Genomic DNA, 55,095 nt, shown 5'->3' with positions numbered 1-55,095 from the left:
TGCCCCGGGGCAGGGGCCGGGCGGGTGGCGGAGCAGACCGCCGGGGTCGGTTTAGGCCCGGAATATTGCGGTGCGTGTGCACAGCATCGTTACCACGCGAAAATTCGGTAACAGACGATTGCATAAAATGTAACGCTACAGTTTAGATCCCGGTGGAGTCGTGCCCCACCGAGGCGGCGATAGCGTTCAACGAAAGGTTCCCCATGCGTCTTCTCTTTACCCTCTCGATGGGTATCGCCCTGCTGCCGGCCCTGGCCAGCGCGCAGCCGATCGACGGCCTCTACATCGCGGGCGGCGCGGGCGGGAATTACCTGCAGCGCAGCTCCGGCCAGCTCGGCGGCCAGGCTGGCCGCCTGCTGCAGCAGAACGGCCTGTCGCGCGAAGTGTCCTTCGACTCGAACCTGGGCTGGGGCGGCGTGGCCAGCATCGGCTGGGGCTTCGGCAACGGCCTGCGGCTCGAGGTTGAGGGCAGCTACCGCTCGAACGACTCGGATACGGTGACGCTGGCCGGCTACCGCCTGCTGCGCAACGGCGGCAGCGTCTACAACTACGGCGTCATGGCGAATGTCTTCTACGACTTCGACCTGAGCAGCATCGGCATCCCCTCCAGCGCCGTGATGCCCTATGTCGGCGGCGGCATCGGCTATGTCTGGCGTGACCATGACAATGTCCGCGGCTCCATCAATGTCGGGCCCGCCAGCGGCGTGACCGGCGGGCTGACGAACGGCCTGACCAACCAGCTGGTCAACCAGCTCACCGCCAGCCTGCCGCCGGAGACTCCGGCCGATGTGCGGGCGGAGTTTGTGCAGAACCTGCGCAACACGCTGAATAACGAGCTGAACAGCGTGACGAATTCCACCGCCTCGGCCCAGATCAGGAGCGACGACGTCAACGGCAGCCTGGCCTACCAGGGCATCGCCGGCCTCGCCTTCCCCATCCGCTGGGTGCCGGGCCTCGCGGCCACGCTGGAATACCGCTTCATGGCCACCGAGGGCGTGAAGCTGCGCACAACGGCCACCGCGCGGATCAACAACGGGGCGCCCACCACGCTCTACAGCCGCAACACCGAGTTCGATAACTACAACCACTCCATCATGCTCGGCGTCCGCTACGCCTTCAACACGCCGCGCCCGGCCCCGGCGGTCATGACGGATGCCCCGGCCCCGGCCGCCGCGCCGGTGCCGGCCCGCACCTACCTGGTGTTCTTCGACTTCGACCGTGCTGACCTGACGGACCGCGCCCGCCAGATCATCACCGAGGCCGCCCAGAACGCCAACCGCGTGCAGACCACCCGCATCGAAGTGGCCGGCCATGCCGACCGCGCGGGCTCGCCGCAGTACAACCAGCGCCTGTCGCAGCGCCGCGCCGACGCCGTCGCCGCCGAGCTGACCCGCCAGGGCATCCAGCGCTCCGCCATCACCGTGCAGGCCTTCGGCGAGAGCCGTCCGCTGGTCGCCACGGCCGATGGCGTGCGTGAGCCGCAGAACCGCCGCGTAGAAATCGTCCTGCGCTAAGGCGGGACGGCGGCAGCGGGTGGCCTCAGATGGTCACCCGCTGCATGTCCTGCTCGCTCAACCCGCCGGGCACGATGGTCATGGGCACCCGCATCCGGGCGCCATGGCGGCCCACCAGGGCCTGGATCAGCGGCCCCGGCCCGGTGCCGGCGGCGGCGGCGGCCAGCACCAGGATCGAGATGCGCGGGTCCTCCTCCAGCAGCGCCAGCAGTTCGTCGCGCGGGTCGCCCTCGCGGATCAGCAGGATGGGCAGGCCGCCGGTGATTTCCTGCACCTCGGCGGCGAGGCCGGACAGCAGCTTCTCCGCATCCTCCCGCCGCTCTTCCTCCAGCATGGCGCCGACACCGGCCCATTCGGTCATCTCGGCCGGTTCCACCACCCGCAGCAGCGCCACGCGGCCGCCGCTGTGGCGCACCCGCAGGCAGGCATAGCGGAGGGCGATCTGCCGCTCCGGGCTGTCGTCCACCACCACCAGGAAGACGCGGTCGCGCCGCTCGGCCTCGGCCATCAGCTCCTCCGGAACAAGACGCTGCCCATCCAGCCCGCGAAGGCGGCCAGCAGCACGCAGAACATGCCATACACCAGCGGCTGCTGCTCCGCGACTTCCGCGATCTGCGCGGCGGCACCGACCCGCTCCACCCGGAAGCCCAGTTCCTGCCGCGCCAGCACGCGGCCCTGGCGCACCAGCAGCACCTGCACCTGGTAGTCCCCGGTCTGCACCGTGGCCGGCAGGTCCAGCCGGGCGCGGAAGAGGCGCGAGCCGGCGATATGCATCGGCGTCTCCTGTTCCCGCCATTGCCCGGCATTCTGCTTCAGCTGCAGCAGCGCCTCGCGGTAGCCGGGGTCCTGCACGCCGGTGGAGGCCAGCGGCAGCTTGTCCAGCCCCAGATGCTTGGTGCTGCGCTCGATATCCGGCAGCATGTCGCGCAGCGGCCGGGTGCCGGTGACGACATAGAAGCCCGGCACGCTGCGGAAGCGGGCGGAGGGGCCGTTGATCCAGAAGCCCAGCACCTCGATCTTGCGCCGCACGATCATCGGCTCCGGCGCATTCTGCGCGATCACCAGCACGTCGTCGCCCGGGGTGCCGTCGGGCTGCGGGCCCAGCAGCCGGTCGGTGGCGCCGAAGACCAGCAGCTGCGTGCCGGTGAAGCCGGTGGTGATGTCCACGGTCTGCTGCGACAGCTCCGCCACCAGGGCGGGGCGGGCCATGCGGGTGGTGGGGTCGGCCGGCGGCGCGTCCAGCGCCGGGGCGGCGGGTAGTAAGGCAGGCGGCAGCACGGCGGGCGGCACCGGCGGCGGCGGCAGCAGCGGCCCGCTGCCGGGCAGGGGGATGGTGGGCGCCTGGGGCAGCGGCACCTGTGCCTGGAGGGCGCCCGGCAGGAGCAGCAGCAGCGCCAGGGCCGCGGCCATGCCCCCGCGCGTCACGGCAGCGGCCCGATGACGTAGAGGCTCTCCGGCGTTCTCAGCAGGCCCCAGAGCAGGCTGCCGGCCACCGCCAGCACCATGGCGCCCAGCAGGGCGCGGGTTTCCTCGCCCCGCAGCCGGGTGCCCATGGCGGCGCCGAACTGCGCGCCCGCCACGCCGCCGATCAGCAGCAGCAGCGTCAGCACGATATCGACGCTGCCGGTGGTGACGGCCTGCAGCAGCGTCACGTTGGCGGCCACGAAGACCACCTGGAACAGCGAGGTGCCGATCACCACCGAGGTCGGCATGCCCAGCAGGTAGATCATGGCCGGCACCAGCATGAAGCCGCCGCCCACGCCCATGATGGCGGAAAGGATGCCGATGCCGAAGCCCACCAGCACCGGCGGGATGACCGAGATGTAGAGGCGCGACTTGCGGAAGCGCATCTTGAAGGGCAGGCCATGCATCCAGAAATGCGCATGCAGCCGGCGCCCAACCTTGCCTTTGCGCCGGTGCAGGATGGCGCGCACGCTTTCGCGCACCATCAGAGCGCCGACGCTGCCCAGCACCACCACGTAGAAGATGGCGACCGCCAGATCCACCTGCCCCTGCCGCCGCAGCCAGGCGAAGACCTGCACGCCGAGGAAGGAGCCGGCGAAGCCGCCCACCAGCAGCACGCCGCCCATCCGCAGGTCCACATTGCCCCGCCGCCATTGCGCGATGAGGCCGGAGACCGAGGCGCCGACCGTCTGGTTGGCGCCCGAGGCGACGGCGACGGGCGCGGGGATGCCGATCAGGATCAGCAGCGGCGTCAGCAGGAAGCCGCCGCCCACGCCGAACATGCCGGAAAGCCAGCCCACGCCAAATCCGATGCCCAGCAGGAGGAAGGCATCCACCGACATTTCGGCGATGGGCAGGTAGACCTGCATCGTATTCCAGTCAGCGTTCGGGACAGAAGAAGGAACGGGGTTGGAACCCGCCCGCGGCATTCAGGCTATGCCGCAAGGGACAATCGAAATACGGCAAGCGTTAGGCTAAAGCATGGGGTGCCGGTGCCATCCGGGCGCTTTTCGCCGCACCGTTGTGGAAAAACACACCATGACCCTGTCCCGCCGCGCCTTGCTTTCCGCCAGCCTCGCCCTGCCGCTGGCCATGCCCGCGCTGCGGCGCGCCGCCGCCGACCCGGTGGCCCGGCTGGCGCTGCTGCACATGAACGATTTCCATTCGAAGCATGAGGGCACGGACGCCGGCAGCGCCTCCTGCCGCATCGACAAGCCCTGCCTGGGCGGCAGCGCCCGCCTGGCGGGCGCGATGGCCATGCGCCGGCGGGAAGCCGCCGCGGACGGCCGCGCCGTGCTGCAGCTGGATGGCGGTGACCAGTTCATGGGCTCGCTCTTCTACACGGCGCACAAGGGCCGCGCCGAATCGGCCGTGCAGCGCGTCATCGGCACCGAGGCCATGACGATCGGCAACCACGAATTCGACAACGGCCCCGCCGTGCTGGCCGATTATGCGAAGTCACTGGCCTTCCCGCTCCTTTCCGCCAACCTGGATTTCAGCGGCGAGCCGCTGCTGACCGGGCTGGTGAAGCCCTTTACGGTGATGGAACGCGGCGGCGCCCGCATCGGCATCATCGGCGTCACCACCGAGACGACGCCGCAGCTTTCCTCCCCCGGCCCCACGGTGAAGTTCAACTCGGCGGCCGAGGCGGTGGAGCGCAACATCGCCGCCCTGCGCGCCGAGCGTCCGACTACGATCATCGTCCTCTCCCATCTCGGCTTCGCCGAGGACCAGAAGCTGGCCGCCGCCGTGCCAGGCATCGACGTCATCGTCGGCGCCCATAGCCACACGCTGCTGGCCAATGGCCTGGCCGGGGCCGAAAGCCCGCACCCGACGCTGGTGGACAGCCCCGACCGCGCCGTGCGCATCGTCCAGGCCGCCTGCTACGGCCGCTACCTCGGCCGGCTGGACCTGGACCTGACGGACCAGGGCCGCGTCGCCGCCCATGGTGGCGAGATGCGCGAGATCACGCCCGACATCGCGCCGGACGAAAGGGTGGCCGCCATCGTCGCCGAATACGCGGCGCCGCTGGAAAGCTGGCGCCGCCGCCCCGTCGGCACCCTGGCCGAGGCGCTGAGCCTGCAAGGCTGCCGCGAGGGCGAATGCGCCATCGGCAACCTGATGGCCGAGGCCATGCTGGCGGCCGAGCCCACGGCCGAGGTCGCCGTCACCAATGGCGGCGGGCTGCGCGCCGGCCTGCCCGCCGGTACCGTCACCTGGGGCGACGTGCTGACGGTGCTGCCGTTCTCCAACACCCTGGCCAGCCTGACCATCCGCGGCGGCGCGCTGCGGGAGGCGCTGGAGAACGGCCTGTCCAAGGTGGGCGAGAATGCCGGCCGCTTCCCGCAGGTGGCGGGCCTGCGCTTCACCTTCGACGCCGCCGCCCCCGCCGGGCAGCGCGTGCGCGACGTGCAGGTGCGCCTGGACGGCCGCTTCGTGCCGCTGGACCCGGACCGCGCCTACCGCGTCGTCACCAACAACTTCATGCGGCGCGGCGGCGACGGCTATGTCTCCTTCCAGAAGGACGCGCTGGAAGCCTATGACGCCGGGCCGGCGCTGGAAGACACGCTGGTGAAGTACATGGAAACCCACCCGAACGGCTCCTGGGCGCCGGATGGGCGGGTGGCGCGCTCCTCCTGAAGCGAAGGCCAGGGGGCGCCGCCCCCTGGACCCCCGCCGGGGTGACAGGGTCACCCCGGACCCCGCCATCAGTTTTGCATGGGTGATATGGCGGTTTCGCCGGAGGTCCCGGGCCGCCAGCGACGATGGCTTCAGGTCATGCCGGCTTCGCTCCAGGGAGCCAGCGCCGCGCTGCGGCCTTTCAGCCCGCCAAAAACCGGCAGCGGGACCGGGGGTGGACTTTCCACCCCGGCGGAGAGGCCTGAGGGGCGGCGCCCCTCCAGCCAGGCTCAACCCAAGGGTGATCTTGTTCCGCAGCGTCGCCGACGCCATCTCGGCGGTCATGAATACGACGACGAATCCCCATGACCCCCTCGGGTGGCATGGCACGACCATTCTCTGTGTCCGCAAGAACGGCCAGGTGGCCATGGCCGGCGACGGCCAGGTCTCGATGGGCCAGACCGTGGTCAAGAACAATGCCCGCAAGGTGCGCACCATCGCGGGCGGCAAGGTGCTGACCGGCTTCGCCGGCGCCACCGCCGATGCCTTCACGCTGCTGGAGCGGCTGGAGGCGAAGCTGGAACGCTTCCCCGACCAGCTCGAAAGGGCGGCGGTGGAGCTGGCCAAGGACTGGCGCACCGACCGCTACCTGCGGCGGCTGGAGGCCCTGCTGGCGGTGGCGGACAAGGACCGCTCCCTGCTGATCACCGGCAATGGCGACGTGCTGGAGCCGGAGGACCAGATCATCGGCATCGGCTCCGGCGGCAACTACGCCCTGGCGGCGGCGCGGGCGCTGATCGATATCGACGGCCTCTCGGCCGAGGATGTCGCGCGCAAGTCCATGAAGATCGCGGCCGATATCTGCGTCTACACCAATGGGCGCACCGTGCTGGAGACGCTCTGAACCATGTCTGAAACCGTGAACCTGTCTCCGCGCGAGATCGTCTCCGAGCTCGACCGCTTCATTGTCGGCCAGCAGGACGCCAAGCGCGCGGTCGCCATCGCGCTGCGCAACCGCTGGCGCCGGCAGCAGCTGCCGGACGGCATGCGCGACGAGGTGGTGCCCAAGAACATCCTGATGATCGGCCCGACCGGCTGCGGCAAGACCGAGATCGCCCGCCGCCTGGCCAAGCTGGCCGATGCCCCCTTCATGAAGGTGGAGGCCACCAAGTTCACCGAGGTCGGCTATGTCGGTCGCGACGTGGAAAGCATCATCCGCGACCTGGTGGAGGTCTCCATCACCCGCACGCGGGAAGCCGCGCGCAAGGAAGTCCAGGCCAAGGCTGAACTCGCGGCCGAGGAGCGGCTGGTGACCGCGCTGGTGGGCGAGGGGGCTTCGGGCGAGACCCGCATGAAGTTCCGCCGCATGCTGCGCGAGGGCCAGCTGGAGGACAAGGAAGTCGAGGTGCAGGTGGCCGAGCAGTCGGGTGCCACGCCCATCGGCATGATGGACATGCCGGGCATGCCGCCGGGGCAGATGCACAACATCCAGGAGATGATGGGCAAGATGTTCGGCAAGCCTTCCCGCCCGCGCAAGATGCACGTGGCCGAGGCGCGCCAGGCCCTGATCCGCGACGAGGCCGACCGGCTGCTCGACAACGACAAGCTGACCCGCGAGGCCATCGCCAATGCCGAGAACAACGGCATCGTCTTCGTGGACGAGATCGACAAGGTCTGCGCCCGCAGCGAGAACGGCTTCCGTGGCGGCGATGTTTCACGTGAAGGCGTGCAGCGCGACCTGCTGCCGCTGATCGAGGGCACCACCGTCACCACCAAGCATGGGCCGGTGAAGACGGACCACATCCTCTTCATCGCCTCGGGCGCCTTCCACATCGCCAAGCCCGCCGACCTGATGCCGGAGCTGCAGGGCCGCCTGCCGATCCGCGTGGAACTCTCCGCGCTGTCACGCGACGACTTCCGCCGCATCCTGACGGAGCCGGAGCACAGCCTTGCCAAGCAATACGTGGCGCTGCTGAGCACCGAGGGCGTGACGCTCGACCTGACGGATGATGCCATCGACGCGGTGGCGGACCTCGCGGCCGACATCAACGCGCGGGTGGAGAATATCGGCGCCCGCCGCCTCTCCACGGTGCTGGAGAAGCTGCTGGAGGAGATTTCCTTCAACGCCTCCGACAAGCGCGGCGAAAACCTGACCGTGGATGCGGGTTACGTGCGGGAGAGGGTGGCGCCGCTGGCCGCCAGCGCCGACCTCAGCCGCTTCATCCTGTAACGGGGACACCAAGAGCCATGACCGAGAACCTGCCCGCACTGCTCCCCATCCCTCCTGAAGCGCAGGCGGAACTGGACGCGGCGCGCCGGGTTCTGGAGGACAGCTCGCTGGCCTCCCGCCTCGCGGGCATGGCCGGAACGCCGGTGGAGGCGCTGCGCAAGCGCCTCCCCTCCTTTGCCCAGGGCATGGTGGACAAGGCGGTGCGGCACGCGCTCTCCCAGGCGCTGACCGCCGCCACCCGCAGCGCCCCCGGCTGGACACCGCCGGGCATCTCCTCCGCCTGGATGCACCGGGGCATGGCCGCCGCCAGCGGCGCCGTGGGCGGCGCCTTCGGCCTGCCAGGCACGCTGGTGGAACTGCCGGTCTCCACCACCCTGTTGCTGCGGCAGATCGCCGCCGAGGCCGCGGCGGCGGGCGAGGACCCGACGCAACTGGAAACCGGCGCCGAATGCCTGAAGGTCTTCGCCCTCGGCGGCCCCAAGGCCTCGGACGACGCGACGGAGACGGGCTATTTCGCCACGCGCCTCGCCCTGGCGCAGTTCCTGCCCACCATGGGCGCCTCGCTGCTGCCGGGCTTCATCGGCGCGGTGGCGGCGCGTTTCACCGGGCCTCTGATGCTGAAGCTGGGTGCCCAGGCGGCACCGGTCATGGGCGCGGCCGCCGGCGCGGCGGTGAACCTGGCCTTCCTGGAACACTTCCGCACCCTGGGCCGCGCGCATTTCACCGTGCGCCGGCTGGAGCGTGAATACGGCGCCGCCGCCGTGCGGGTGGCCTGGGACCGGGCGCGGCCCCAGGTGCCGGTGGTGGAACTGCGCGCCGAGCCGGCGTGAATAAAAGGCCGGGGGAATGAATTCCCCCGGACCCCCATCTTTTTTCTTCGAGCTGGGGTTCGGGCTCAGGCGAGCAGCGGCGGGTGAGCCTTCGGGCGCATCCCGTCGTGAAGAGGGGGCGCCACAGGCGCACCGCAAAACTGGAAAAGAAAAAAGAAGGGGGCCTGGGGGAATTCATTCCCCCGGCCTTGCTTCACAGCGGCCGAACGGCCTCCACGCCCCCAGGCAGGGGCGCGCCGTTGCGGCGCATGCATTCGCGATAGGCGCGCAGCTCGGCCACGCGGGCCTCGTGGTTGACGCGCTGTTCATTGGCCCAGTTGCCCGGGTTCAACTGTTCCAGCACAGCCTTCACCGCCGGGTCGTTCCTGGATTCGGCCCGGCAGGCGGCCTGGACCGGGGTATCGGGCACCACGTTCTCGATCGGCGGCGGGCGGGTGGCGCAGGCGGCCAGAAGGGCCAGCAGCGGCAGGAGGCGAGTCGGGGTCATCATGGGGCCTCCAGCCAATCCTCGATCAGCCGGCGGGCGATCGAGTCGGGACGGGGCAGGCTGAAGCCGCTGGGGTTCCGCAGCTCCTCGCGGCTGAACCAGCGGGCATCGCGCAATTCGTCGGGGTCGATGGTGATGTCGTCCGACAGGCCCTCGGCATGGAAGCCGAGCATGATGCTGGCGGGAAAGGGCCAGGGCTGGGAGGAATGGTACCAGGCGCGGCCGACATGGACGCCGGTTTCCTCCAGCACCTCGCGCCGCACGGCTTCCTCCAAGCTTTCGCCCGGTTCCACGAAGCCGGCCAGCGTCGAATACATGGTGGTATTGGGAAAGCGGGTGGAATGGCCCAGCAGCGCCTTGTCGCCCCGCACCACCAGCATGATCACGGCCGGGTCGGTGCGCGGGAAGTGCTGGGTGCCGCACTGGGTGCAGGCCATGGCATTGCCGGCGGAGCGCGGCGCGCATTCGCCGCCGCAGACGCCGCAGAAGCGGTGACGGTTGCGCCAGTGCAGCAGCCCGCGGGCATGGGCGAGCATCGAGGCCTCGCCCGCCGGCAGCAGCCCGGCGACGCCGCGGATCTCGGAAAAGCTGCCGAAGCCTTCCGGCAGCAGCGGCAGCGGGTCCTCGGCCGAGGAGCAATCCACGGCGAAGACGGGGCGGCCTTCCCAGAGGCCCAGCAGCGCCCAGGGGCCGCCGGCCATGCGCACGGCCTGCACGGCCTCGGCGCTCAGCAGCACGGCTTCGGGGGCGCCTTCGGCCACGCCCTTCATCAGGCTCTGGTTGCGCCAGACCGGGATGAACAGGGCTTCGGGGGAGGCGAGGGCGGCCGCCACGAAATCCTCGTCATCCCTTTGGCCGGAGACGCGATCGATGGGGCTGCCGGTATAGACGTTGGGTCGGCTTGCGGGGACTGACAACATGCGGGCGCGACCCTGCCACGCGGGCGGCGGTCGGGCAACCGCCTGGGGGTTGAGCAGCCCTTCTGCCCGGCCCCCCTTGCTTTGCCCGGGGGGTGGCATGATATCGTGTCCTTGGAAGGTTGGTGGCGGACGGGCGTCTCGCCAACCCGGTCAGGTCCGGAAGGAAGCAGCCGTAACGAGTTCTCGCCTGGGTCGATCCATCGGCCTTCCACCTTCCATTCTCCTGGCCGCCGCTCTGGCCGCCCGCCACGGCACGACCGCGCCACTTCCCTGGCCCGGTGCGGCCTGACCCCGGACCCTGCCGCGCGCCCATGCCCAGCGACACCCTGCCTGACGACGACGCCCCGCCGCCCCCGGATGGCCCTGGCCTGTTCGGCGATGCGCCGCCGGTGCCCGAAGGGCCTGGGCTGTTCGGCGAAGCGCCCGCCGCGCCGGTGGCCGCCGAGACGCCGAATACCCCTTACCGGGTGCTGGCGCGCAAATACCGGCCGCAGACCTTCGCCGACCTGATCGGCCAGGAAGCGCTGGTGCGGACGCTGCGGAATGCCTTCGCGCAGAACCGCGTGGCGCATGCCTTCATGCTCACCGGCGTGCGCGGGGTAGGCAAGACCACCACGGCGCGCATCATCGCCCGTGCCCTGAATTGCATCGGGCCGGATGGCCAGGGCGGCCCCACAGCCGATCCCTGCGGCGTCTGCCCGGAATGCCAGGCCATTTTGGCCGACCGGCACCCGGATGTGCTGGAGCTGGACGCCGCCTCCAACAACGGCGTGGACAATATCCGCGAGCTGCGGGAGGCCGTGCGCTACCGTCCGGCCCAGGCGCGCTTCAAGGTCTATATCCTCGACGAAGTGCACATGCTCTCCACGGCAGCCTTCAACGCGCTGCTGAAGACGCTGGAAGAGCCGCCACCGCAGGTGAAGTTCCTGTTCGCGACCACCGAGATCCGCAAGGTCCCGGCCACCATCCTGTCCCGCTGCCAGCGTTTTGACCTGCGCCGCGTGCCGCAGGAGCAGTTGCGCGAGCACTTCACCCGCATCTGCGGCCTGGAACGCGTGACGGCGGAGGAAGAGGCGGTCGCCATGATTGCCCGCGCCGCTGATGGCTCGGTGCGCGACGGGCTTTCGCTGCTGGACCAGGCCATGGCCCAGGCGGCGGGGGCCGAGGGCGGCATCCAGGCCACCATGGTGCGGGACATGCTGGGCCTCGCCGACCGTGGCCTGCTGCTGGACCTGCTGGAAGGCTGCTTCCGGGGCGATATCGCCGCCGTGCTGGCCACCATGGACCATGGGCATGAGCGCGGCGCCGACCCCGGCGTCATCCTGGCCGACCTGCTGGAACTGACCCATACCCTGACACGGCTGCGCGCCGTGCCCGCGCTGCGGCAGGACCCGGCCATGCCGGAAGCCGAGCGGGTGCGCGGCGTGGCGCTGGCCGAGAAGCTCTCCATCCCCGTGCTGGGCCGCGCCTGGCAGGTGCTGCTGAAGGGCATCACCGAGGTGGCTGAGGCGCCGGACCGTCGCGCGGCGGCCGAGATGGTGCTGATCCGCCTGGCGCATCTGGCCGAGATGCCCACCCCCGGCGACCTGGTGCGCCGCCTGACCGAAGGCGGCAGCCTGCCGCAGATGCCGGCACCCGCTGCCCCGCAGGGCGGCAGCGGCGGTGCCCGCGCCGTGGCCAATGGCGCGCCGGTGATGGTGGCTGAGGAGGCGCCCGCCCCCCTGCCGCAGCCGCGCGCCTTCCGCGAGGTGGTGGCGCTCGCCTCCGGCCGCATGCCCATGCTGCATGCGCATCTGCTGCACAGCGTGCATCTGGTCAGCTTCGCCCCTGGCCGGCTGGAACTGCGCCCGCGCCCGGAAGCGCCGCGCGATCTCGCCGGCCAGCTTTCCGCCTTCCTGGCCGAGGCCACCGGCACCCGCTGGACCATCTCCCTGACCAATGCCGAGGGCGAGCCGACGCTCGCCGAGCAGAGCCGCCACGCGGCGGGCGAGCGGCTGGTGGTGGCGCAGTCCCATCCCATGGTGCAGGCCATTCTGCTGGCCTTCCCGGGTGCGAAGGTGGAGCAGGTGCGCGACGAAAGCCTGGACGATTACGGCCTTCCGGCCCTGGATTTGCCCGAGATGCCGGACGATATGGGGCCTGACTTCGCGCCGCCTGAGGCCGAATCCGTCGACCTCGACGACCTCTAAATTTTTTCCGGAGATCCCATGAAGAACCTCGCCGGCATGATGAAGCAGGCCCAGCAGATGCAGGCCAAGATGCAGGAAATGCAGGCCAAGCTGGAGGCGACCCTGGTGGAGGGCGCCGCTGGCGGCGGGATGGTGAAGGTCACCCTCTCCGGCAAGGGCGACATGAAGAAGCTGACGGTGGACCCCTCCCTGGTGGACCCCGAGGAAAAGGAAGTGCTGGAGGACCTGATCGTCGCCGCCCATGCCGATGCGCGGGCGAAGGTGGAGGCGATGATGGCCGAGGAAATGCAGAAGGCCACCGCCGGCATCAATATCCCCGGCATGGGCGGCGGCCTCGGCGGCTTCAAGCTGCCGTTCTGAGCCGCGCATGATCCCACCTGATCAGGGGAACAACGCCACCGATCAGGTGGAGCGGCTGATTGCCCTTCTCGCGAAACTGCCCGGCATGGGGCGCCGCAGCGCCCGCCGGGCGGCGCTGCGCCTGCTGCGCGACCCCGCTGGGCTGATGCTGCCGCTGGCCGATGCCATGCGCTCCACCGCCGAGGCCGTGCGTCCCTGCCGCCTCTGCGGCAACCTCGACACCGTCGACCCCTGCCGCATCTGCACCGATCCCAACCGGGACCAGGAAGTGCTTTGCGTGGTGGAGGGCGTGGCGGACCTCTGGGCGCTGGAACGCGCGCGGGTGCATCGCGGCCTGTATCATGTGCTGGGGGGCGTGCTGTCCGCGCTCTCCGGCGTCGGGCCGGAGGACCTGCGGGTGGACCCGCTGCTGGCCCGTGTCTCGGACGGGCATGTGCGGGAGGTGATCCTGGCGCTGCCCGCCACCGTGGATGGCGCCACCACCGCGCATTACCTGCATGACCGCCTGCGCCCCACCGGCGCCAGCGTCACCCGCCTGGCCCAGGGCGTGCCCATGGGCGGGGCGCTGGACGTGATGGACGACGGCACGCTGGCCGCCGCGCTGAAGGCCCGCCGCCCGGCCTGAAGCCGGCGCCGCCCCGCAATGAAAAACGCCGGGGAGAAGCTCTCCCCGGCGTTTCCGGTTTCCCGCGAAGGGAAGGGGGCGTCAGCCCAGGCGCTCGCCGTGCAGGGACACGTCGAGACCCTCGCGCTCCTCTTCCTCGGTGACACGCAGGCCGATCACCACATCCACGATCTTGAGCAGAATGAAGCTGCCGATGGCGGTGAAGACCATGGTGGCCAGCACGGCGTAGAGCTGCAGCAGGAACTGGGCGAAGCTGCCCGAGATGCCTTCCGGCGAGGCCGGGGTGGCGGACAGGGCGCCATAGGCGAAGACGCCGGTCAGCAGCGCGCCGACGATGCCGCAGATGCCATGCACGCCGAAGGCGTCCAGGCTGTCGTCATAGCCGCACCAGTGCTTCAGCGTCGTGGCGCCCCAGAAGCCGGCCAGGCCCGCGATCAGGCCGATGATCAGCGCCGGCCCCGGCAGCACGAAGCCGGCCGCCGGGGTGATGGCGACGAGGCCCGCCACCGCGCCGGAAATGGCGCCGAGCACGGAGGGCTTGCCCTTGGTGATCCACTCGATGGCCACCCAGGAGAGCACGGCGGCGCCGGCGGCGATCTGCGTCACCAGCATGGCCATGCCCGCGCGGCCACCGGCCGCGCCGGCCGAGCCCGCGTTGAAGCCGAACCAGCCGATCCACAGCAGCGCCGCGCCGATCACGGCGAAGGCCAGGTTGTAGGGGGACATGTTGTCGCTGCCGTAGCCGGTGCGCTTGCCCAGCACGAGGGCACCGACAAGGCCGGCCACGCCCGCGTTGATATGCACCACCGTGCCGCCCGCGAAGTCCAGCGCGCCCAGGTTGAAGATCCAGCCATTCGGGTGCCAGACCCAGTGCGCCACCGGCGCATAGACCAGCAGCGACCACAGCACCGCGAAGGACACCAGGGCGGAGAACTTGATGCGGTCCGCCCAGGCGCCGACCGCCAGCGCCGGGGTGATGATGAAGAAGGTCATCTGGAACATCACGAAGACCGTCTCGGGGATGGTGAAGGCCACCGCCCCGTCGCCGCTGCCCAGGGTGAAGGGCTTGTCGAAATTGGCCGCGATGCCCGAGAGGAAGAGGCGGGACATGTCGCCGAAATAGGCGCCGCCCTCGCCGAAGGCGAAGGAATAGCCCGCCACCATCCAGACGATGGTCAGCAGCCCCGCAAGGAAGAAGGACTGCATCAGGGTGGCGAGGATGTTCTTCTTGCGCACCATGCCGGCATAGAACAGCGCTAGGCCGGGGATGGTCATCATCAGCACCAGGGCGGTGCTGGTCAGCATCCAGGCGGTGTCACCGGTATCGATCGCGGGCGTGGCGGCGTCCTGCGCCAGGGCGGGGCCCGCCAGCAGCAGGGCGGGAAGGAAGGCGGCGGCGACGCGCGCCTTCGCCAGGGCCGTCAGCATCGGCTTGGTTTCCGTTGTCATCGGGTGGGTGGCGGGCATCACAGCGCCGAGCCGTCGGTCTCGCCGGTGCGGATGCGCAGGGCGCGTTCCACATCCAGCACGAAGATCTTGCCGTCGCCGATCTTGCCGGTGCGTGCGGTGCTGGCGATGGCTTCCACCACGGCCTCCACCAGATCGGTGGGCACGGCCACCTCGATCTTCAGCTTGGGCAGGAAGGAGACGTGGTATTCCGCGCCGCGGTAGATCTCGGTCTGGCCCTTCTGCCGGCCGAAACCCTTCACCTCGGTCACCGTCAGACCCTGCACGCCGAGCGGGGTGAGCGCCTCGCGCACCTCGTCCAGCTTGAACGGCTTGATGATTGCCATGACCAGCTTCATGCGCTGCGGCCCCCTTTATTCCGCGTGGCTGATGCTGCGTATGCGAATGGCGTGCCAGAAGCCTGGGCGTGGCGCGGGGCAGCGCTCTCTGCCGCGTGACAAAGCGTTGCGCACAGCCTGCTGCGGCAGGGTTATGCGTCTCGGCAGGCAATACGAGAGCGTCTGCACAAGAAATGGGCAGCAACCGCCCTCGCTTCGCATCCGGCCTCGGGGCAGAATGGCGGCATGAGTGAAGAGATCGAGGTTTGCATCGTCGGCGCCGGTCCGGTGGGCGCGGTGCTGGCCACCACCCTGGCCAGCGCCGGGGTCCAGGTGGCGGTGGTCGATGCCGCGCCGCTGCCGCCCATGGAGCGGCCGGAATTCGACGGCCGCGCCTATGCCATCGCCGCCACCAGCCGCAACCTGCTGGAAGCCGCCGGCGTGTGGCAGCACCTGCCCTGGAACCCGGGGCCGATCCGCCGCATCGAGGTGCGGGACGGCGCGCCGGGCGAGACGGCCAGCCCGATGGGCCTGGACTTCGATTCCACCGAGACCGGCGGCGAGCCCTTCGGCTGGATGGTGGAGGCGCGGGCGCTGCGCATGGCGCTGAACGCCCGGCTGGCCGAGCTGGCGCATCTGCAACTGCATGCCCCCGCCCGGGCGGAAGTGTCGCGGGATGCGGAAGGCGCCACCGTGCGCCTGTCCACCGGCGCGGTGCTGCGCGCCCGGCTGGTGGTCGGCGCCGAAGGCCGCAACAGCCCGCTGCGGCGGCAGGCCGGCATCGGCGCCACGCGGCTGGACTACCACCAGATGGGCATCGTCGGCGCCATCGCGCATGAACTGCCGCATGACGAGGTGGCGCTGGAGCAGTTCCTGCCCCACGGCCCCTTTGCCCAGTTGCCCATGGCGGCGACGGAGGAGCACCCGAACGTCTCCGCCATTGTCTGGACCGAGAAGCGGCACCTGGCCGAGCGCTTCCTGGCCCTGCCGGACGAGGCCTATGGCCGCGAGATCGAGCGCCGCATGGGCCGCCAGCTTGGCCGCGTCACGCCCATCGGGCGGCGCTGGTCCTATCCGCTAGCCGCCATGCATGCCTCCCGCTACACGGCGGAGCGACTGGCCCTGGTGGGGGATGCGGCGCATGGCATCCACCCCATCGCCGGTCAGGGGCTGAACCTCGGCTTCCGCGATGTCGCCGCCCTGGCGGAACTGGTGGTGGAAGCCATCGCGGCGGGGGAGGACCCCGGCAGCCCCGGGCTGCTGGCGCGCTACCAGGCGGCGCGGCGGCCGGATGCGCTGCTGATGCTGGGCATGACCCATGCGCTGGAGCGGCTGTTCGGCAACAGCCTGCCGCCGGTGCGGATGGCGCGCCGGCTGGGGCTGGCGGCGGTGCAGCGCATGCCGGGGTTGAAGCAGTTCTTTGCCCGCCGCGCCATGGGCTTCGGCTCGGCCACGGCGGGGTTGCTGGAAGGGCGCGGGCTGGTGTCGCTGCGCTCCTGATCCGTGCGATCAGCGCAGCTGCGGGTTGTCGAAGGAGGGACGGCGGTAGGCGGCCAAAGCCTGCCGCAATGCCCCGGCGAGGTCCTCCTTCTCGGCCTCCGACAGGAAGACGCCGACCGGGATGCGATGGCCGCGCCGCACCAGGGCCAGCCCCTCGCGTTCGGTCAGTTCCACCTGCGCCCAATAGGCATCCATCGAGGCCTCGGTGCGCTGCCCCCGGCCATCCACCCGCCGCACGGTGATGCGGCCATCGGCCAGCCGCACCACTTCCCGCGCCCGGCCGGCGCGGCGGTGGTGCAGCAGCACCAGCCCCAACGCCAGCAGCGACTCGGCGCCCAGGAAGCCGAAGACCGGCCAGGCCCCCACCAGCAGGAAGACCGTGCCGCCCAGGATGGTCCAGGCCAGGGTGATGCCTGCGAGCAGCAGGAAGAGCCCACGGTGGAAACTGTGCGCGGGGGTACTGACGGCCTCGAAGAGCACGGGCTCGGGCCGGGGCGGGGCGGGGTTTGCCGGCATGCCCGGACAACATAGGGTGCCACCCGCGCCGCCGCATCGCTCCCGCGCCGCATGACCTTCCTGCCAGGTGACCATGACCCGCGCCCCCAGACCCACCCTGCCCAGGGCCAGTGCCCGCCGCCGCCCCGCCGCCGATCCCGCCCCGCCCGACCCCGCCCTGGCCGGCGAGCCGGAACCGCCGCATCCGCCCGCCAAGGCGCCGCCGCGCAAGCGCGGCCCGGCCAAGCCGCTGCATGGCTCGGCGGAGGCGCCGCGCCGGGCGCGGATCATGAACCTGCAGCAGGCCGGCGACTTCGTCCGCGCCCTGGCCGCCGCCAATCCGGCGCCGGAGACGGAGCTGCACTACACCAGCCCCTATACCCTGCTGGTGGCGGTGGCGCTCTCCGCCCAGGCCACCGATGTTTCGGTCAACAAGGCCACGGCCACCCTGTTCCAGGAGGCCGACAACCCCGCCGCCATGGTGGCGCTGGGCGAGGAAGGGGTGGGCAGGCACATCCGCTCCATCGGGCTCTGGAAGGGCAAGGCGAAGAATGTGATCGCCCTGTCCCGCCTGCTGCTGGAGCGCCATGGCGGCGAGGTGCCGGCCGACCGTGCGGCGCTGGAGGCCCTGCCGGGCGTCGGCCGCAAGACCGCCAATGTGGTGCTGAATGTCGCCTTCGGCGAGGAAGCCATGGCGGTGGACACCCATATCTTCCGCCTGGGCAACCGCACCGGCCTGGCGCCGGGCAACACCCCGCGCGAGGTGGAGGACGGGCTGATGAAGCGCGTGCCGCCGGAGCTGCTGCGGGACGCGCATCACTGGCTGATCCTGCACGGCCGCTATGTCTGCAAGGCGCGGATGCCGGAATGCTGGCACTGCGTCGCCATCGCGCTCTGCAACTACCGCGACAAGGTGCGGGTGGCGCCGCCGCGCTAACTCAGGCTTCCAGCGGGCGCGGGATGCGGAAAAAGCGCGCCTCCAGCGCCGCCAGCCGGTCCGCCACCGAATCGGCGCGGGCGAGGGAGAGCGCCACCAGCCCCAGCCCGACCCGGCGGCCATCCGGCAGGGTGGCGGGGGTGGCGGGTTCCAGCATCACCTCCACCGCGCCTTCCCCGGCGGGCACCTCCAGCCCGGCGCCGCGGGTGCTGTTGGCGGGCAGCAGCACTTCCATGGCAGGGCCGAAGGGCTGGCCCTCCCGCCGCAGCCGCAGCGCCGCCACCTGGTCCCGCAGGGGCGCGCGCAGCGCCAGCTCCAGCCGCAGCGGGCCGGACAGGCCGGGGGGCAGCGGCAGCCGCAGCATGGCGCTGGCGGGGCGGGTCCAGACGCCCCAGTCTTCCAGCGGGAACCAGCCCTCGCCGGCACGGGCGGCCTCGGCCACCGCCATGGCGGGCTGCGGCCGGAGCGAATCGATCCGCTGCATCGGCAGGCGCTCGCCGGGGCGGAGCGGCAGGGGCGGACGGGGCGGGGCCTCCGCCGCCAGTTGCGCCACCTGTTCCAGCAGCCGCGCGGCCACGCTGTCCCAGCCGGGGCGGGGCGGCATGGCGGCGATCCCGGCCTCGGCGGTGGCGCGGATGGTGGGGCGGGTGATCAGCGCTTCCAGCTTCGCCACCAGATCGGGGGCGGAGCCGCTTTCAAAGAAGGTGGCGCCGCCCTGGCCGGCTTCCAGCAGCGCGGAATGGGCCGGCGCCAGCACCGGGCGGCCGGCGGCCAGGCTTTCCGTCACCGGCAGGCCCCAGCCCTCGTAATGGCTGTTGTAGAGGGTGAAGAGGCAGCCGCGATACAGCGCCGCCAGCAGCGGGTCGCCGACATGCTGCAGCAGGTGGACGCGGCCGCGCAGGTCCGGCGCATTCTCCAGCAGCGCCAGCGCCGCTTCCGCCCGCCAGCCCGGGCGCCCGACGCAGACCAGGTCCGGCACCGCCGCCGGGCCCAGCCGGCGCAGCAGCGTCAGCCAGGCCTCGAAGACCATCAGGTGGTTCTTGCGGCCCTCGATCGTGGCCACGAAGAGCACGAAGGGCCGCCCGGCGCGCAGCGGGCGGGGCAGCAGGGGCGGCGGGGCCTCGGGCGGCGGCGGGCGGGGCGTGGCATCCAGCCGCAGCACCAACTGGGGCGGCGGCGGCAGGTCCGGCAGCAGGGCGGCGTGCAGCCGCGCGAAATCTTCTCGCGTGGCGTGGGAAGTGGCCAGCACGCCATCGGCATGCAGCGCGAGGTTGCTGAACCAGCGGGCATAGCCCTGCACCACGCCGGTGGAGCAATGCTCCGGCACCACCAGGGGGGCGCAGTCGTGCAGCAACGGCACATGGCGCAGCCCGGTGGCGGCGCGGGCGCGGCGCAGGCAGGCCAGGTGGTCCGGCTGCGCCCAGCTGCCGCCCAGCGAGCAGAGCACGGCGCCGGGCGCGAAGGACAGCGGCGCTTCCTCCAGCACATCGGCCAACAGGGCGGCGGCATCGCGCCAGGGTGGGTCCACGGCATCGGCCGAAAGGCGCATCAGGTGGTCGATGCGGTGGAACAGCGCCGCCGGCCAGCGCCGCCAGCCGCCGCCCGCTGCCGGCATGGCGCAGAGCACCGGTGGATGCGGCCCGGCCAGGGCGGCCGAGGCGATCTCCAGCTGCACCCGCTGCATGCCGGAAGGCGCGCGCCGTCCCTTGCGGACCCAGGTGGCGAGGTCGGTGAGGTCCAGCACCACGCCCGCCGCCGGCGGCGGCTCCGCCGCGCGGGGAAAAAGGGAAAGCCAGGCCTGCCAGAGATCCTCGTCCCCCGGCGCCAGGGCCACGGCGCGGGCCAGGGCGGCCTCGGCCTCGGCGGGGCGGTCCAGCAGCAGGGCGGCATGGCCGATCTGGCGCAGCAGCGCCGGATCGCGCGGGCGCAGCAGGGCGGCGGCCTGGTAAAGGTCCAGCGCATCGGCCAGGGCGCCGGCGGCCAGCAGGCACTGCGCCTGCCGCAGCATGGCCGGCAGGTCCTGCGGCGCCAGCCGCAACAGGGCGGCATAGGCGCGGGCGGCGGCGGGCCAGTCCCGGGCCTCCCGCAGCTGGTCGGCCTGCTGCCGCAGCCTGCGGATCTCGGGGCTTCCTTGCGCTACCATGCGGACTGCATCATGACCTTCGCGTCATCCACCGCCGGCGCGGGCAAAGCAAGCCATGGCCGAGCCGGCACCGAATGTTTAGGCTGCCGGGCCGGCACGGCTCCGCCAAAAGGGGGGCCATCCGGCCGCCTGCCATCATCCAGGGTATCCGGTCCATGCGCCCCCGCATCTATATCGACGGCCACAATCTCGCGCTCGACCAGGGCACCGGTGTCGCCACCTATGCCCGCAACCTCAGCTTCCGCCTGGGCGGGCTGGGCGCCGAGGTGGGCGTGCTCTACGGCACCCGCGCCAGCCCCAGCCGCAACGAGCTGATCCGCGAGATCGCCTTCTTCGACAACCGCGTGGGCGAGGCCTCGCCGATGCTGCGCTGGATGCGGTCGGCGCGGCGCACCCTTTTCTCGCCGCTCGGCGAATACGCCACCTCCGTGCCCATCACCGGCCGCGTCGTGGCGAATACCTTCGAGAACCGGCTGCCGCATTTCGACCATCTCTGGAATGTCGAGAACGGCTTCACCGTCGCCTACAACCACTTCCGCCACTACAAGTCGCGGCTGACGGTGCGGATGCCCCGGCCACCGCAGATCATGCACTGGACCTACCCGCTGGCGATGCGGGTGCCGGGGGCCAGGAACATCTACACGCTGCATGACCTGGTGCCGCTGCGGCTGCCCTTCACCACGCTGGATCACAAGCGCCGCTACTTCCGCCTCAACCGGCTGATCGCGAAGAAGGCCGACCACATCATCACGGTCAGCGAGGCCTCGAAGCGCGACATCGTCAACCTGCTGGGCGTGGACCCGGAGCGGGTGACGAATACCTACCAGTCCGTCGAGATCCCGAAGAAATTCGCGGAAAAGCCGATCTACGAGGCGCAGGACGAGATCAAGGGCTCCTTCGGCCTCGACTGGAAGGGCTACTTCATGTTCTTCGGCGCCATCGAGCCGAAGAAGAACGTGGGCCGCATGATCGAGGCCTTCCTCTCCTCCGGCTCCGACCTGCCGCTGATCATCGTCGGCAAGCAGGCCTGGAAGAGCGAGGAGGAGCTGAAGCTGCTCTTCGACGACCATATCCGCTACCAGGTGCAGGAAGGCTCCATCCTGCGCGTGAAGCGCAAGATCATCCTGCTGGACTACGCGCCCTTCCGCCTGCTGATCTCGCTGATCCGCGGCGCCAAGGCCTGCCTCTTCCCATCGCTCTACGAAGGCTTCGGGCTGCCGGCGCTGGAGGCGATGAAGCTCGGCACGCCGGTGATGACCTCGAACACCTCCTCCCTGCCCGAGGTGGTGGGGGAGGCTGCCATCACGGTCGACCCCTACGACGTGCGCGCCATGGTCGAGGCGATCCGCGCCCTGGACCAGAACGCCGATCTGCGGGGCTGGCTGGAACATGCCGGCCCCCACCGCGCCGACCTGTTCTCCGCCGACAAGTACGAACGCCGCCTCGCGGATGTCTACAGCCGCCTGGGCGTGACGGTGGAGCCGGGCGCCGGCCATACGGCCGCGCCGGCGCTGGCCGAAGCCGCGGAATAACCGGCGCCAGCGCCCCAAAACGGCTTTGGTTGCGCTGCAGCCACAGCCTGTGGCGCCGATGCAACAGCCCTGGCCGAAGACAGACTGTAAGGCATCCCGACGTTGACGCTCGGCCTGCCGTCACGACACCGTGGGGTCCTTGACGCTTCCGGGGGGGAGCGTCGCCACGGATTTGGGGGAGGCGGTGTTGGAACGAGAGGACGGGCAGCGCATCGCCATGCCTGCGGTGGGGCGGAGCCTCATCGCTGATTCCGCCGACCGGCTGACCCGCGAGCGCGGCGGGCAGGCCGGCTGGTGCGGCCCCGCTGCCATCGCCCTGGCCGCCGGCTGCGGTTATGCCGAAGCCTGCGCCCTGCTGCGGCGCGTGGCGCCCGAGCGCTATGCCGGGCAGCCGGATATCGTTACCGCCTATTGGCGCGACGTGCTGGAGGCGCTGCGCCAGCTCGGCCTGCCGGGGGTGCCGCTGCCGGTGGACAAGGACGAGGGGCGCGGCCCCACCCTGCTGGGGCTGGTCCGGCGCAGCGGGCTGGAGCCGGGGCTGTATCTGGTGCGCGTCACCGGCCATTTCCTGCTGCTGGCACTGCATGGCTTCGGCCTGGCGCAGGTGCATGACAACCGCCTATCGGGCGCCGTGCTCTCGGTGCGCAGCCACGGGCTGTGCCGCGTGACGCATCTGGCGCGGCTGCCGCGCGGCCTGGACTAGGTTTTTCCTGGCCCTCGTTTTGCTTGCGGGTGGCGGGGGGTAAGCCTATATGAGTGGCAGAACATCTTCGCTGCACAGTCAGGGGGGTGGCCTTAGGGCCGCCTTTTTTTGTTTTTGGATCACGACGACAACAACGCCACCGACGGCACGCCCGACGACCTTCCCCAGGAAGGGCTGGAAGCGCGCATCGCCGCTGCCATCACGCCAACACTGGCGGCGATGGGCTATGAGATCGTGCGCGTGCTGATCCAGGGCAAGCAGGTGCCGACCGTGCAGATCATGGCCGACCGCACCGATGGCCGCCCGATCGGCGTGGCCGATTGCGAGGCCATCAGCCATGCCGCCGGCGCCGTGCTGGACGTGGACGATCCCTTCCCCAAGGAATGGCACCTGGAGGTCTCCTCCCCCGGCATCGACCGGCCGCTGACGCGCACCAAGGATTGGGCGCGCTTCGCCGGCCATCTGGCCACTGCCGAGATGAGCATCCCCTTCGAGGGCCGCCGCCGCTTCCGCGGCTTCATCCTCGGCGCCGACGAGGAGAGCGTGCGGCTGAAGCTGGAAGACGGCGGCGAGGTGACCTTGCCCCGCGCCGACATGCGCCGCGCCAAGCTGGTGCTGACCGATGAACTGATCGCCGCGACCGCGGCCCAGGCCGGAGTGGAGCCGGAGGGGGATGAAGATCCCGCCGAGGACGACTCCGACGCCTCCAACTCGCCCAAGAGGAACTAGGATCATGGCCGTGGACATCACCATTGCCCGCCCGGAGCTTCTGCAGGTCGCGGATGCCGTGGCGCGCGAGAAGATGATCGAGCGCGACGAGGTGCTGGAGGCCATGGAGCAGGCCATCCAGAAGGCCGGCCGTGCCAAGTACGGGCACGAGAAGGACATCCGCGCCGTTATCGACCGCCGCACCGGCGAGGTGAAGCTCTCCCGCTGGTCCGAGGTCGTCGAGGCCGAGCCGGTCGAGAACGAGGCGACGCAGATCCCGCTGCGCATCGCGCAGAAGATCAAGCCCGGTATCCAGGTCGGTGAGTTCATCGTCGATCCGCTGCCGCCGATCGACTTCGGCCGCATCGCCGCGCAGACCGCCAAGCAGGTGATCGTGCAGCGCGTGCGCGAGGTCGAGCGCTCCAAGCAGTTCAACGAGTACAAGGACCGCGTGGGCGAGGTCGTCAACGGCGTCGTCAAGCGCACCGAGTACGGCAACCTGATGGTCGATCTCGGCCGCGCCGAGGCGCTGCTGCGCCGCGACGAGACCATCCCGCGCGAGGCCTTCCGCAACGGCGACCGCGTGCGTGCCTATATCTATGACGTGCGCGAGGAGCCGCGCGGGCCGCAGGTCTTCCTGAGCCGCACGCATCCGGGCTTCCTGGCCAAGCTCTTCGCGCAGGAAGTGCCCGAGATCTACGACGGCATCATCGAGATCAAGGCCGTGGCCCGCGACCCGGGCTCGCGCGCCAAGATGGCGGTGGTCTCGCGCGACTCGTCCATCGATCCGGTCGGCGCCTGCGTCGGCATGCGCGGCTCGCGCGTGCAGGCGGTGGTGGCCGAGCTGCAGGGCGAGAAGATCGACATCATCCCCTGGTCGCCCGAGAACGCCACCTTCGTGGTGAACGCGCTGGCGCCGGCCGAGGTGACCAAGGTCGTGCTGGACGAGGACACCCGCCGGGTTGAAGTTGTGGTCCCCGATGACCAACTCTCCCTCGCGATCGGCCGTCGTGGCCAGAACGTGCGCCTGGCCAGCCAGCTGACCCGCTGGGACATCGACATCCTCACCGAGGCTGAGGAGTCGGAGCGCCGCCAGGAAGAATTCCGCAAGCGCACCGGCCTCTTTGTCGAGGCGCTGGATGTGGATGACGTCATCGCCGGCCTGCTGGTGACCGAGGGCTTCGGCACGATCGAGGAACTGGTCGATGCCGCCGACGAGGAACTGGCCGAGGTCGAGGGTTTCGACGAGGACGTGGCCGCCGAGCTGAAGCGCCGCGCCCAGGCCTTCCTGGACCGCCGCGACCAGGAGCTGGACGAGAAGCGCCGCGCGCTGGGCGTCGAGGATGCGGTGGGCGAGGCCGGTGGCTTCTCCCCGGCCATGATGGTCACGCTGGGTGAGAAGGGGATCAAGACCCTGGACGACCTGGGCGACCTGGCGGCCGATGAGTTGATCGAGATCCTCGGCACCGAGGCGGTGGACGAGGAAACGGCGAACGCCATCATCATGGCGGCGCGTGAGCATTGGTTCGCCGCGGAGAATGATGCCGGCGAGAAGGCCGGCAGCGAGAGCGGCGAGGAGAAGACCGACGACCAGCAATCCTGAACACGCCCCGGCCACCGGCTCAGCGCCCGAGCTGAGCCCGGAGGCGCCGACCGAGCGGCCGCCGAAGCCGATGCCCAAGGCGGATGGAGCGGACTCTGAGAAGGGTCCGCTGCGCCGTTGCATCGTGACGCGGGAAACCGGGCCCAAGGAAGCGATGATCCGCTTCGTGCTGAGCCCGGGGCGGGAACTGGTGCCGGATCTGGCGGGCAGGCTGCCCGGCCGGGGAATGTGGTTGAGCGCGCGTGCCGATGTGCTAGAACGCGCGCAGGCACGCGGCGCCTTTTCCAGGGCCGCCAAGGGCCTGGTGATACCGCCCCCCGATCTTCGCGCCCGAATCGAACATGGCCTTCGCGCTCGACTGCGCGACCATGTGGGTCTGGCGCGCAGGGCGGGGCAGGCTGTCTGTGGCTTCCAGCAGGTGCGGGAATGGCTGCAGAACGGCCGCGCCGGCCTTCTGGTGGAAGCGGCGGACGGCAGCGAGGCGGAGCGGCGGCGGTTGCAGGGCAGGCATGGCCTTCCTGTGGTGGCCGTTCTCTACGCTGAGGAATTAGGGGCGATCTTCGGACGCGATCATGCGGTGCATGTGGGCGTGGCGTCCGGGCGGATTGCCGAGATGATTATGCAGGAGGCTGGTCGATTGGCCGGATTTACTGTCAACGCGAACGGAGCGGGGTCGTGAGCCCGGCAACGGCTCGCGTTTGGATATATGGCAGACAACGGATCGGATATTAGCGAGCGCATGAGCGACCAGAACGAACAGGACGGCGGCAAGGGCCGCCTGAGCCTTCGGCCCAGCGGCCGGTTGGAACTCGGCAAGACCGAGCAGGCCGGCAGCGTGCGGCAGTCGTTCAGCCATGGCCGCTCGAAGACTGTGCAGGTTGAGGTGGTGAAGAAGCGCGCCCCTGGCGCGCCGGCTCCCACCCAGAAGCCGGCGGGCGCCGCCACGGGCCCGCGCCCGGCGGGTGGCCCGCAGCGCGGGGCCTCTGGCCCGCAGCGCGGCGGCGGCGGTGCGACCTCCGCCAACCGTCCCCTGAACCAGGGCGAGCAGGCCAACCGCCTGCGCGCGCTGGAAGAGCATCGCCGGCAGGAAGCCCAGCGCGAGCGTGAGGCGCGTGAGCGCCAGGCGCTGATGCTGCGCTCCGCCGCCGAGGAAGCCGCCCGCAAGGCGGAAGAAGATCGCCGCGCCGCCGAGGAAGCCGCTGTCCGCGCCGAGCAGGAAGCGCGCGAGAAGGCCGAGGCCGAGGCCCGCCGCAAGGTCGAGGAAGAGGCGCGCCGCAATGCGCCGCAGCCGCCGCCGGCCCCGCCGGCCGCGGCCCGCCCCGCGCCGCGCGACGGTGGTCGTGACGACAGCCGTGGCCCGCGCCCCGGCATGGCGCCGCGCGCCGGTGGCCCTGGTGCCGCTGGCCCGGGTGGCGGGTTCCGCCGTCCTGGCGCGCCGGCCCCGGCCGCCGCGCCCGCCGCTGCCCCTGGTGCCCCGCCGCGCCTGACGCTGCGTGGCCGTGACGAGGGTGGCGAGGAAGAGCGCCGCGCCCCCGCGCGCCGGCCGATGGGTGGCCCGCTGGCCGCCAAGAAGCCGATGCCGGTGCCGGTCAAGAAGACCCCGGTCACCGACCGCCGCCGTGACGGCCGCATCGACGTCGCCGCCGCCATCGAGGGCGAGGACGAGCGCAGCCGCTCCATGGCTTCCGTCCGCCGCGCCCGTGAGCGTGAGCGCCGGCAGCAGGAGCTGCAGCGCCTGCGTTCGGATGGCGTGAAGGTGGTGCGTGACGTGGTGGTGCCGGAATCCATCACGGTGCAGGAACTCGCCAACCGCATGGCCGCCCGTGGCGGCGAGGTGGTGAAGGCGCTGTTCCGCATGGGCGTGATGGCGACGCTGACCCAGACCATCGATGCCGATACGGCGGAGCTGGTGGTCAACGAATTCGGCCACCGCGTGCGGCGCGTGGCGGAATCGGACGTGGAGCAGGGCCTGGAAGGCGTCGTGGACGTCGAGGCCGATCTGCAGCCGCGCCCGCCTGTCGTGACCATCATGGGCCATGTCGACCACGGCAAGACCAGCCTGCTGGACGCGCTGCGCAAGACCGACGTGGCGGCGCGCGAGGCCGGTGGCATCACGCAGCATATCGGCGCCTATCAGGTGACGATCGCCGGTGGCCAGAAGATCACCTTCCTGGACACGCCGGGCCACGAGGCCTTCACGGCCATGCGTGCCCGCGGTGCGAGCGTGACCGACATGGTCGTGCTGGTGGTGGCGGCGGATGACGGCGTGATGCCGCAGACGATCGAGGCCATCAACCACGCCAAGGCGGCCGGCGTGCCGATGATCGTGGCGGTCAACAAGATCGACAAGCAGGGCGTCAACCTCGACCGCGTGCGGCAGGAACTGCTGCAGCATGAGATCGTGGTGGAAAGCCTGGGTGGCGACACGATGGAGATCCCGGTCTCCGCGCTGAAGGGCACCAACCTGGACAAGCTGCAGGAAGCCATCCTGCTGCAGGCCGAGGTGCTGGACCTGAAGGCGAACCCGGACCGCGCCGCCGAGGGTGCCGTGATCGAGTCCAAGCTGGACAAGGGCCGCGGCCCCGTGGCCACCGTGCTGGTCCAGAAGGGTACGCTGCGCCAGGGTGACATGGTTGTCGCCGGCACCGAATGGGGCCGCGTGCGCGCCATGCTGGACGACAAGGGCCGCCAGGTGAAGGAGGCAGGCCCGAGCCTGCCGGTCGAGATCCTGGGCCTGTCCGGCGTGCCGACCGCTGGCGAGACCTTCGTGGCCGTGGAGAACGAGAGCCGGGCGCGCGAGATCTCCGAGTACCGTCAGCGCGTGGCCCGCGAGAAGCAGGCCGCCGCCGCCGGTGCCGCCCGTGGCACGCTGGCCGACATGATGGCGCGCGTCGCCGCCGGCCAGCAGAAGGAGGTTGCCGTCGTCGTCAAGGCCGACGTGCAGGGCTCCGCCGAGGCGCTGGCCGTGACGCTGAACAAGCTGTCGCGCGACGAGGTGAAGGTCCGCCTGCTGCATAGCGGTGTGGGCCAGATCACCGAGAGCGACATCCAGCTCGCCAAGGCGTCCAACGCCATTGTCGTGGCCTTCAACGTCCGGGCGACCACCCAGGCGCGGGAGATGGCCAACCGCGACGGCGTCGATATCCGCTACTACTCCATCATCTACCAGGTGGCGGACGACGTGGAGGCGATGGTGCGCGGCAAGCTGGCGCCCATCCAGCGCGAGAAGTTCCTGGGCTACGCGCAGATCCTCGAGGTCTTCGAGGTCAAGCGCCTGGGCAAGATCGCCGGCTGCCGCGTCACCGACGGCGTGGTCAAGCGCGGCTGCGGCGTCCGCCTGCTACGCGACGGCGTGGTGATCCACCAGGGCGAGCTGGCGACGCTGCGCCGCTTCAAGGACGACGTGAAGGAAGTCACGAACGGCTACGAATGCGGCATGAGCTTCGCCAACTACGACGACATCCGTGTCGGCGACCAGATCGAGTGCTACGAAACCGAGACGGTCGCTGCCGTCTGAGGCTAGGTTAAAGCCTCAGGCCAACCGATACGCAGCCCGGCGGGTTTGTCCCGCCGGGCTGCGGCTCTTTCCGGAAGACCCCATCACCATGGCCAAGCAACCGGCCGGCAGCGGCCCCAGCCAGCGCATGCTCCGCGTCGCGGAGGAAGTGCGGCACGCGCTTTCCGCCGTCTTCACCCGCGGCGAGATCCATGACGAGGCGCTCTACGACACCCGCATCACGGTGACGGAAGTGCGCTCCTCCCCCGACCTCAAGCACATGACCTGCTTTGTCAGCGCCCTCGGCCGCAAGCCGAGCGCGGAGGAGCTGGAGGGCCTGCGCCGCATCCAGCCCTGGCTGCGCAAGCAGGTGGCGCATGCGGTGCGGCTGAAATTCGCCCCCCAGCTGCATTTCCAGCCCGATGAGGCGCTGGAATATGCCGCCAAGATCGAAACCGTCATGCGCCGGCCGGAGGTGCAGCAGGACCTGCATCCCGCCACCCGCGCCCCCGAGGTCAAGGACGACGAGGAGGCATGAGCAGCCGTCCGCAGCCGGAGGACCCGCCGCAGGGCGCTCCGGTCATCCGCATCACCGCCATGCCGAATAACACCAACCCCGCGGGGGATGTGTTCGGCGGCTGGCTGATGGGGCTGATGGATCTGGCGGCGGCCTCCGCCGCCACCCGCCGTGCCCGCGGCCGCTGCGCCACCGTGGCGGTGGAGGCGATGAGCTTCCTCTCCCCCGTGCGCGTCGGCGACGAGGTCTCCTGCTATGCCGAGATGGTCTCCACCGGCCGCACCTCCCTGAAGGTGCGGGTGGAAGCCTGGCGGCGGGAGCGGGAGGGCGAGCACATGAACCGCGTGACCGACGCCGTGTTTACCTTCGTGGCACTGGACCAGACCGGCCGCCCGCGCCCGGTGCCTGCTGCCTAAGTTCAAGACTGGACACTCGCAGAATGCCTCGCCCGAACCGCAAGCCGCGCGGAATTCCGCTCGATGGTTGGCTGATCGTCGACAAGCCCACCGGCATGGGCTCCACCGATGTGGTGAACAAGCTCAAGCGCGCCTTCAATGCCCAGAAGGTGGGCCATGGCGGCACGCTGGACCCGCTGGCGACCGGCGTGCTGCCCATTGCCTTCGGCGCCGCCACCAAGACCGTTCCCTATGTGATGGACGGCACCAAGACCTACCGCTTCACCCTGAAGTTCGGTGAACTGCGGGACACGGACGATGCCGACGGCAAGGTCATCGAGACCTCCGATGTCCGCCCGACAGACGAGGCCCTCCGCGCCGCGCTGCCCGCCTTCATCGGCGACATCATGCAGGTGCCGCCGATCTTCTCGGCCATCAAGGTGAATGGCGAGCGTGCCTATGACATGGCGCGCGAGGGGCAGGTTGTGGAACTCGCGCCCCGTCCGGCGCGGGTGGACCGCTTCGAGCTGGAGTCGCGCCCGGATGCCGACACGGCCATCTTCACGGTGCAGTCGGGCAAGGGCGTCTATATGCGCTCGCTCGCGCGCGACATCGCGCGCGCGGTGGGGGCGGTGGGGCATATCGCGACCCTGCGCCGCATGCGGGTCGGCCCTTTCCTGGAAGAGGCCGCGATTCCGCTGGACAAGCTGGTCGGATCGGGGGATACCCCGCCTCCTTCCCCGGACCTCCTGCTTCCCGTAACGACCGCGCTGGCCGACATCCCGGCACTGGCCCTCACGGATGCAGAGGCTGCCCGCCTTTCCTTTGGCCAGACCATGTCCCTGGTCGAGCTGATGGGGCGGATCCCGGACGACGCCAACCCTGAAGGGGGCTTGGTGCGCGCGATGGCGGGGGGGCGCCTGAAGGGTCTCGCCAGGCTTGAATCCGGTCTTCTCAGGCCGGAACGCTGGTTGGGCCCGGGTGAGACGACACTCGTCGCGCCGATGCCCGCGGGCACGGATGCCGACCCTGATTTGAAAGGCTGAAGCCGATGTCGACTGTGACCGCTGAGCGTCGCGCCGAGATCATCAAGGAATACGCGCTGAAGGAAGGCGACACCGGGAGCCCGGAAGTGCAGGTTGCCCTGCTTTCCGAGCGCATCTCCTCGCTGACCGAGCACCTGAAGGTCCACCCGAAGGACTTCCACAGCCGGCGTGGCCTGCTGGTGCTGGTCGGCCAGCGCCGTGGCCTGCTGGACTACACCAAGAAGAAGAGCCAGGCTCGCTATGAGAGCCTGATCGGCCGCCTCGGCCTGCGCCGCTAAGCGACGCAGTCTTGCACTGAAAGAACGCCGGTCCCCGAAAGGGGGCCGGCGTTTTTCTTTGGCCGCCGCGCAAGGCCAGGGGCGCTGCCCTGGACCCCGCCGGGGTGGAAAGTCCACCCCGGACCCCGCTTCGATTTTTTGGTCCGAAAGGCTGTGGCGCCGGAAAAAAGCCATGCGGGCTGAAGGCGCGGTTGCCGGAAGTCCGGGCCCGCATGCCACAAGATAAAAGCAGATAGCGGGGTCTGGGGTGACCCTGTCACCCCAGCGGGGTGGTCTGCAGGGGCAGCGCCCTTCAGCCGCCCTGATAGGCCAGCACCGCCGCCGCCAGATCCTCGCCCGCCCAGCCGACCGACTTGAACAGCGTGATCTCCTCCGCGCCGCCGCGCCCGGGATGCTGCCCCCGGCAGAGATCGAAGAGGTCGCCCTGGATATGCCCGGCCTCGATGGCGCCTTCCGCGATGGCCTGCACCACGTCCCCGGCCTCGGCCAGGGTCCCGGCGCGGGTATCCACGAAGAGGCGGGCGCGGCGCATCAGCGTGCCGTCGCTTTCGCGCATGTCGGGCCGGAAGGCGCCGATCAGGTCCACATGGGTGCCGGGTTCCACCGCCGCGCCATCGAAGAGCGGCGTGGTGGAGAGGGTGGCGGCGGCAATGATATCGGCGCCCGCCGGGTCGGCCTGCGCCACGTCGCGAGCCGGCAGGCCGGCCTCGGCCAGGGTGGCGGCCAGCCGGGCGGCGCTTTCGGGGCGGCGGGACCAGACGCGGATCTCGCGCAGCGGGAAGCGTTCCGCATAGGCCTCGGCCAGGGCATGCGCCACCTTGCCGCTGCCCAGCAGCAGCAGGCGGCTGCTGTCCGGCCGCGCCAGGTATTCGGCGGCCAGGACGCTGGCGGCGGCGGTGCGGCGGTCGGTCAGGGTGCCGCCGTCCAGCAGGCAGAGCGGTTCGCCTGTCTCTCCGTGTGAGAGAAGATAAACGGAATGGACGGCCTTCAGGCCCGGCTGCAGGGCGTTGGACGGATTGACATGCACGATCTTCACGCCGGTGAAGCGATGCGCCTGCCATGCCGGCATCAGCAGCAGCGAACCCTCGGCCGCATCTTTTTGCGGCAGGGGATGCCGGTGGCGCAGCGGCGCGTCGCAGCCTTCACGGAAGATCTGCCGCAGGGCTTCCCGCAGCGCGGGCCAGGGCAGGCCGGCCGTTGTCTGCGCCTTGTCCAGATTCCGCATGCCTGCCGCCGCCTCCCGTCGTTGCGGCGGCATTGTTGCGGCGGCGGGCACAGGCGGCAACCTCCTGGCGCGCTCCTTGCTAGAGCCGAACAAGTTTAACTTCTCATTAAATGAGACGACATGGCACCATTGCGTCAAACTCATGGCAGCGGTAGGGCTGAAAATGGATCTGCGCGGAAGCGTGATCAAAGCCAGGGTCGGGGCCGTGACTGGCCGCCCGGGCGCTCCGTCGGCATGCCGTGCGATGGAGGAGTTTGGATTGGGAGAGATTCGCATATGAAGCCCTTACGGCTTGCTACCCTCCGCGCTCTGGGCACTGCCGCCCTGGTGACGGCGGCGACCTTTCCGGCCCTGGCGCAGCAGCCTGCCGCGGCACCCACCGGCGCCACGCTGGACGCCGTGAAGTCCCGCGGCACCCTGGTCTGCGGCGTGAACACCGGCCTGGCCGGCTTCGCGCAGCCTGACAGCCAGGGTGTCTGGAAGGGGTTCGACGTCGATTACTGCCGCGCCATCGCGGTGGCCATCTTCAACGACCCCAACAAGGTCCGCTACGTGCCGACCACGGCGCAGAACCGCTTCACGGCGCTGCAGTCCGGCGAGGTCGATCTGGGCGCGCGCAACACCACCGTGACGCTGTCGCGCGATACCTCGCTCGGCTTTGATTTCCCGGCCATCAACTTCTATGACGGCCAGGGTTTCATGGTGAAGGCCAGCCTCGGCGTGAATTCCGCCAAGGATCTGGACGGCGCCACGATCTGCGTCCAGCCCGGCACCACCACCGAGCAGAACCTGACCGACTGGGCCCGCGCCAACAAGATCAACTTCACTCCGGTCGTGATCGAGCGGCTGGAGGAACTGGTCTCCGCCTATGCCGCCGGCCGTTGCGATGCCTATACCACCGACGTCTCGGGCCTGGCCGCCACCCGCTCGGCCCAGCCGAACCCGGCCGAGCACAAGATCCTGCCGGAAGTGATCAGCAAGGAGCCGCTCGGCCCCTTCGTGCGCCAGGGCGACCCGCGCTTCGCCGATATCGTGCGCTGGACGCATAACGCGCTGCTCACGGCCGAGGAACTGGGCATCACCAGCGCCAATGTCGACAAGGCCGTGGCCGAGGACACCCGCCCGGAAGCGCAGCGCCTGCTGGGCAAGAACGGCGACCTCGGCAAGATGCTGGGCCTGGACAATGCCTGGGCGGTGAACGTCATCAAGAAGATCGGCAACTACGGCGAGATCTTCACCCGCAACCTGGAGCCGATCGGCATCCAGCGCGGCCCCAACGCCCAGTGGACCCAGGGCGGCCTGCAGTACTCGCCGCCCTTCCGGTGAGCTGACAGGGGAGGCGGCCTCCTTCCGGGCCGCCTCCCCGGCTATCCCGGCTCCGCAGGGCCGGGCGCGACAACGAGAAGAGGCTTCCCTGTATGTCCGATAGCGCCGTCGATCCCCGGCTGTTGCGACCGCCGCCGAAACGCGGGATGCGCCTCTCCTGGGCCGATGAACGGTTCCGCGCCATCATCTGGCAGGTGCTGATCGTTGGCGTGGTGGTGGGCATTGTCTGGTGGTTGGTGCGCAACACGCAGCACAACCTCGAGGTCCGGCGCATCGCCACCGGCTTCGGCTTCCTCAACCGGGAGGCGGGCCTGCCGATCGGCGAGCACCTCATCGAATATACCCCGGCCAGCACCTATGCCCGGGCGCTGCTGGTGGGCGTGCTGAACACGCTGAAGGTCGCCGTTATCGGCATTGTCCTGGCGACCATCCTGGGCACCCTCATCGGCATCGCACGGCTGTCCAAGAACTGGCTGCTGTCCCGGATCGCCGGCGCCTATATCGAGGCGGTGCGCGACGTGCCGCTGCTGCTGCAGCTGCTCTTCTGGTACACCATCATGCAGATGCTGCCGGCGCCCCGGCAGTCGCTGAACCCGGTGACGGGCGTCTTCCTCTCCAACCGCGGCCTGCGCCTGCCCTGGATCCAGTGGCAGGACGCGCACAGCTTCGCGCTGCTGGGCTTCGTGATCGGCGTGATCGGGGCCATTCTTTATGTCCGCAGCGCCCGCGCCAAGCGGATGCAGGACGGGCAGCCGCGCAAGGTCTGGCCGGCGGTCCTGGGGCTGGTGGTGGTCTTGCCGCTGGTGATCTGGGCCGGCCTCGGCGCCCCCTGGCAGGGCGACATCCCGGCGCTGCGCGGCTTCAACTTCCAGGGCGGCTTCAGCGTCAGCCCGGAATATTTCGCGCTGCTGGCCGGCCTCGTGACCTATACCGCCGCCTTCATCGCCGAGATCGTGCGCGCCGGCATCCAGGCCGTGCCGGCCGGGCAGTGGGAGGCTGCGGAGGCGCTGGGCCTGTCCCGCAGCCGCGTGATGCGGCTGATCGTGCTGCCGCAGGCGCTGCGCGTCATCGTGCCGCCGATGACCAGCCAGTACCTGAACCTGGCCAAGAACTCCTCGCTGGCGGTCGCCATCGGCTATCAGGACATCGTCTCGATCGCCAATACGACGCTGAACCAGACGGGGCAGGCCATCGAGGGCATCGCCATCATCATGGCGGTCTACCTGTGCATCAGTCTGTCGATCAGCCTCTTCATGAACTGGTACAACGCGCGCATCGCGCTGGTGGAGCGCTGAGCCATGGCCGAGACCCTCGCCGAATCCGCAGCCCCACGCCCGGCCGCCGTCGGGCCGGCCGAGGCGCGGCGCCCGCCCATGAGCGTGGTCGGGCCCGTTGCCTGGGCCCGGGCCAGCCTGTTTTCCTCCTGGTGGTCCACGGCCATCACGCTGGCGCTGGCCTATCTGCTCGTCCGCTGGGCCATGGGGCTGGTGGACTGGGCCTTCATCAATGCCATCTGGTCCGTGCCGGTGAACGACCAGGGCATCGCCCAGACCCAGGCCTGCCGCGCGCTGGAAGGCCGCGGCGCCTGCTGGGCGGTGATCACGGAAAAGTACCGCTTCATCCTCTTCGGCACCTATCCCTACGACCAGCACTGGCGGCCGCTGCTCTGCATCCTGCTCTTCATCGGCCTTTACATCGTCTCCGCCATGCGCCGCTTCTGGCGCAAGGAGCTGGCGCTGGTCTGGGTGGCCACGCTGGTGCTCATCGGCGTGCTGATGTGGGGCGGTATTCTGGGCATGCCCTATGTGCCGCAGGAGCGCTGGGGCGGGCTGGCCATCACGCTCATCCTCGCCACCTTCGGCATCGCCTTCGCCTTTCCGCTGGCGGTGCTGGTGGCGCTGGGACGGCGCTCCCGCATGCCGGCCATCAAGACGCTCTGCATCGTCTATGTGGAACTGATCCGCGGCGTGCCGCTGATCAGCCTGCTCTTCATGGCCAGCGTCATGTTCCCGCTCTTCCTTCCGGAAGGCATGAACATCGACAAGCTGCTACGCGCGCAGGTCGCCATCATCCTCTTCGCCGCCGCCTATCTGGCGGAGGTGATCCGCGGCGGCCTGCAGGCCCTCTCCCGCGGGCAATACGAGGCCGCCGATGCCCTGGGCCTGTCCTATTGGCAGAAGACCGGCTTCATTATCCTGCCGCAGGCCCTGCGGCTGGTGATCCCGCCGCTGGTGAACACCTTCATCGGCCTGTTCAAGGATACCTCGCTGGTCCTGATCATCGGCATCTTCGACCTGCTGACCGCCGGCAAGACGGCGGTGGTGGAGCCTGCCTGGCAGGGCTTCGGCGTCGAGGTCTATGTCTTCGTCGGCCTGATCTACTTCATCTTCTGCTTCGCCATGTCCCGCTACAGCCAGGGGCTGGAGGTGGAACTGAACCGCCACCGGGTGCGCTGATGCGCCGCACCTCCCAAACCCTTCAAAACGGAACGTCCCGATGAGCACCACCCTCGACTCTGCCGTCGCCTCCGCCGCGCGGACGGACGCGCCGCCGGCGATCCTGATGGACAAGGTGAACAAGTGGTACGGCGCGATGCATGTGCTGCGCGACGTCTCGCTCTCGGTGGCGGAAGGGGAGCGCGTGGTGGTCTGCGGCCCCTCCGGCTCCGGCAAGTCCACCATGATCCGCTGCATCAACCGGCTGGAGCAGCACCAGGAAGGCCGCATCATCGTCGACGGCATGGAGCTGACCGACGACCTGCGGAACCTGGACGCCATCCGGCGCGAGGTCGGCATGGTCTTCCAGTCCTTCAACCTCTTCCCGCATCTGACGGTGCTGGAGAACTGCACGCTGGCGCCCATCTGGGTCCGCCGCATGCCGAAGAAGGACGCCGAGGAACTGGCGATGGAATACCTGACCCGGGTCAAGATCCCGGAACAGGCGCGCAAGTTCCCCGGCCAGCTCTCGGGCGGCCAGCAGCAGCGCGTGGCCATTGCCCGCGCGCTCTGCATGAAGCCCAAGATCATGCTCTTCGACGAGCCGACCTCGGCGCTCGACCCGGAGATGATCAAGGAGGTGCTGGATACCATGGTGATGCTGGCCGATACCGGCATGACCATGATCTGCGTGACCCATGAAATGGGCTTCGCCCGGCAGGTGGCCGACCGCGTCGTCTTCATGGACCGGGGCGAGATCGTGGAATCCGGTACCCCGGACCAGGTCTTCAACGACCCCAAGACCGACCGGCTGAAGACCTTCCTCAGCCAGATCCTGCGCGGGCACTGAGCCCCGGCTTCCGGCCCGCCGCCCCCGGCGGCGGGCCGGATCGTGGCCTCGCCACGTCCTTGCCCTGGCGGGGCAGCCCCCGGCCTTCCGGGCGCCGAGCTTGCGCGGCAACCCCCCGAACCCCTATGCGTTCCGGCTGCACCAAAGCAGCATGGCCGTGTCCGCTCCAGATCCATCTTCCGACACCCGTCCCCTGACACCCGCGCTTCTGCTCGGGGTGCTGGGCGTGGTTTTTGGCGACATCGGCACCAGCCCGCTTTACGCGCTGCGTGCCTCCCTGCTGCATTTCTCCGCCGACGGGCTGGAGCGATGGGAGATCCTGGGCGTCCTCAGCCTGATCTTCTGGTCGCTGATCCTGGTGGTGACGGTGAAATACGTCCTGCTGGTGCTGCGCGCCGACAACCGGGGGGAGGGCGGCATCCTGGCCCTGATGGCCCTGGCGCAGCGCGTCGCGCGATCGGACCGCTCCCGCCGGCTGGTGGTGCTGGCCGGCATCATCGGCGCGGCGCTGTTCTTCGGCGACGGCATCATCACCCCGGCCATCTCCGTGCTCTCGGCCGTCGAGGGCCTGCACACCATTTCGCCGGTCTTCGACAGTGTCGTGATCCCGATCTCGCTGGTGATCCTGGTCGGGCTCTTCCTGGTGCAGTATCGCGGCACACACGGGCTGGGGAAGGTCTTCGGGCCGATCACGGCGGTGTGGTTCGCCACCCTCGGCATCCTGGGCCTGATCGAGCTGATCAAGGAGCCGGAGGTGCTGGTGGCGCTCAGCCCGCACCATGCCCTGACCTTCTGCGTCCGCTACAAGCTGGCCGCCTTCGTGGCGCTGGGCTCGGTCGTGCTGGCGGTGACGGGGGCGGAGGCGCTTTATGCCGACATGGGCCATTTCGGCGCCCGCCCCATCCGCTTCGCCTGGCTGTGGTTCGTGCTGCCCTCGCTGACGCTGAACTACCTGGGCCAGGGCGCGCTGCTGCTGGCCAACCCGCTGGCGCTGGAGAACCCCTTCTACCTGCTGGCGCCGGAATGGCTGCGGCTGCCGCTGGTGGTGCTGGCGACCCTGGCCACCATCATCGCCAGCCAGGCCATGATCTCGGGCGCCTTTTCCATCGCCCGGCAATGCGTGCAGATGGGCTTCCTGCCGCGGCTTGTGGTGCGCCACACCTCGGAAACCGAGGAAGGGCAGATCTACATGCCGCAGATCAACTACGCCCTGCTGATCGGCGTGGTGATCCTGGTGCTGTCCTTCCACAATTCCGACAGCCTCGCCGCCGCCTATGGCATCGCCGTCACCGGCACCTTCCTCTGCACCTCCATGCTGGCCGGCATGGTGCTGCGGCGGCGCTTCGGCTGGTCCCGCCTGTCGGTCGCGGCCATCACCGTGCCGCTCTTCCTGCTGGACCTCAGCTTCTTCATCTCCAACGTGCTGAAGGTGCCGGATGGCGGCTGGGTGCCGCTGGTGCTGGGCGCCGTGCTCTTCACCATGATGCTGACCTGGCGCCGGGGCCGCGACCTGCTCTTCGACCGCTTCCGCCAGGACAGCCTGCCGCTGAAGTCCTTCCTGGCCCGCCTGCCGCAGTCGCGCACCCTGCGCGTGCCGGGCATCGCCGTCTTCATGACCGGGCAGGCCGACTACCTGCCCAATGCGCTGCTGCACAACCTGAAGCACAACAAGGTGCTGCATGAGCGTGTGCTCTTCGTCACCGTGATCAACGACGACGTGCCCCAGGCGGCGGAGCGGCGGGAGGTGACGGAAATGGCCCCCGGCATCCACCGCGTCATCCTGCACTACGGCTTCCAGGAAAGCCCGAACATCCCGCGGGAGCTGGAATCCCTGCCCGGAGTCGATTTCGACCCGATGCAGGCCAGCTACTTCCTGGGGCGCGAGACCCTGGTGGCTGCCGCCGTGCCCAAGCTTTCCCGCTGGCAGCAGGCGCTCTTCTCGGTGATGAGCCGCAACGCCCTGCCGGCCACCGAATTCTTCCGCATCCCGAGCGACCGCGTGGTGGAGCTCGGCGTGCGCGTGGCCATCTGAGCCGCCTTGCGCGTCCTGCTCTGGTACTGGGGCCGGCGTGGCGGCGGGGCGCAGTTCGCGCTCTGTCTGGCGCGCGGGCTGATGGTGCGGCCGGATGTGTCGCTGGCGCTCTCGGTGTCGCGGGAAGGCGACCTGATCCGGGAATTCCAGGCCCTTGGCCCGTCCTGCGATGCCGTCGCCACCTACCGCGGCCTGCCGGGCTTCGTGCTGGGCTTCGCCCGCGTGCCGCGGCTGGCGCGGCGGCTGGTGCGGCAGGCGCAGCGGTTCGGGGCGGATGTGGTTGTCTCCGCCATGCCGCATCTCTGGACGCCGCTGGTGGCGCCGGCGCTGCAGCGGGCCGGGATCGCCTATGTTCCCATCCTGCACGACGCCACGCCGCATCCCGGCGACCCCGCCTTTGCCTGGAACTGGGGTCTGCGGCGGGACCTGGCGGCGGCGCGCGGCGCTGTGGTGCTGTCCGGCGCCGTGGAGGCCGCCATCCGCGCCCGGGCACCGGGGCTGCCGCTGTTCCGCCTGCCGCTGGGGGCGCATCTGCCGGGCGAGCCGCCGGCCGCTGCCAGGCCGGCGCATGACTTCCTCTTCTTCGGCCGCATCCGTGCCTACAAGGGCCTGGACCTGTTGCGGGACGCGCTGCGCATCCTGCACCGCAGCCACCCCGATGCCACGCTGCGGGTGGTGGGGCAGGGGGATATCGAGGCCGCCGCTCCCGGCCTTTCCGCCCTGCCGGGCGTGACGGTGGAGCCGCGCTGGGTGGGGGATGACGAGATCCCCGCCCTGGTTGGCTCCGCCCATGCGGTGGTGCTGCCTTACCGGGAAGCCAGCCAGTCCGGCGTGCTGCCCATTGCCCTGGCCTGCGGCGTGCCGGTGGTGGCGACGCCGGTGGGTGGATTGTCGGAACAGGTGCGGGATGGCGATACCGGCCTGCTGGCTGATGCCGCCACGCCCGAGGCACTGGCCGCGGCCATGGCCCGCATCATGGACCCGGCCTTGCAAGCCCGGCTAGCCGCCGGCGCCTTGCGGCATGGCGAGGCGCTGATGGACTGGGACGCCCAGGCCGCCACGCTGCTGGATGGCATCCGCCCCTGGCTGCACCCCGCCAGGAGGCCGGAGGCATGATCCGCCGCATCTGGACGCTGTTGCCGCGCAAGCTGCGGCGGGAAGCACTCTTCGGTGCCATGGCGGCCCTGGCCCCGCGCATCGACCGGCCGGAGCCGGACGGGCAGGGGGTGCTGGCGGTGGCGGGCTATTTCAGCGCCGCCACCGGCCTCGGCGCCGCCACCCGCCGCCTGGCAGCCGGGCTGCGCGAAGCCGGGCTGGCGCCGCATGAGGCCGACCTGACCGGCCCGCTGCGCCAGCGCGCCGGGCCGGAAGGCGCCCGCCCGCTGCAGCCGGTGCCGGAAGGGCCGGGCACGCTGCTGGTGCATGTGAATGGCCCGATGCTGCCCTGGGCGCTGAAGGTGCTGGGCAAGCGGGCGGTGGCGGGCAAGCGCGTGGTCGCCGTCTGGAACTGGGAACTGCCGCTGCTGCCGGCGGACTGGCACCGGGGCTTCCGCTGCTGCCACGAGATCTGGGTCGGCACCGCATTCGTCGCCGAGGCCTGCCGCGCCGCCCCCGGCTGCCCGCCGGTGCGGGTGGTGCCCTATCCCATCCTGCCGCGCCCGGCGCCCGCCGCCATGACGCGCGCCGATTTCGGCCTGCCGGAGGAGGCCTTCGTCACCCTGACGGTGTTTGACGCCACTTCCTCCCTGGCGCGCAAGAACCCGCTGGGAGCGATCGAGGCGCATCGCCGCGCCTTCGGGGACCGGCCGGACCGCATCCTGGTCATCAAGACCCATGCCACCGCCGATGCCGGGCCGGGCTGGGCGAAGGTCGCCGCCGCGGCTGCCGCGCGCCCGAATGTGCGGGTGATGGAGCAGCATCTCTCCCGCCCCGCCCTCTGGGCCCTGATGGCGACGGCGGATTGCCTGCTCTCGCTGCACCGGGCGGAAGGCTATGGCTTCGCCATGGCGGAGGCCATGGTACTGGGCCGCCCGGTGGTGGCCACCGGCTGGTCCGGCAACCTGGACTTCATGCACGGGCCGGATGCCGTGCTGGTGCCCTGCAGCCTGGTGCCGGCCGAGGACCCGCAGGAGATCTACGATATCCCCGGCGCCCGCTGGGCCGAGCCCGATCTCGACGCCGCCGCCGCCGCGCTCCAGGCTCTCGCGGAACGGCCCCGGAACCGCTATCCCGTGCCGGTGGACTTTTCGCTGCCGGCTTATCGCTCACTGCTTCGGCAAGGCAAAAACACGCCTGAAGGTCTGGCCCAGGCTGGACTGCCTCGTTAAGAAACCCTGCCCTTGTAAAGTCGGGACCCGCTGACATGCCTCGCGCTTTGATTACCGGTATCACCGGCCAGGATGGTGCCTATCTTTCCCAGCTGCTGCTCAGCAAGGGATACGAGGTCTTCGGCCTGCTGCGCCGCTCCGCCTCCTCCGAAGTGATCGATTCCCGCCTGCGCTGGCTGGGCATCGCCGGCAAGGTCACGATGCTGGACGGCAACCTGACCGACCTCTCCTCGCTGCTGCGGGTGCTGGAAGAGGCGAAGCCGGACGAGGTCTACAACCTCGGCGCCCAGAGCTTTGTGAAGACCTCCTGGACCCAGCCGCTGCTGACCGGCAGCGTCACGGCGCTGGGCGTCGGCAACATGCTGGAAGCGGTGCGGCTGGTGGCGCCCAAAGCGCGCTTCTACCAGGCCTCCTCCTCCGAGATGTACGGGCTGATCCAGGAGCCCATCCAGGACGAGAAGACCCCCTTCTACCCCCGCAGCCCCTATGCGGTGGCGAAGCTCTACGGCCATTGGATGACGGTGAACTACCGCGAATCCTTCGGCCTGCATGCCTCCTCCGGCATTCTGTTCAACCACGAGAGCCCGCTGCGCGGCCTGGAATTCGTGACCCGCAAGATCACGGACGGCGTGGCGCGCATCAAGCTGGGCCTGGCCGATGAGCTGCCGCTGGGCAACCTGGACGCCAAGCGCGACTGGGGCCATGCGCGGGACTATGTCCAGGCGATGTGGCTGATGCTGCAGCAGGAGGTGCCGGACGATTACGTCGTCGCCACCAACCGCACCACCACGGTCCGCGAGTTCTGCCGCATCGCCTTCGCGCATGCCGGCCTGGACTACGAGAAGCACGTGACGGTGAACCCCGCCTTCCTGCGCCCCGCCGAGGTTGAGGTGCTGCACGGCAACCCTGCCAAGGCCGAGGCGAAGCTGGGCTGGAAGCCCGAGACCTCGCTGGAGCAGATGGTGCAGGAAATGGTGGACGCCGATATCAAGCGGCACCAGGCGCGGATCGCGGCCGCCTGACCATGGCCCTTGCGCCACAGCGTATCCTCGTAACGGGGGCGACCGGCTTTGTCGGCCGCCACCTGCTGCCCCGGCTGCGGCAGGAATTCCCTGGCGCCGCGCTGCTGGCCACCGGCCGGACCGGCGTGCCGGAAGCCCTGCCGGAGGGGCTGCGGGCCGATGCCCTGCTGCCGCTCGACCTCGAGCGGCCGGAGGACATGGATGCGCTGGTGCGGGATGCCGCGCCGGATGCCGTGGTGCATCTGGCGGCCCAGGCCGCGGTGGGCGAATCCTTCGCCCATCCCGGCCGCACCTGGCGGATGAACCTGCTGGGCACCATCGGCCTGGCCGAGGCCGCCATGCGCCACGCGCCGCAGGCGCCGTTTCTCTTCATCTCCTCGGCCGAGGTCTATGGCCTCTCCTTCCGCGACATCGAAACGCCGCTGACGGAGCTGGCGCCGATGCAGCCGGCCAACCCCTATGCCGCCAGCAAGGCCGCCTGCGACATCGCGCTCGGCGAGATGGCGCTGCGCGGGCTGCGCTGCCTGCGGATGCGCCCTTCCAACCATGCCGGGGCGGGGCAGTCGGAGAATTTCGTGATCTCCGCCTTCGCGCGGCAGATCGCCCGCATCGAGGCCGGCCTGCAGGAGCCGGTGATGCGGGTCGGCGCGCTCGACCGCTGGCGCGACTTCCTGGATGTGCGCGATGTCTGCGCCGCCTATGCCCTGGTGCTGCGGGCGGCGCCGGAACTGCCCGCAGGCAGTGTCTTCAACGTGGCCTCAGGCACGTCGCGCCGCATCGGCGACATTCTGGCGGCGCTGCTGCGCCGCAGCCGCGTCGCCGTGCGGGTGGAGGAGGATGCCGCCCGCCTGCGCCCCACCGATGTGCTGCGCACCGCCGGCGATGCCACCCGCCTGCGCGAGGCCCTCGGCTGGCGGCCCGGGACCAGCTGGGACGAGACGCTGGACACCGTGCTGGCTGATTGGCGCGCCCGCGTCGCCGCGGGCGCCGCCTGATCAGCGCGCCGGGGCGTCCACCGGCACGGCGGTGACGCTGTTATAGGGCGAGCCGTCGATGATCTTGGTGCTGGTGATCAGATAGACCAGCACGCGCTTCTCCTCGTCGATGATGCGCGTCACCGTCAGCGCCTTGAACAGCGCCGAGGCGGATTGCCGGAAGACCGACTCGTTCTTGGGGATGCCGCTGGGCATGGCCACCGGCCCCGTCGCGCGGCAGGCCAGGCTGAAGCGCGAGGGGTCCTCCGCCAGCCCCACCCAGCCCGACAGCCCGCCGGTATCGGCGCGGGAGACGTAGCAGGAGACATTGGGCACGCGCGGGTCGTCGTAGCGCTCCACCACCACCTTGTCGTTGGGGCCGACCATGCGGAAGGTGGTGCTGACCTCGCCCACGCGGGTCTGGGCCCGGGCGCCCGGGATGGCAAAGGGCAGGGCAAGGGCGGCCGCGAGCAGGCCGTGGATGATACGCATGGTGGTTTCTCCAGCTTCGGTGCCAGAGATGAGGGCGGAAGCGCCGCCGCGCAATCCGCCGCTCAGCGCCAGGCGGCAGCGAGGCCCGGCAGCGCCTGCGCCAGGGCATGCAGCGCGAAGCCGATGAAGATCAGCCCCGAGGCGCGGTTGATCCAGACCTCGTGCCGCCGGTAGAGCCGCCGCATCGGCGCCATGCCGCAGAACAGCACCAAGATGCCATAGGCCAGGAAGGACCCCGCCACCGCCGCCAGCACCAGTGCCGGCAGCAGCCCCCAGTGCAGCAGGGACGAGCGGCTGCTGAGCAGGGCGGTGAAGGTGGCGACGGCGACCGGATAGCCCTTGGGATTGGTCAGGCCGAAGGCGAGGCCGCGCAGCAGCGGGCGCGGGATGGCCGGCGCCGCGCCCTCGGCGCGCGGCCGGGCCCGCAGCGCGCCCCAGCCCAGCCAGAAGAGATAGGCGCCGCAGACCAGCCCCAGCAGGTCGAAGACCAGCGTGCCGATGGTCTGCGCGCCCAGGATGGCCACCAGCGCCAGCAGCGCCCAGAGTGCATCCCCCGCCAGCAGGCCACTGACGAAGCGTGTCGCGGCGCCGCGCCCGCGGTCGGCGGAAAGCCCCAGCAGGGCCAGCACCGCCGGCCCCGGGGAGATTCCGTAGATGAAGCCGGCCAGCCCGGCGGCGGCCAGCAGTTCCGGCATCAGGCGCGGGGGGCGTTCTCGCCCACGCGCGAAGGCGCGTTCTCGCCCAGATCCCAGAAGAGCCCGGCCATCATGGCGAGCCCTTCGCGCACCACCGGCACCAGCAGGTGCTCGTCCGGCGCGTGCTGGGAGCAGGCGGCATAGGAATGCGGCACCCAGAGCGTCGGCAGGCCCAGGATATCGGCGAAGACATGGTTGGGCAGACTGCCGCCCAGGTTGGGCAGGATGGTCGGCGCGCGGCCCAGCGTCTGCTTCACCGAACCCACGGCCCAGCGCACCCAGGGCGAATCGGGGTCGAGCCGCGTGGCGGGCGCCGCTTCCCGGTCGCTTTCCACGATCTGCACCATGCCGAAGCCATGCGCGTCCAGATGCGCCCGGATGGCCGGGACGATGTTGGCGGCATCGGTGCCGACGACGTAGCGCAGCTGCACGGTGGCCTTGGCGAAGGCCGGCACCGCATTCATCGGCGCATCGGCATTGCCGGCGCCCAGCGCCAGCACTTCCAGCGTGTTCCAGCCAAAGAGGCGCTCGGCGGGCGTCAGGCCCTCGGCGCCCCAGTCCGCGTCGATCTCGGGGTCGGTCTCGCCGCCGCCGACCTTCAGGGTGGCCAACGCGGCGCGGACGCTGTTGGGGATGGGCGGCGGCAGCAGCCCTTCCACCTTCAGCCGGCCGTTGCCGTCCACCATGGAGGCGATGGCATTGGCCATCACCGTGCCCGGGTTCAGGATGACGCCGCCCCAGTTGCCGGAATGATGCGCGCGGTCCCGCGCCCGCAGTTCCAGCCCCACGTTGAAGGCGCCGCGCGAGCCCAGGAAGATGGTGGGCGTATCCGCCGCCAGGCGCGGGCCGTCGGAGGCGATCAGCACATCGGCGCGCAGGTCCTCCTTGCGCGCCGCGCAGATGGCGGCGAGGCCGGGGGAGCCGGATTCCTCGCCCATCTCCAGCAGCACGGTGGTGTTGAAGCCGAGCCTGCCGCCGCGTGTCCGCAGCACCTCGCCCAACGCGGCCAGGTTGATGCTGTGCTGGCCCTTGTTGTCGGCGGTGCCGCGCCCGTACCAGCGCTCGCCTTCCTCGACGATCTCCCAGGGGGAGAGGCCCTCGCGCCACAGCGCGTCCTGGCCATGCACCACGTCGCCATGGCCGTAGATCAGCACGGTCGGCAGCGCCGCGTCCTCGACCCGCTTGGCGATCAGGAAGGGACCGCGGTTGGGCACGGTATTGGGCACGATCTCGGTGCCGAAGCCCATCTCCCGCAGCAGCGGCACCATCTCATCCGTGAGGTAGGCGTCCAGCGCGGCGGCGCTGGCGGGGTTCTGGCTCTCGCTGCGGAAGGCGACGCGGCGGGCGAGGTCGGTGCGGAAGGTTCCGTTTTCCAGCAGGGCAAGGCTGCCCTGGATCGCGGCGTCGCGGCTCATGCTGTGGTGCTCCGGCGAAAAGATGCCCGCATGGCTGCCACGGCCAAGCCGCCGGGGCAACCGGGGGGCAGCTCATTCGGCGGGCACGGTGGCCCAGAGTTCCGGCTGCAGCTCCTCCTTGCGGTCCGGGAAGGCCAGGGCGCAGAGCAGGATCACGGCGGAAAAGACCGACAGCACCAGCAGGGTCGCACCCAGGTTGCCGGTGGCGTCGTGCAGCAGGCCCACCGCAGGCGGCGCGGCGGCGGCGCCGATGAAGGCGATGAAGAAGCGGATGGAATAGAGCTTCGCCCGCAGGGCCGGGGCGATGTAGCGGGCGGTCATGGTCTCGTTCACCGTGACCTGGCCGAAGATGGAGGCCGCCAGCCCCGCCGCGATCGGCAGCACCCACCAGCCGCCCACGAAGGACAGCAGCAGCATCAGCGGCATCTGCACCACCGCCATGGGCAGGAACACGCGGCGCAGCGTCAGCCGGTCGATCATCCGCCCCACGGTGAACTGCGTCGCGGCACCGCCCAGCGTGACCACGAAGGCCAGCGCGCCGATCACCGGCAGCAGCCCGGCGCTGCCGGACAGCCGTTCCTCCAGCAGCTTGGGCAGCAGCAGGGTGAAGGCGTTGAACACGAAGCCCGAGGCCGCGGCGATGCCCAGCAGCACCACGACGGCCCGGCGCACCAGCGCGCGCGGAATGGGCGGGAAGGGGCGGTTGCTCCTGGCGCCGCCGCCTTCCGCCTGGCCTTGCCGCAGGTAGAGCAGCCCGGCGGCGAAGCAGAGCAGCCCCGGCACCATGAAGGCGGCACGCCAGCCCGCCCCCTGCACCAGCAGGGCGGTGAAGATGGGCGCGGCGGCGACGCCCAGGTTGCCGCAGGCGCCATTGACGCCGACCGAGCGCCCGACCTTGTCGCCGGCCGCTTCCACCAGCATGGCGGTGCCGATGGGGTGGTAGATGGCGGTGAAGCCCCCCATGGCCGCCAGCGCCACGGCCAGCAGCAGCGGCGAGGAGACCATGCCCGCGCCCGCCATGCAGACCCCGGTGCCGAGAAAGAAGATCACCATCAGCCGACGCCGCCCGACCCGGTCGGCCAGCCAGCCCATGGGCAGGGTGAGGAGGCCATAGACCACGAACATGGCGGTGCCGAGCGCCAGCAGCGGCCCGTATTCGGTGCCGAAGCCGGTGCCCGGCGCCCCCAGCATGCCCAGCACGGCGGTGGCCAGGATCAGCTGGCTGTAATGCGTGGCGCCATGGGCGAAGTTGATGAAGGCGATCTGGCGCGTGGCGACGGTGGGGCGGGCCATGTCTGGCTCCTGCGGCTGGTCGTTTCGCCGCCAGCCTAGACCCGCCCGGCGCCGCTGTCCGCCCCCGATCGTGTCACAGGGCCATCTGGCGTGCTAAGGCCAGGATCCCATGCTGCAGATCAATGCCCGCCTCGCCATCCCGGAGGAAGAGCTGCGCGAGAGCTTCGTGCGCGCCTCCGGCCCTGGCGGCCAGAATGTCAACAAGGTCTCCAGCGCCGTGCGGCTGTTCTTTGACGTGGCCGCCTCTCCCAGCCTGCCGGAGCCGGTGAAGCAGCGGCTGGCGCGGCTGGCCGGGCGGCGGCTGGGCAATGACGGGGTGCTGGTGATCGCGGCGCAGCGTTTCCGCTCGCTGGAGCAGAACCGGCAGGACGCGCGGGAGCGGCTGCTGGAGATGCTGCGGGAAGCCGCTGTGCCGCCGGTGCCGCGCATCGCCACCCGAGTCTCGCGCAACCAGAAGCGCAAGCGGGTGGAGGAGAAGCGGCATGCGGCCGGCGTGAAGCGGCTGCGCGGCCGCCCGGCTGGCGAGGATTGAGCCGCGCACAAATGCGGGAGCATGGCCGTCCCCGGCAGGATTGGTAATGCCAGGGAATGATTCGGACTCATAACAGAAGTGGAACGACAGGAAAGGCGCCCTCGATGTCCGCTTCCACGCCAAGCTGGACCCCAGGCTGGGTGCAGCAGTTCAAGTCCTTCATCACGCGCGGCAATGTTGTCGACCTCGCGGTCGGCATCATCATCGGCGCCGCCTTTACCTCCATCGTCTCCGCGCTGGTGGAGGATATCCTGAACCCGCTGATCGGCCTGCTGGTCGGCGGCGTCGACTTCTCCAACATCTTCGTGGTGGTGAAGGGGGAGCGGCTGCCGACGCTGGAGGCCACCCGCAATGCCGGTTCCGTGGTGCTGGGCATCGGCGTCTTCCTCAACGCCTGCATCAAGTTCCTGATCGTGGCCTTCGCCGTCTTCTGGGTGGTCCAGCTGATGACGCGCTTCAACCTGCGTGCGGAGGCCGAGAAGAAGGCAGCGGGCCCCACGCCCACCGAGGTGCTGCTGGCCGAGATCCGCGACGAGCTGCGCCGCCGGCCACTCTAGGGCCAGAAGGCCCCGGCACCCAGCCGGCGCCCGCGTCAGGCAGAATTCCAGGATAGCGGCCGGCGCACCTGCGCCATTCAGGCGCCGCGTCGCAGGCCGGGCGGCTCAGACGGCCGGCTGCGGCTGCGGCGGTGCGACGCCCATGCCGGCCAACACCTCGTCCACCGGCCCATCGGCCACGATGCGCCCGGCATTCAGCCGGATGGCGCGGGTGCACCAGCGGCGGACGATGTCGAAGTCATGGCTGGCGATGATCAGGATATCGGCGTTGTTGACCAGCGAGACCAGGCGGTTCTCGGCCTTCTGCATGAAGTCGGCATCGCCGGCCAGGAACCACTCGTCCATCAGCAGGATCTGCGGCGCGATGGCGGTGGCCATCGCGAAGGCCAGGCGCACCGACATGCCGGCGGAATAGCCGCGGGTCGGCACGTCCAGGAACTCGCCCAGGCCGGAGAATTCGGCGACATCCTCCTCCAGGGCCGCGATGGAGGCATCGTCCATGCCGCGGTAGAGGCCGCGCAGGCGGATATTCTCCCGCCCAGTGCTGTCACTGTCCATGCCGGCGCCGGGGTCGATCAGCGAGCCGATCTCGCCCTGCACCGTCAGCTCGCCGCCCACCGGCTCATAGATGCCGGCGATGGTGCGGAGCAGGGTGGTCTTGCCGGCGCCGTTGCTGCCGACCAGCGCCACCCGCTCCCCCCGCTGGATGGAGAAGTTGAGGTCGCGCAGGGCGGAGACCACGACGCGGTTGGATTCATCCGTCCGCACCCGGATGGCCGCCTTGGAGAGCAGCCGCTTCTTCAGGCTGCGGGCGCCCAGGTGATACAGCGGGAACTCGATGCTGAGCCCTTCCGCGACGATGCTTGCCATGTGATCAGACCCAGAAGGCGACGCGCGAGCGGAAGCGGACAAAGAAGGCGGCGGCGATGCCGCAATGGATGGCGGTGTAGAGCAGCGCCATGCCCCAGACCGTCAGGCTGACGCCCCCTTCCACCAGCGGGCCGCGGATCACCTCCAGCATCGGGTAGAAGGGGTTCAGCAGCAGCACCGAGGGGTTCGAGAGCAGGTCGGCCTTCCAGATCACCGGCGTCATGAAGAAGGCCAGCTGCATGATGTTGGTGACGATCTGGCCGATGTCGCGGAAGCGGGCGCAGACCATGCCAAGGAAGAGGCTGGCCGCCAGGGAGTTGATGCCGAGCAGCACCAGCCCCGGCAGCGCCAGCAGCGCCTCCAGCCCCGGCCAGTGGCCCATGGCGGCGAAGACAACCAGGATCAGCGGCAGACTATGGGCGGCGGACAGGCCGTTGCGGAAGACGCTGCGCAGCGCATGCGTGGTGAGAGGCAGCGGCAGCTGCCGGATCACGCCTTCCGCGCTGGTCAGGCAGCTGGTGGCATCCGGCACCATGGCCGCGATGGTGTTCCAGACGATCAGGCTGACCGCCAGATGCGGCAGGTAGAGCGTGATGTCCTGCCGCAGCAGCTGCGAATACAGCAGCCCCAGGCCCACCACCATGACGGCGGTGGAGAGCGTGACCCAGAAGGGCCCGATGACGGAGCCGCGATAGCGGTTGCGGAGGTCCAGCCGCGCCAGCGCCCAGGCCAGCCGCCAGGAGGCGAAGCCGGTGGCGAGGTCGGCCATGGCCCGGCCCCCGCGCTGCGGGTCCCGGGCATTGACGTGATAGGTGGGGAGGGCTGCGGTCTGCTGCATCACGGCGGCTCTATACAACGTGCGCCGCCCATGTCGCCAGCGCGCCCGCCGCGCCCCTGTCCTCAGCGATACACGACGCCGGAAGGCGTGTAGGTCGGAACGCCGGAGGGCGGCGGCGCGTAGTAGGTTGGCCCGCCCGGCCCTGCAGCGCCGGACTGGTAGGGCCGCGGCGGCGCGGCGGAGACAGGCGGCGCCGATCCGGCGGCGCGGCTGATGCGGGTGGTGTCGCCGCGGATGATCACAACACGGTCATTGTATTGCAGGTTCTCCTCGTTGGTCTGGACCACGGCGATGTCGCCGCCGTTGTCCTGCCGCACGAAGAACTCCACCGCCTGGCCGGTGGAGCTATTGCGTTCCACCGCATTGCCGAGGGCGCCGCCGATCACCGCGCCGCCGAGCCCGGCCAGCAGGTTGGAGCGCCAGTCGCCGCCGATGAAGCTGCCGGCGACGCCGCCCGCCACCGCGCCGGCGGCGGTGCCGACCCCGGGCTGGCCACCCTGCACCGTGACGGGCCGCAGCCCCACGATGGTGCCGTAGGAGACGGAGGCGGCACGCCCCACCGCATAAGGCGCATAGGTGGTGTTGGTATAGACCGGCGCGCAGGCGGCCAGCCCGCCCAGCACCAGCAGGCTGGCGGCGACTCGGCTGAAGCGGGTGGTGGCCCGGCGGGGCGTCTCGGTGGTCATCGAAAGGCTCCTTTTGCCCGGAAGCGTGCCGCGCACCGGCCCGACGGCCCCGGGTCTGATCTGCGGAGTTGGAGGCGCGGCGGCCGATTGTCCAGATGCCCGCGGGTGCCGCCACAATGCCGCCACGAAGCCGCCGCCAAGCCCAAGGCGGGTGCCATGTTGCGCCACGATTGCAGGCTTGCGCCTGTCAGTAACCTCATGTACCCCGTAAGCCGTTGACGTTCCGCCGATCCTGGCAGGGACGCCGGTAAGCCCGGCTTTGTCGCGTGGGGGCGCGGCGGGGCCGCCTTGCCCGGGATGGGGGGATCCTTCCGGGCACGGAGCCGCAGTCCGGCGGACCGTTTATTCTGACGGAGAACAGGGGATGACTCCGTTCCAGTTCCGCCCAAGCCGCAGCCATGCACGCGCTGCGGCCACAATGGGGGTTCTTGCTCTTCTTGCCGCTTGCGGCTCCAGCGAACAGGCCCAGCGGCCGGTCACGGCCAAGGCCGCGGCCCAGGCCGCGGCCTATCCGCAGCCCAGCAGCTACGATCCGCCTGGCTCGTCCAGCGATCCATGGGGCCCGTACATCAAGGAAGCGTCCAAGCGCTTCGATGTGCCGGAGCGGTGGATCCGCGAGGTCATGCGCCAGGAAAGCGGCGGCCGCGCCACGGCCCGCAGCCCGGTGGGCGCCATGGGCCTGATGCAGGTGATGCCCGGCACTTACGCCGAGCTGCGCGCCCGCTACGGCTTCGGCGACGATCCGTACCACCCGTGGAACAGCATCATGGCCGGCACGGCCTATGTGCGGGAGATGTACGAGCTTTACGGCAGCCCGGGCTTCCTGGCCGCCTATAACGCGGGCCCGCGCCGGCTGGAGGATTACCTCTGGTCCAGCAAGGGCCTGCCGGCCGAGACGCGCAACTACGTGGCGCGAATCGGGCCCCGGATCATCGACGCGCATCCGAGCCGCCGCGCGGCGCCGGAGGTCTATGCGGCCGCCGAGATCCCGTTGAACATCCCGGCCGGCCCGCGCCGTGGCGACACCGCCACCATGCTGGCGCTGCGTGAGCAGCGGAACGCCGTGGACCCGGGCATCCGCGTCGCCAGCCTGCCGCCGGGACCGGTCACGCGCATGGAGCCGATCCCGGACGGCTCGACCTATGCCTCCGCGCCGGTGCAGGTGGCCAGCCTGTCCAATGTCGTGTCCCGCATGGACCCGATCCCGGACGGCTCCACCTACAACAACACGCCCACCAACGTGGTGGCGCGGATGGACCCCATTCCCGACGGTTCCACCTACGCGAGCGCCGAGCCGACTGGGCCGGTCACGCGCATGGAGCCGATCCCGGATGGTTCCACCTATGCCCGCACCGCCGATGTGCCGGCCCCGCCGCCGCCCGCGCCCAGCGCGCCGGTGGCCCTGGCCTCGCTGCCGGCGCCGCCGCGTGCGCCTTCCATGACGGGCTCGGCGCTCGCCGCCGCCGCTCCGGCGCCGCGTGGCAGCGCTTCCGGCTCCGCCGCCTCCGCCCTGGCCTCGCTGCGCGCCAATGCCGCGGTGGCCGAGGCCCCGCGCGGCCCCGCCGCCCGTCCGACCAGCGAGCCCGTTCAGGTCGCCGAGGCGCCGCGCCCCTCCGGCTTCCGCCTGGTGGCCAGCGCCAATGCCGGCAGCCTGACGGGCAACTACCTGCGCCCGCCGTCCCAGGGCGGCACCGGTGGCGGCGTCTCGGCGCCGACCCCGGCCTCCATGCCGGCGGCGACCACCGGGCAATGGGCGGTGCAGGTCGGTGCCTTCGCCAGCGCCAACCTGGCCCGCACGGCCTCCGATGCAGCGCGCAGCCGCATCGGCGCACGCGGCGCCAGGACGGTGGTGGAACCCGTGGCCTCCGGCCGCGCCACCCTCTACCGCGCCCGCGTCGGCGGCCTGTCACATGACGCCGCGCAGTCAGCCTGCGAGAAGCTGCGGACGCAAGGTGCCTGCATCATCGTCTCGCCGGACGCGCAGGGGTAAGGAAAAGGCCGGGGGAAGGAATTCCCCCGGACCCCCATCTTCTTTTTTCGAGTGGGCTCCGGGGCTTGAGGCCCGAGGGTACCGCTTGTTTCCGTGAAATGGCCATTCAGGCCGGGGCCGCAGGCGCGGAGGTCCATGACCTCCGGCACGAAGCTGCGTGAAAGGGTGCCGCGGCAGGCGCACCCGAAAACCCGAAAAGAAAAAGAAGGGGGTCTGGGGGAATTCATTCCCCCAGCCTTGCTTCAGTCGACGGCCGTCCCGTCCGCCTTCAGCACTTCGCCCGCCAGATACAGGCTGCCGCAGATCAGCACGCGGCCGGGCGTGCCGCCAGCGGCGGCGATGGCCTTCAGGGCTTCGGCCACCTGCGGCCCGGGCTTCGCGACGCCGCCGGAGGCCGCGACGATCTCTTCCACCGACATCGCCAGATGCTGGCCGGGCTCGGCCACCGCCCAGAGCGACTCGGCGAGCGGCAGCAGCGGGCGCAGGAAGGCGTCCGATTCCTTGCCCTTCTTCATGCCGACGATGAGGTGGCGCGGCCGGTCGGCCCAGCCGGGCAGGTGGGCGGCCAGGGCCTGTCCGGCGCCGGCATTGTGGCCGCCATCCAGCCACAGCTCCCAATCCGGCGGCAGCAGCGCGGCCAGGGCGCCGTGTAGGCGCTGCAGGCGGGCGGGCCAGGTGGCGGTGGAAAGGCCGGCGGCGATGGCGGCGTCGCTCAGCCAGGCGGGTTCCCAGGCGCGCAGGGCGGCGATGGCGATGCCGGCATTCTCCGCCTGATGCGGACCGGGCAGGGCCGGCGCCGGCAGGTGCAGCACCCCGCCCGGGTCGGCGTAGCGCAGCCCTTCCTCGGTCAGGTTCGCGGTCCAGGGGCCGCCGCGCTCATAAAGGGGCGCGCCCTGGGCGGCGGCCTCGGCCTCGATCACGGCCATGGCTTCCGGCGCCTGCTGGCCGGTCACCACGGGCACGCCGGGCTTGATGATGCCGGCCTTCTCCCCCGCGATGGCGGCCAGGCTGTCGCCCAGGAAGTCCATGTGGTCCATGGAGATGCTGGTGATGGCGCAGGCCACGGGGCGGTCCACCACATTGGTGGCGTCGTAGCGGCCGCCGAGCCCGACCTCCAGCACCAGCAGGTCGGCCGGGGTGCGGCTGAAGAGCAGGATGCCGACGGCCGTGGTCACCTCGAAGACCGTGATGGGCTGGCCGGCATTGACGGCCTCCACCTCTTCCAGCGCCGCCGCCAGGGCTTCTTCCGTCACCAGCTGGCCGGCGAGGCGGAAGCGCTCATGGAAGCGCACCAGGTGGGGTGAGGTATAGACATGCACCCGCTGTCCCGCCGCTTCCGCGATGGCGCGCAGGAAGGCGCAGACCGAGCCCTTGCCATTGGTGCCGGCGACATGGATCACCGGCGGCAGGTTCCGCTCCGGGTGGCCGAGGTCGGCCAGCAGGCGTTGCAGCCGGTCCAGGCTGAGGTCGATCAGCTTCGGGTGCAGGCTGTGCAGCCGGTCGATGATGGCTTCCGAGCGGCCCATGGTCTGTCCGTTCAGGCGTTGGCGGCAGGCGGCAGGGCCGCTTCCGCGGCGGCTTCCTCGACGGCGGCCGGGCGCTTGTCGCGTAGCAGGGAGATCAGGCGCGCCAGGGAGGCGCGCATCTCGCCACGGTGCACCACCATGTCCAGGATGCCGTGTTCCAGCAGGTATTCCGCGCGCTGGAAGCCTTCGGGCAGCTTCTCCCGCACCGTCTGCTCGATGACGCGGGCGCCGGCGAAGCCGATCAGCGCATTGGGCTCGGCGATATGGATGTCGCCCAGCATGGCGAAGGAGGCGGTGACGCCGCCGGTGGTCGGGTCCGCCATCACCACGATGAAGGGCAGGCCGGCTTCCTTGACCATCTGCGTCGCGATCACGGTGCGCGGCATCTGCATCAGGCTGACGGCGCCTTCCTGCATGCGCGCGCCGCCCGAGGCGGTGAAGACGATCAGCGGCGCGTCCTGCAGCACGGCCAGCTTGGCGGCGGTGACGATGGCCTCGCCCACGCCGGCGCCCATGGAGCCGCCCATGAAGCCGAATTCGAAGGCCGCCACCACGGCGCGGTGGCCGTCGATGGCGCCATGGGCCACCACCACGGCGTCGTCCATGCCGGATTTCGCCTGGGCTTCCTTCAGCCGGTCGGCATATTTACGCTGGTCGCGGAAGCGCAGCGGGTCAGCCGGCGCGCGGGGCAGCTCGATGCGCTGGAAGCCTTCATCCAGCGTGTATTCGATGCGGCGGGCGGCGGCGATGCGCATGTGGTGGCCGCAATGCGTGCAGACATGCAGGCTGCGCTCCAGATCCTTGTGGAAGATCATCTGGTTGCAGGCCGGGCACTGGTGCCAGAGGTTGTCCGGCACTTCCTTGCGGCCGAGCCAGGTCTGGATCTTCGGCAGCGCCCATTCGCTGATCCAGTTCATGGCAAGCATCCTTCCTGTGGCACCGCGCCTACAGCATGGCGCGCGGCGTGGTAGGACCAGCACGGGGCAAATGGCAAGAGCGCGCTTTCAGCCAGGCCGCAACTCCACCCCGAAGCGGGCGCGGAAGCCCTGCTCCCCGGCCGGGGTGATCAGCAGCGCGCGGGTGCCTTCCCGCCGCCGCACCCAGCCCATGTCCATGCAGCGGGCGCAGAGCGCAGCGCCGATGATGCCGGCCAGATGCGGGCGCCGCTCGCTCCAGTCCAGGCAGGGGCGGCAGAGCAGGCGGCGGGAGGGCTTTGCCTCCACCCCCAGCCCATGCAGGAATTCGGTGCCGGAGGCGGTGACCTCCGCCCCATCCCCTTCCAGCAGCAGGTGGCCGCGCGCCACCAGCGAATCGGCGATGGCGACCGCCAGCCGCCCGGCCAGGTGGTCGTAGCAGGTGCGGGCCTGCCGCAGCGCCACATCGCGCGGGCCGGTGGCGGGGGCAGGGCGGGGGGTGCCGGCCAGGGCCATCAGCCCTTCCAGCATGGTGGCCACGGCCGGCGAGGCCAGCCGGTGGTAGCGGTGCCGCCCCTGCTTCTCGGGCAGGATCAGCCCGGCATCGGCCAGCCGGGCCAGATGGCCGCTGGCGGTCTGCGGCGCCACGCCGGCGATGCGCGCCAGTTCTGTGGCGGTCAGGGCCCGGCCATCCATCAGGGCGGCCAGCATATTGGCGCGG

52 protein-coding genes and 1 other RNA gene (1 of these 53 cut by a window edge) are annotated in these 55,095 nt (G+C 70.4%); 33 read left to right on the top strand and 20 right to left on the bottom strand.

The window, feature by feature from the left end; translation table 11 throughout:
- Positions 1 to 203: 203 nt before the first annotated feature.
- Positions 204 to 1,514, top strand: coding sequence for an OmpA family protein (locus tag EBE87_RS00515; protein ID WP_233553466.1), 1,311 nt, complete (start codon positions 204 to 206; stop codon positions 1,512 to 1,514).
- Between the two features lie 25 nt (positions 1,515 to 1,539).
- On the opposite strand, the gene EBE87_RS00510 is transcribed toward EBE87_RS00515, so the two are convergent.
- Genes EBE87_RS00510 through EBE87_RS00500 form a run of 3 tightly spaced genes read right to left on the bottom strand, consistent with a single transcriptional unit; the run spans position 1,540 to position 3,847 of the window.
- On the bottom strand, positions 1,540 to 2,022 hold the full coding sequence (locus tag EBE87_RS00510; RefSeq protein WP_120640886.1) for a universal stress protein: 483 nt from the start codon (positions 2,020 to 2,022) through the stop codon (positions 1,540 to 1,542).
- The gene (locus EBE87_RS00505) at positions 2,022 to 2,924 is read right to left on the bottom strand and encodes a TIGR02186 family protein (protein ID WP_147465018.1); all 903 of its coding nucleotides are present in this window, start codon (positions 2,922 to 2,924) and stop codon (positions 2,022 to 2,024) included. The genes EBE87_RS00510 and EBE87_RS00505 overlap by 1 nt, the downstream gene beginning before the upstream one ends.
- Before the next feature lie 11 nt (positions 2,925 to 2,935).
- Positions 2,936 to 3,847 carry a sulfite exporter TauE/SafE family protein gene (locus EBE87_RS00500; protein WP_120639689.1) on the bottom strand — a complete coding sequence of 304 codons (912 nt, stop codon included), beginning with the start codon at positions 3,845 to 3,847 and terminating at the stop codon, positions 2,936 to 2,938.
- 169 nt (positions 3,848 to 4,016) lie between these two features.
- On the opposite strand from EBE87_RS00500, the gene EBE87_RS00495 reads away from it, so the two are divergent.
- From EBE87_RS00495 to EBE87_RS00480, 4 genes are all read left to right on the top strand, one after another.
- Positions 4,017 to 5,618, top strand: a complete 1,602-nt coding sequence (locus tag EBE87_RS00495; protein WP_120639688.1) for a bifunctional metallophosphatase/5'-nucleotidase — start codon at positions 4,017 to 4,019, stop codon at positions 5,616 to 5,618.
- A 322-nt stretch (positions 5,619 to 5,940) separates the two neighbouring features.
- A complete protein-coding gene (gene hslV, locus EBE87_RS00490; RefSeq protein WP_120639690.1) occupies positions 5,941 to 6,501 on the top strand; it encodes an ATP-dependent protease subunit HslV in 561 nt (186 codons plus the stop codon).
- 3 nt (positions 6,502 to 6,504) lie between these two features.
- Positions 6,505 to 7,827, top strand: coding sequence for an ATP-dependent protease ATPase subunit HslU (gene hslU / locus EBE87_RS00485; protein WP_120639687.1), 1,323 nt, complete (start codon positions 6,505 to 6,507; stop codon positions 7,825 to 7,827).
- A 17-nt stretch (positions 7,828 to 7,844) separates the two neighbouring features.
- A complete protein-coding gene (locus EBE87_RS00480; protein WP_120639686.1) occupies positions 7,845 to 8,657 on the top strand; it encodes an EcsC family protein in 813 nt (270 codons plus the stop codon).
- A 193-nt stretch (positions 8,658 to 8,850) separates the two neighbouring features.
- Here EBE87_RS00480 and EBE87_RS00475 read toward each other — a convergent pair whose 3' ends face one another.
- Together EBE87_RS00475 and nudC are read right to left on the bottom strand one after the other, a co-directional pair.
- Positions 8,851 to 9,147 carry a phosphoribosylamine--glycine ligase gene (locus EBE87_RS00475; RefSeq protein ID WP_120639685.1) on the bottom strand — a complete coding sequence of 99 codons (297 nt, stop codon included), beginning with the start codon at positions 9,145 to 9,147 and terminating at the stop codon, positions 8,851 to 8,853.
- Entirely contained in the window at positions 9,144 to 10,064 is a 921-nt protein-coding gene (gene nudC / locus EBE87_RS00470) for an NAD(+) diphosphatase (protein WP_120639684.1), read from the bottom strand. The genes EBE87_RS00475 and nudC overlap by 4 nt, the downstream gene beginning before the upstream one ends.
- A 114-nt stretch (positions 10,065 to 10,178) precedes the next feature.
- Between nudC and ffs the strand changes: the two genes are divergently transcribed.
- From ffs to recR, 4 genes are all read left to right on the top strand, one after another.
- Positions 10,179 to 10,276: signal recognition particle sRNA small type (ffs, locus tag EBE87_RS00465), an RNA gene on the top strand.
- Positions 10,277 to 10,375: 99 nt separating this feature from the next.
- Positions 10,376 to 12,253 carry a DNA polymerase III subunit gamma/tau gene (locus EBE87_RS00460; RefSeq protein WP_120639683.1) on the top strand — a complete coding sequence of 626 codons (1,878 nt, stop codon included), beginning with the start codon at positions 10,376 to 10,378 and terminating at the stop codon, positions 12,251 to 12,253.
- Positions 12,254 to 12,271: 18 nt separating this feature from the next.
- Entirely contained in the window at positions 12,272 to 12,613 is a 342-nt protein-coding gene (locus EBE87_RS00455; protein ID WP_120639682.1) for a YbaB/EbfC family nucleoid-associated protein, read from the top strand.
- Positions 12,614 to 12,620: 7 nt separating this feature from the next.
- The gene (gene recR, locus EBE87_RS00450; RefSeq protein ID WP_120639681.1) at positions 12,621 to 13,238 is read left to right on the top strand and encodes a recombination mediator RecR; all 618 of its coding nucleotides are present in this window, start codon (positions 12,621 to 12,623) and stop codon (positions 13,236 to 13,238) included.
- Positions 13,239 to 13,319: 81 nt separating this feature from the next.
- Here recR and EBE87_RS00445 read toward each other — a convergent pair whose 3' ends face one another.
- Both EBE87_RS00445 and EBE87_RS00440 read right to left on the bottom strand, forming a co-directional pair.
- Complete coding sequence (locus tag EBE87_RS00445; RefSeq protein ID WP_199707648.1) at positions 13,320 to 14,666, bottom strand: ammonium transporter; 1,347 nt, start codon at positions 14,664 to 14,666, stop codon at positions 13,320 to 13,322.
- 38 nt (positions 14,667 to 14,704) lie between these two features.
- Entirely contained in the window at positions 14,705 to 15,043 is a 339-nt protein-coding gene (locus tag EBE87_RS00440; RefSeq protein ID WP_120639679.1) for a P-II family nitrogen regulator, read from the bottom strand.
- Between the two features lie 225 nt (positions 15,044 to 15,268).
- On the opposite strand from EBE87_RS00440, the gene EBE87_RS00435 reads away from it, so the two are divergent.
- Positions 15,269 to 16,522 carry a UbiH/UbiF/VisC/COQ6 family ubiquinone biosynthesis hydroxylase gene (locus EBE87_RS00435; protein WP_120639678.1) on the top strand — a complete coding sequence of 418 codons (1,254 nt, stop codon included), beginning with the start codon at positions 15,269 to 15,271 and terminating at the stop codon, positions 16,520 to 16,522.
- A gap of 9 nt (positions 16,523 to 16,531) precedes the next feature.
- Here the strand turns inward: EBE87_RS00435 and EBE87_RS00430 are convergent, their stop codons facing one another.
- On the bottom strand, positions 16,532 to 17,038 hold the full coding sequence (locus tag EBE87_RS00430; RefSeq protein WP_158600965.1) for a DUF2244 domain-containing protein: 507 nt from the start codon (positions 17,036 to 17,038) through the stop codon (positions 16,532 to 16,534).
- Between the two features lie 268 nt (positions 17,039 to 17,306).
- Between EBE87_RS00430 and nth the strand changes: the two genes are divergently transcribed.
- Positions 17,307 to 17,954, top strand: a complete 648-nt coding sequence (nth, locus tag EBE87_RS00425) for an endonuclease III (protein ID WP_120641299.1) — start codon at positions 17,307 to 17,309, stop codon at positions 17,952 to 17,954.
- Position 17,955: 1 nt separating this feature from the next.
- Here the strand turns inward: nth and EBE87_RS00420 are convergent, their stop codons facing one another.
- Complete coding sequence (locus EBE87_RS00420; protein ID WP_122139812.1) at positions 17,956 to 20,097, bottom strand: glycosyltransferase; 2,142 nt, start codon at positions 20,095 to 20,097, stop codon at positions 17,956 to 17,958.
- A gap of 155 nt (positions 20,098 to 20,252) precedes the next feature.
- On the opposite strand from EBE87_RS00420, the gene EBE87_RS00415 reads away from it, so the two are divergent.
- The 10 genes from EBE87_RS00415 to rpsO all read left to right on the top strand — a co-directional run bounded on the left by EBE87_RS00415 (position 20,253) and on the right by rpsO (position 30,375).
- Positions 20,253 to 21,629, top strand: a complete 1,377-nt coding sequence (locus EBE87_RS00415) for a glycosyltransferase family 4 protein (protein WP_120640856.1) — start codon at positions 20,253 to 20,255, stop codon at positions 21,627 to 21,629.
- A 187-nt stretch (positions 21,630 to 21,816) separates the two neighbouring features.
- A complete protein-coding gene (locus tag EBE87_RS00410; RefSeq protein ID WP_120640854.1) occupies positions 21,817 to 22,332 on the top strand; it encodes a hypothetical protein in 516 nt (171 codons plus the stop codon).
- A gap of 114 nt (positions 22,333 to 22,446) precedes the next feature.
- A complete protein-coding gene (rimP, locus tag EBE87_RS00405) occupies positions 22,447 to 23,061 on the top strand; it encodes a ribosome maturation factor RimP (protein ID WP_120640855.1) in 615 nt (204 codons plus the stop codon).
- Between the two features lie 4 nt (positions 23,062 to 23,065).
- A complete protein-coding gene (nusA, locus tag EBE87_RS00400) occupies positions 23,066 to 24,643 on the top strand; it encodes a transcription termination factor NusA (RefSeq protein ID WP_120640853.1) in 1,578 nt (525 codons plus the stop codon).
- Between the two features lie 70 nt (positions 24,644 to 24,713).
- On the top strand, positions 24,714 to 25,322 hold the full coding sequence (locus tag EBE87_RS00395) for an RNA-binding protein (protein ID WP_120640852.1): 609 nt from the start codon (positions 24,714 to 24,716) through the stop codon (positions 25,320 to 25,322).
- 60 nt (positions 25,323 to 25,382) lie between these two features.
- A complete protein-coding gene (gene infB, locus EBE87_RS00390) occupies positions 25,383 to 28,160 on the top strand; it encodes a translation initiation factor IF-2 (RefSeq protein ID WP_122139811.1) in 2,778 nt (925 codons plus the stop codon).
- An 88-nt stretch (positions 28,161 to 28,248) separates the two neighbouring features.
- Positions 28,249 to 28,677: a 30S ribosome-binding factor RbfA gene (rbfA, locus tag EBE87_RS00385; RefSeq protein WP_120639813.1), complete on the top strand. Its 429-nt coding sequence runs from the start codon at positions 28,249 to 28,251 to the stop codon at positions 28,675 to 28,677.
- On the top strand, positions 28,674 to 29,072 hold the full coding sequence (locus EBE87_RS00380; RefSeq protein WP_120639812.1) for an acyl-CoA thioesterase: 399 nt from the start codon (positions 28,674 to 28,676) through the stop codon (positions 29,070 to 29,072). The genes rbfA and EBE87_RS00380 overlap by 4 nt, the downstream gene beginning before the upstream one ends.
- 23 nt (positions 29,073 to 29,095) lie before the next feature.
- Positions 29,096 to 30,097, top strand: a complete 1,002-nt coding sequence (truB, locus tag EBE87_RS00375) for a tRNA pseudouridine(55) synthase TruB (protein ID WP_120639811.1) — start codon at positions 29,096 to 29,098, stop codon at positions 30,095 to 30,097.
- 5 nt (positions 30,098 to 30,102) lie between these two features.
- Positions 30,103 to 30,375: a 30S ribosomal protein S15 gene (rpsO, locus tag EBE87_RS00370; protein ID WP_120639810.1), complete on the top strand. Its 273-nt coding sequence runs from the start codon at positions 30,103 to 30,105 to the stop codon at positions 30,373 to 30,375.
- 292 nt (positions 30,376 to 30,667) lie between these two features.
- Here rpsO and lhpI read toward each other — a convergent pair whose 3' ends face one another.
- Positions 30,668 to 31,600: a bifunctional Delta(1)-pyrroline-2-carboxylate/Delta(1)-piperideine-2-carboxylate reductase gene (gene lhpI, locus EBE87_RS00365; RefSeq protein ID WP_120639809.1), complete on the bottom strand. Its 933-nt coding sequence runs from the start codon at positions 31,598 to 31,600 to the stop codon at positions 30,668 to 30,670.
- 276 nt (positions 31,601 to 31,876) lie between these two features.
- On the opposite strand from lhpI, the gene EBE87_RS00360 reads away from it, so the two are divergent.
- The 9 genes from EBE87_RS00360 to EBE87_RS00320 all read left to right on the top strand — a co-directional run bounded on the left by EBE87_RS00360 (position 31,877) and on the right by EBE87_RS00320 (position 42,587).
- Positions 31,877 to 32,926: an amino acid ABC transporter substrate-binding protein gene (locus tag EBE87_RS00360; protein WP_120639808.1), complete on the top strand. Its 1,050-nt coding sequence runs from the start codon at positions 31,877 to 31,879 to the stop codon at positions 32,924 to 32,926.
- Positions 32,927 to 33,018: 92 nt separating this feature from the next.
- Positions 33,019 to 34,221, top strand: coding sequence for an amino acid ABC transporter permease (locus EBE87_RS00355; protein ID WP_199707697.1), 1,203 nt, complete (start codon positions 33,019 to 33,021; stop codon positions 34,219 to 34,221).
- Between the two features lie 3 nt (positions 34,222 to 34,224).
- Positions 34,225 to 35,382, top strand: a complete 1,158-nt coding sequence (locus EBE87_RS00350) for an amino acid ABC transporter permease (RefSeq protein ID WP_120639806.1) — start codon at positions 34,225 to 34,227, stop codon at positions 35,380 to 35,382.
- Positions 35,383 to 35,422: 40 nt separating this feature from the next.
- Positions 35,423 to 36,211: an amino acid ABC transporter ATP-binding protein gene (locus EBE87_RS00345; RefSeq protein WP_120639805.1), complete on the top strand. Its 789-nt coding sequence runs from the start codon at positions 35,423 to 35,425 to the stop codon at positions 36,209 to 36,211.
- A 151-nt stretch (positions 36,212 to 36,362) separates the two neighbouring features.
- Complete coding sequence (locus EBE87_RS00340; RefSeq protein WP_120639816.1) at positions 36,363 to 38,243, top strand: potassium transporter Kup; 1,881 nt, start codon at positions 36,363 to 36,365, stop codon at positions 38,241 to 38,243.
- Between the two features lie 6 nt (positions 38,244 to 38,249).
- Positions 38,250 to 39,359 carry a glycosyltransferase family 4 protein gene (locus EBE87_RS00335; RefSeq protein WP_233553350.1) on the top strand — a complete coding sequence of 370 codons (1,110 nt, stop codon included), beginning with the start codon at positions 38,250 to 38,252 and terminating at the stop codon, positions 39,357 to 39,359.
- On the top strand, positions 39,356 to 40,570 hold the full coding sequence (locus EBE87_RS00330; RefSeq protein ID WP_122139810.1) for a glycosyltransferase: 1,215 nt from the start codon (positions 39,356 to 39,358) through the stop codon (positions 40,568 to 40,570). The genes EBE87_RS00335 and EBE87_RS00330 overlap by 4 nt, the downstream gene beginning before the upstream one ends.
- A gap of 35 nt (positions 40,571 to 40,605) precedes the next feature.
- Positions 40,606 to 41,592 carry a GDP-mannose 4,6-dehydratase gene (locus tag EBE87_RS00325; RefSeq protein ID WP_120641049.1) on the top strand — a complete coding sequence of 329 codons (987 nt, stop codon included), beginning with the start codon at positions 40,606 to 40,608 and terminating at the stop codon, positions 41,590 to 41,592.
- A gap of 2 nt (positions 41,593 to 41,594) precedes the next feature.
- Positions 41,595 to 42,587, top strand: coding sequence for a GDP-mannose 4,6-dehydratase (locus EBE87_RS00320; RefSeq protein ID WP_120641050.1), 993 nt, complete (start codon positions 41,595 to 41,597; stop codon positions 42,585 to 42,587).
- Here EBE87_RS00320 and EBE87_RS00315 read toward each other — a convergent pair whose 3' ends face one another.
- The 4 genes from EBE87_RS00315 to EBE87_RS00300 form a co-directional block, all read right to left on the bottom strand.
- Entirely contained in the window at positions 42,588 to 43,058 is a 471-nt protein-coding gene (locus EBE87_RS00315; protein WP_120641051.1) for a CreA family protein, read from the bottom strand. It lies immediately after the preceding gene.
- Between the two features lie 62 nt (positions 43,059 to 43,120).
- Positions 43,121 to 43,753: a LysE family translocator gene (locus EBE87_RS00310; RefSeq protein ID WP_122139809.1), complete on the bottom strand. Its 633-nt coding sequence runs from the start codon at positions 43,751 to 43,753 to the stop codon at positions 43,121 to 43,123.
- The gene (locus EBE87_RS00305) at positions 43,753 to 45,168 is read right to left on the bottom strand and encodes a M20 family metallopeptidase (protein ID WP_120640590.1); all 1,416 of its coding nucleotides are present in this window, start codon (positions 45,166 to 45,168) and stop codon (positions 43,753 to 43,755) included. The genes EBE87_RS00310 and EBE87_RS00305 overlap by 1 nt, the downstream gene beginning before the upstream one ends.
- 72 nt (positions 45,169 to 45,240) lie before the next feature.
- The gene (locus EBE87_RS00300; RefSeq protein ID WP_120640588.1) at positions 45,241 to 46,461 is read right to left on the bottom strand and encodes an MFS transporter; all 1,221 of its coding nucleotides are present in this window, start codon (positions 46,459 to 46,461) and stop codon (positions 45,241 to 45,243) included.
- 109 nt (positions 46,462 to 46,570) lie between these two features.
- Here EBE87_RS00300 and arfB point away from each other — a divergent pair, with 109 nt between their 5' ends.
- Both arfB and mscL read left to right on the top strand, forming a co-directional pair.
- A complete protein-coding gene (arfB, locus tag EBE87_RS00295) occupies positions 46,571 to 46,993 on the top strand; it encodes an alternative ribosome rescue aminoacyl-tRNA hydrolase ArfB (protein ID WP_120640587.1) in 423 nt (140 codons plus the stop codon).
- A 104-nt stretch (positions 46,994 to 47,097) separates the two neighbouring features.
- Positions 47,098 to 47,550, top strand: coding sequence for a large-conductance mechanosensitive channel protein MscL (gene mscL, locus EBE87_RS00290; protein ID WP_120640586.1), 453 nt, complete (start codon positions 47,098 to 47,100; stop codon positions 47,548 to 47,550).
- A 105-nt stretch (positions 47,551 to 47,655) separates the two neighbouring features.
- Here mscL and EBE87_RS00285 read toward each other — a convergent pair whose 3' ends face one another.
- From EBE87_RS00285 to EBE87_RS00275, 3 genes are all read right to left on the bottom strand, one after another.
- Positions 47,656 to 48,420 (bottom strand): ABC transporter ATP-binding protein, encoded by a 765-nt coding sequence (locus tag EBE87_RS00285; RefSeq protein ID WP_120640585.1) that lies wholly within the window; start codon positions 48,418 to 48,420, stop codon positions 47,656 to 47,658.
- A 4-nt stretch (positions 48,421 to 48,424) separates the two neighbouring features.
- Positions 48,425 to 49,258, bottom strand: coding sequence for an ABC transporter permease (locus tag EBE87_RS00280; RefSeq protein ID WP_120640584.1), 834 nt, complete (start codon positions 49,256 to 49,258; stop codon positions 48,425 to 48,427).
- 62 nt (positions 49,259 to 49,320) lie between these two features.
- A complete protein-coding gene (locus EBE87_RS00275; protein ID WP_233553434.1) occupies positions 49,321 to 49,944 on the bottom strand; it encodes an outer membrane lipoprotein in 624 nt (207 codons plus the stop codon).
- Positions 49,945 to 50,308: 364 nt separating this feature from the next.
- Here EBE87_RS00275 and EBE87_RS00270 point away from each other — a divergent pair, with 364 nt between their 5' ends.
- Positions 50,309 to 51,934 carry a lytic transglycosylase domain-containing protein gene (locus EBE87_RS00270; protein WP_122139808.1) on the top strand — a complete coding sequence of 542 codons (1,626 nt, stop codon included), beginning with the start codon at positions 50,309 to 50,311 and terminating at the stop codon, positions 51,932 to 51,934.
- Between the two features lie 242 nt (positions 51,935 to 52,176).
- Here EBE87_RS00270 and EBE87_RS00265 read toward each other — a convergent pair whose 3' ends face one another.
- The 3 genes from EBE87_RS00265 to EBE87_RS00255 form a co-directional block, all read right to left on the bottom strand.
- Positions 52,177 to 53,460: a bifunctional folylpolyglutamate synthase/dihydrofolate synthase gene (locus tag EBE87_RS00265; protein ID WP_120641040.1), complete on the bottom strand. Its 1,284-nt coding sequence runs from the start codon at positions 53,458 to 53,460 to the stop codon at positions 52,177 to 52,179.
- Positions 53,461 to 53,471: 11 nt separating this feature from the next.
- On the bottom strand, positions 53,472 to 54,377 hold the full coding sequence (gene accD / locus EBE87_RS00260) for an acetyl-CoA carboxylase, carboxyltransferase subunit beta (protein WP_120641039.1): 906 nt from the start codon (positions 54,375 to 54,377) through the stop codon (positions 53,472 to 53,474).
- 87 nt (positions 54,378 to 54,464) lie between these two features.
- Positions 54,465 to 55,095, bottom strand: the 3' portion of a protein-coding gene (locus EBE87_RS00255) for an ArsR/SmtB family transcription factor (RefSeq protein ID WP_120641038.1). It continues 53 nt past the right edge of the window; only the last 631 of its 684 coding nucleotides appear in the window; its start codon lies off the right edge, out of view — the gene reads right to left on this strand; it ends in the stop codon at positions 54,465 to 54,467.

It is taken from the genome of Teichococcus wenyumeiae (genome assembly GCF_003696345.1).
Lineage (GTDB): Bacteria > Pseudomonadota > Alphaproteobacteria > Acetobacterales > Acetobacteraceae > Pseudoroseomonas > Pseudoroseomonas wenyumeiae.
The sequence above is the reverse complement of the archived record's forward strand: the minus strand, read 5'-3'. Positions and strand labels throughout refer to the sequence as shown.

Bases quoted from the DNA above. Each gene is read 5' to 3' on its own strand.
- EBE87_RS00420 (WP_122139812.1), bottom strand. From the start codon at position 20,097: ATGGTAGCGCAAGGAAGCCCCGAGATCCGCAGGCTGCGGCAGCAGGCC.
- nusA (WP_120640853.1), top strand. From the start codon at position 23,066: ATGGCCGTGGACATCACCATTGCCCGCCCGGAGCTTCTGCAGGTCGCG.
- arfB (WP_120640587.1), top strand. From the start codon at position 46,571: ATGCTGCAGATCAATGCCCGCCTCGCCATCCCGGAGGAAGAGCTGCGC.
- EBE87_RS00275 (WP_233553434.1), bottom strand. From the start codon at position 49,944: ATGACCACCGAGACGCCCCGCCGGGCCACCACCCGCTTCAGCCGAGTC.
- EBE87_RS00265 (WP_120641040.1), bottom strand. From the start codon at position 53,460: ATGGGCCGCTCGGAAGCCATCATCGACCGGCTGCACAGCCTGCACCCG.
- hslV (WP_120639690.1), top strand. From the start codon at position 5,941: ATGAATACGACGACGAATCCCCATGACCCCCTCGGGTGGCATGGCACG.
- infB (WP_122139811.1), top strand. From the start codon at position 25,383: ATGAGCGACCAGAACGAACAGGACGGCGGCAAGGGCCGCCTGAGCCTT.
- rbfA (WP_120639813.1), top strand. From the start codon at position 28,249: ATGGCCAAGCAACCGGCCGGCAGCGGCCCCAGCCAGCGCATGCTCCGC.
- EBE87_RS00460 (WP_120639683.1), top strand. From the start codon at position 10,376: ATGCCCAGCGACACCCTGCCTGACGACGACGCCCCGCCGCCCCCGGAT.
- EBE87_RS00380 (WP_120639812.1), top strand. From the start codon at position 28,674: ATGAGCAGCCGTCCGCAGCCGGAGGACCCGCCGCAGGGCGCTCCGGTC.
- EBE87_RS00515 (WP_233553466.1), top strand. From the start codon at position 204: ATGCGTCTTCTCTTTACCCTCTCGATGGGTATCGCCCTGCTGCCGGCC.
- EBE87_RS00495 (WP_120639688.1), top strand. From the start codon at position 4,017: ATGACCCTGTCCCGCCGCGCCTTGCTTTCCGCCAGCCTCGCCCTGCCG.
- EBE87_RS00310 (WP_122139809.1), bottom strand. From the start codon at position 43,753: ATGCCGGAACTGCTGGCCGCCGCCGGGCTGGCCGGCTTCATCTACGGA.
- EBE87_RS00480 (WP_120639686.1), top strand. From the start codon at position 7,845: ATGACCGAGAACCTGCCCGCACTGCTCCCCATCCCTCCTGAAGCGCAG.
- EBE87_RS00360 (WP_120639808.1), top strand. From the start codon at position 31,877: ATGAAGCCCTTACGGCTTGCTACCCTCCGCGCTCTGGGCACTGCCGCC.
- EBE87_RS00320 (WP_120641050.1), top strand. From the start codon at position 41,595: ATGGCCCTTGCGCCACAGCGTATCCTCGTAACGGGGGCGACCGGCTTT.
- accD (WP_120641039.1), bottom strand. From the start codon at position 54,377: ATGAACTGGATCAGCGAATGGGCGCTGCCGAAGATCCAGACCTGGCTC.
- EBE87_RS00505 (WP_147465018.1), bottom strand. From the start codon at position 2,924: ATGGCCGCGGCCCTGGCGCTGCTGCTGCTCCTGCCGGGCGCCCTCCAG.
- truB (WP_120639811.1), top strand. From the start codon at position 29,096: ATGCCTCGCCCGAACCGCAAGCCGCGCGGAATTCCGCTCGATGGTTGG.
- EBE87_RS00475 (WP_120639685.1), bottom strand. From the start codon at position 9,147: ATGATGACCCCGACTCGCCTCCTGCCGCTGCTGGCCCTTCTGGCCGCC.
- EBE87_RS00300 (WP_120640588.1), bottom strand. From the start codon at position 46,461: ATGGCCCGCCCCACCGTCGCCACGCGCCAGATCGCCTTCATCAACTTC.
- EBE87_RS00445 (WP_199707648.1), bottom strand. From the start codon at position 14,666: ATGCTGACGGCCCTGGCGAAGGCGCGCGTCGCCGCCGCCTTCCTTCCC.
- EBE87_RS00355 (WP_199707697.1), top strand. From the start codon at position 33,019: ATGTCCGATAGCGCCGTCGATCCCCGGCTGTTGCGACCGCCGCCGAAA.
- nth (WP_120641299.1), top strand. From the start codon at position 17,307: ATGAACCTGCAGCAGGCCGGCGACTTCGTCCGCGCCCTGGCCGCCGCC.
- EBE87_RS00435 (WP_120639678.1), top strand. From the start codon at position 15,269: ATGAGTGAAGAGATCGAGGTTTGCATCGTCGGCGCCGGTCCGGTGGGC.
- EBE87_RS00270 (WP_122139808.1), top strand. From the start codon at position 50,309: ATGACTCCGTTCCAGTTCCGCCCAAGCCGCAGCCATGCACGCGCTGCG.
- EBE87_RS00315 (WP_120641051.1), bottom strand. From the start codon at position 43,058: ATGCGTATCATCCACGGCCTGCTCGCGGCCGCCCTTGCCCTGCCCTTT.
- nudC (WP_120639684.1), bottom strand. From the start codon at position 10,064: ATGTTGTCAGTCCCCGCAAGCCGACCCAACGTCTATACCGGCAGCCCC.
- EBE87_RS00415 (WP_120640856.1), top strand. From the start codon at position 20,253: ATGCGCCCCCGCATCTATATCGACGGCCACAATCTCGCGCTCGACCAG.
- EBE87_RS00395 (WP_120640852.1), top strand. From the start codon at position 24,714: ATGCCCAAGGCGGATGGAGCGGACTCTGAGAAGGGTCCGCTGCGCCGT.
- mscL (WP_120640586.1), top strand. From the start codon at position 47,098: ATGTCCGCTTCCACGCCAAGCTGGACCCCAGGCTGGGTGCAGCAGTTC.
- EBE87_RS00330 (WP_122139810.1), top strand. From the start codon at position 39,356: ATGATCCGCCGCATCTGGACGCTGTTGCCGCGCAAGCTGCGGCGGGAA.
- EBE87_RS00440 (WP_120639679.1), bottom strand. From the start codon at position 15,043: ATGAAGCTGGTCATGGCAATCATCAAGCCGTTCAAGCTGGACGAGGTG.
- lhpI (WP_120639809.1), bottom strand. From the start codon at position 31,600: ATGCGGAATCTGGACAAGGCGCAGACAACGGCCGGCCTGCCCTGGCCC.
- recR (WP_120639681.1), top strand. From the start codon at position 12,621: ATGATCCCACCTGATCAGGGGAACAACGCCACCGATCAGGTGGAGCGG.
- EBE87_RS00280 (WP_120640584.1), bottom strand. From the start codon at position 49,258: ATGCAGCAGACCGCAGCCCTCCCCACCTATCACGTCAATGCCCGGGAC.
- EBE87_RS00345 (WP_120639805.1), top strand. From the start codon at position 35,423: ATGAGCACCACCCTCGACTCTGCCGTCGCCTCCGCCGCGCGGACGGAC.
- EBE87_RS00340 (WP_120639816.1), top strand. From the start codon at position 36,363: ATGGCCGTGTCCGCTCCAGATCCATCTTCCGACACCCGTCCCCTGACA.
- hslU (WP_120639687.1), top strand. From the start codon at position 6,505: ATGTCTGAAACCGTGAACCTGTCTCCGCGCGAGATCGTCTCCGAGCTC.
- EBE87_RS00305 (WP_120640590.1), bottom strand. From the start codon at position 45,168: ATGAGCCGCGACGCCGCGATCCAGGGCAGCCTTGCCCTGCTGGAAAAC.
- EBE87_RS00455 (WP_120639682.1), top strand. From the start codon at position 12,272: ATGAAGAACCTCGCCGGCATGATGAAGCAGGCCCAGCAGATGCAGGCC.
- EBE87_RS00285 (WP_120640585.1), bottom strand. From the start codon at position 48,420: ATGGCAAGCATCGTCGCGGAAGGGCTCAGCATCGAGTTCCCGCTGTAT.
- EBE87_RS00430 (WP_158600965.1), bottom strand. From the start codon at position 17,038: ATGCCGGCAAACCCCGCCCCGCCCCGGCCCGAGCCCGTGCTCTTCGAG.
- EBE87_RS00510 (WP_120640886.1), bottom strand. From the start codon at position 2,022: ATGGCCGAGGCCGAGCGGCGCGACCGCGTCTTCCTGGTGGTGGTGGAC.
- rpsO (WP_120639810.1), top strand. From the start codon at position 30,103: ATGTCGACTGTGACCGCTGAGCGTCGCGCCGAGATCATCAAGGAATAC.
- EBE87_RS00325 (WP_120641049.1), top strand. From the start codon at position 40,606: ATGCCTCGCGCTTTGATTACCGGTATCACCGGCCAGGATGGTGCCTAT.
- EBE87_RS00350 (WP_120639806.1), top strand. From the start codon at position 34,225: ATGGCCGAGACCCTCGCCGAATCCGCAGCCCCACGCCCGGCCGCCGTC.
- EBE87_RS00500 (WP_120639689.1), bottom strand. From the start codon at position 3,847: ATGCAGGTCTACCTGCCCATCGCCGAAATGTCGGTGGATGCCTTCCTC.